The sequence below is a fragment of the Nonomuraea guangzhouensis genome, from assembly GCF_019396345.1.
GTDB classification, from domain to species: domain Bacteria; phylum Actinomycetota; class Actinomycetes; order Streptosporangiales; family Streptosporangiaceae; genus Nonomuraea; species Nonomuraea guangzhouensis.
Genome location: NZ_JAHKRM010000045.1, coordinates 1 through 56,915, shown reverse-complemented (window position 1 = coordinate 56,915; position 56,915 = coordinate 1). Strand labels below are relative to the sequence as shown.

53 protein-coding genes and 1 other RNA gene (1 of these 54 running past the window's edge) are annotated in these 56,915 nt (G+C 68.5%); 25 read left to right on the top strand and 29 right to left on the bottom strand.

Features of this window, described 5'->3' with window-relative positions:
• Together KME78_RS56005 and KME78_RS56000 are read left to right on the top strand one after the other, a co-directional pair.
• Positions 1-599, top strand: the 3' portion of a protein-coding gene (locus KME78_RS56005; RefSeq protein ID WP_219538238.1) for a serine hydrolase. It extends 259 nt beyond the left edge of the window; the window shows 599 of its 858 coding nt (coding positions 260-858); the start codon falls outside the window, past its left edge; it ends in the stop codon at positions 597-599.
• A 58-nt stretch (positions 600-657) separates the two neighbouring features.
• Positions 658-2,619: an acetoacetate--CoA ligase gene (locus tag KME78_RS56000; protein ID WP_219538237.1), complete on the top strand. Its 1,962-nt coding sequence runs from the start codon at positions 658-660 to the stop codon at positions 2,617-2,619.
• A gap of 8 nt (positions 2,620-2,627) precedes the next feature.
• On the opposite strand, the gene KME78_RS55995 is transcribed toward KME78_RS56000, so the two are convergent.
• Both KME78_RS55995 and KME78_RS55990 read right to left on the bottom strand, forming a co-directional pair.
• Entirely contained in the window at positions 2,628-3,191 is a 564-nt protein-coding gene (locus tag KME78_RS55995) for an NADPH-dependent FMN reductase (protein WP_219538236.1), read from the bottom strand.
• Entirely contained in the window at positions 3,191-4,102 is a 912-nt protein-coding gene (locus KME78_RS55990) for an NADP-dependent oxidoreductase (protein ID WP_219538235.1), read from the bottom strand. The genes KME78_RS55995 and KME78_RS55990 overlap by 1 nt, the downstream gene beginning before the upstream one ends.
• A 90-nt stretch (positions 4,103-4,192) precedes the next feature.
• Here KME78_RS55990 and KME78_RS55985 point away from each other — a divergent pair, with 90 nt between their 5' ends.
• Entirely contained in the window at positions 4,193-5,152 is a 960-nt protein-coding gene (locus KME78_RS55985; RefSeq protein ID WP_219538234.1) for an AraC family transcriptional regulator, read from the top strand.
• Here the strand turns inward: KME78_RS55985 and KME78_RS55980 are convergent.
• The 6 genes from KME78_RS55980 to KME78_RS55955 all read right to left on the bottom strand — a co-directional run bounded on the left by KME78_RS55980 (position 5,149) and on the right by KME78_RS55955 (position 11,870).
• Positions 5,149-5,778: a GNAT family N-acetyltransferase gene (locus tag KME78_RS55980; RefSeq protein WP_219538233.1), complete on the bottom strand. Its 630-nt coding sequence runs from the start codon at positions 5,776-5,778 to the stop codon at positions 5,149-5,151. The genes KME78_RS55985 and KME78_RS55980 overlap by 4 nt on opposite strands.
• A 42-nt stretch (positions 5,779-5,820) precedes the next feature.
• Complete coding sequence (locus KME78_RS55975; RefSeq protein ID WP_219538232.1) at positions 5,821-7,281, bottom strand: FAD-binding oxidoreductase; 1,461 nt, start codon at positions 7,279-7,281, stop codon at positions 5,821-5,823.
• A 131-nt stretch (positions 7,282-7,412) separates the two neighbouring features.
• Positions 7,413-8,888 (bottom strand): ferredoxin, encoded by a 1,476-nt coding sequence (locus KME78_RS55970; protein WP_308127515.1) that lies wholly within the window; start codon positions 8,886-8,888, stop codon positions 7,413-7,415.
• Between the two features lie 55 nt (positions 8,889-8,943).
• Positions 8,944-9,723, bottom strand: coding sequence for a hypothetical protein (locus tag KME78_RS55965; RefSeq protein ID WP_219538231.1), 780 nt, complete (start codon positions 9,721-9,723; stop codon positions 8,944-8,946).
• 54 nt (positions 9,724-9,777) lie between these two features.
• On the bottom strand, positions 9,778-11,229 hold the full coding sequence (locus KME78_RS55960; protein ID WP_219538230.1) for a DUF1996 domain-containing protein: 1,452 nt from the start codon (positions 11,227-11,229) through the stop codon (positions 9,778-9,780).
• Complete coding sequence (locus tag KME78_RS55955) at positions 11,229-11,870, bottom strand: DUF4142 domain-containing protein (protein WP_219538229.1); 642 nt, start codon at positions 11,868-11,870, stop codon at positions 11,229-11,231. The genes KME78_RS55960 and KME78_RS55955 overlap by 1 nt, the downstream gene beginning before the upstream one ends.
• 109 nt (positions 11,871-11,979) lie before the next feature.
• On the opposite strand from KME78_RS55955, the gene KME78_RS55950 reads away from it, so the two are divergent.
• The 4 genes from KME78_RS55950 to KME78_RS55935 all read left to right on the top strand — a co-directional run bounded on the left by KME78_RS55950 (position 11,980) and on the right by KME78_RS55935 (position 18,530).
• Positions 11,980-12,534: a sigma-70 family RNA polymerase sigma factor gene (locus KME78_RS55950; protein ID WP_246654609.1), complete on the top strand. Its 555-nt coding sequence runs from the start codon at positions 11,980-11,982 to the stop codon at positions 12,532-12,534.
• Positions 12,534-12,731, top strand: coding sequence for a zf-HC2 domain-containing protein (locus KME78_RS55945; protein WP_219538228.1), 198 nt, complete (start codon positions 12,534-12,536; stop codon positions 12,729-12,731). Before KME78_RS55950 ends, KME78_RS55945 begins: the two co-directional genes overlap by 1 nt.
• An 85-nt stretch (positions 12,732-12,816) precedes the next feature.
• A complete protein-coding gene (locus KME78_RS67725) occupies positions 12,817-13,620 on the top strand; it encodes a tryptophan 2,3-dioxygenase (RefSeq protein ID WP_219538227.1) in 804 nt (267 codons plus the stop codon).
• Positions 13,621-13,658: 38 nt separating this feature from the next.
• Positions 13,659-18,530: an NAD-glutamate dehydrogenase gene (locus KME78_RS55935; RefSeq protein WP_219538226.1), complete on the top strand. Its 4,872-nt coding sequence runs from the start codon at positions 13,659-13,661 to the stop codon at positions 18,528-18,530.
• Positions 18,531-19,112: 582 nt separating this feature from the next.
• Here KME78_RS55935 and KME78_RS55930 read toward each other — a convergent pair.
• A complete protein-coding gene (locus KME78_RS55930; RefSeq protein WP_219538225.1) occupies positions 19,113-19,937 on the bottom strand; it encodes an SDR family oxidoreductase in 825 nt (274 codons plus the stop codon).
• Between the two features lie 98 nt (positions 19,938-20,035).
• Between KME78_RS55930 and KME78_RS55925 the strand changes: the two genes are divergently transcribed.
• On the top strand, positions 20,036-20,839 hold the full coding sequence (locus KME78_RS55925) for a helix-turn-helix transcriptional regulator (protein WP_219538224.1): 804 nt from the start codon (positions 20,036-20,038) through the stop codon (positions 20,837-20,839).
• A gap of 421 nt (positions 20,840-21,260) precedes the next feature.
• Here KME78_RS55925 and KME78_RS55920 read toward each other — a convergent pair whose 3' ends face one another.
• Positions 21,261-22,277, bottom strand: a complete 1,017-nt coding sequence (locus KME78_RS55920; protein ID WP_219538223.1) for a DUF8094 domain-containing protein — start codon at positions 22,275-22,277, stop codon at positions 21,261-21,263.
• Positions 22,278-22,324: 47 nt separating this feature from the next.
• Here KME78_RS55920 and prfB point away from each other — a divergent pair, with 47 nt between their 5' ends.
• Positions 22,325-23,440: a peptide chain release factor 2 gene (prfB, locus tag KME78_RS55915; RefSeq protein ID WP_219538222.1), complete on the top strand. Its 1,116-nt coding sequence runs from the start codon at positions 22,325-22,327 to the stop codon at positions 23,438-23,440.
• Here the strand turns inward: prfB and KME78_RS55910 are convergent.
• A complete protein-coding gene (locus KME78_RS55910) occupies positions 23,426-23,617 on the bottom strand; it encodes a hypothetical protein (protein WP_219538221.1) in 192 nt (63 codons plus the stop codon). The two genes, prfB and KME78_RS55910, sit on opposite strands and share 15 nt — an antisense overlap.
• A 203-nt stretch (positions 23,618-23,820) precedes the next feature.
• Between KME78_RS55910 and ftsE the strand changes: the two genes are divergently transcribed.
• The 5 genes from ftsE (at position 23,821) to ssrA (ending at position 28,469) form a co-directional block, all read left to right on the top strand.
• Positions 23,821-24,510 carry a cell division ATP-binding protein FtsE gene (gene ftsE / locus KME78_RS55905; protein WP_049564761.1) on the top strand — a complete coding sequence of 230 codons (690 nt, stop codon included), beginning with the start codon at positions 23,821-23,823 and terminating at the stop codon, positions 24,508-24,510.
• Positions 24,511-24,530: 20 nt separating this feature from the next.
• Complete coding sequence (gene ftsX / locus KME78_RS55900; protein WP_219538220.1) at positions 24,531-25,436, top strand: permease-like cell division protein FtsX; 906 nt, start codon at positions 24,531-24,533, stop codon at positions 25,434-25,436.
• A gap of 23 nt (positions 25,437-25,459) precedes the next feature.
• A complete protein-coding gene (gene smpB, locus KME78_RS55895) occupies positions 25,460-25,927 on the top strand; it encodes an SsrA-binding protein SmpB (protein ID WP_219538219.1) in 468 nt (155 codons plus the stop codon).
• The gene (locus KME78_RS55890; protein WP_219538218.1) at positions 25,924-27,804 is read left to right on the top strand and encodes a penicillin-binding transpeptidase domain-containing protein; all 1,881 of its coding nucleotides are present in this window, start codon (positions 25,924-25,926) and stop codon (positions 27,802-27,804) included. The genes smpB and KME78_RS55890 overlap by 4 nt, the downstream gene beginning before the upstream one ends.
• A 281-nt stretch (positions 27,805-28,085) precedes the next feature.
• Positions 28,086-28,469: a transfer-messenger RNA gene (ssrA, locus tag KME78_RS55885) on the top strand.
• Between the two features lie 271 nt (positions 28,470-28,740).
• Here the strand turns inward: ssrA and KME78_RS55880 are convergent.
• The 3 genes from KME78_RS55880 to KME78_RS55870 form a co-directional block, all read right to left on the bottom strand.
• On the bottom strand, positions 28,741-29,154 hold the full coding sequence (locus KME78_RS55880) for a PIN domain nuclease (RefSeq protein WP_219538217.1): 414 nt from the start codon (positions 29,152-29,154) through the stop codon (positions 28,741-28,743).
• Positions 29,151-29,369, bottom strand: a complete 219-nt coding sequence (locus KME78_RS55875; RefSeq protein ID WP_246654608.1) for a type II toxin-antitoxin system VapB family antitoxin — start codon at positions 29,367-29,369, stop codon at positions 29,151-29,153. Before KME78_RS55875 ends, KME78_RS55880 begins: the two co-directional genes overlap by 4 nt.
• A gap of 337 nt (positions 29,370-29,706) precedes the next feature.
• On the bottom strand, positions 29,707-29,916 hold the full coding sequence (locus tag KME78_RS55870) for a hypothetical protein (RefSeq protein WP_219538216.1): 210 nt from the start codon (positions 29,914-29,916) through the stop codon (positions 29,707-29,709).
• Positions 29,917-30,273: 357 nt separating this feature from the next.
• Here KME78_RS55870 and KME78_RS55865 point away from each other — a divergent pair, with 357 nt between their 5' ends.
• The gene (locus KME78_RS55865) at positions 30,274-30,939 is read left to right on the top strand and encodes a hypothetical protein (RefSeq protein WP_219538215.1); all 666 of its coding nucleotides are present in this window, start codon (positions 30,274-30,276) and stop codon (positions 30,937-30,939) included.
• A 94-nt stretch (positions 30,940-31,033) separates the two neighbouring features.
• Here the strand turns inward: KME78_RS55865 and KME78_RS55860 are convergent, their stop codons facing one another.
• Positions 31,034-31,180 carry a hypothetical protein gene (locus KME78_RS55860; RefSeq protein WP_219538214.1) on the bottom strand — a complete coding sequence of 49 codons (147 nt, stop codon included), beginning with the start codon at positions 31,178-31,180 and terminating at the stop codon, positions 31,034-31,036.
• 258 nt (positions 31,181-31,438) lie between these two features.
• Positions 31,439-32,011, bottom strand: a complete 573-nt coding sequence (locus tag KME78_RS55855; RefSeq protein ID WP_219538213.1) for an RICIN domain-containing protein — start codon at positions 32,009-32,011, stop codon at positions 31,439-31,441.
• A gap of 398 nt (positions 32,012-32,409) precedes the next feature.
• Here KME78_RS55855 and KME78_RS55850 point away from each other — a divergent pair, with 398 nt between their 5' ends.
• Positions 32,410-33,726 (top strand): chymotrypsin family serine protease, encoded by a 1,317-nt coding sequence (locus tag KME78_RS55850; protein ID WP_219538212.1) that lies wholly within the window; start codon positions 32,410-32,412, stop codon positions 33,724-33,726.
• Positions 33,727-33,889: 163 nt separating this feature from the next.
• On the opposite strand, the gene KME78_RS55845 is transcribed toward KME78_RS55850, so the two are convergent.
• A complete protein-coding gene (locus tag KME78_RS55845; RefSeq protein ID WP_219538211.1) occupies positions 33,890-34,183 on the bottom strand; it encodes a hypothetical protein in 294 nt (97 codons plus the stop codon).
• Positions 34,184-34,348: 165 nt separating this feature from the next.
• On the opposite strand from KME78_RS55845, the gene KME78_RS55840 reads away from it, so the two are divergent.
• Together KME78_RS55840 and KME78_RS55835 are read left to right on the top strand one after the other, a co-directional pair.
• Complete coding sequence (locus tag KME78_RS55840) at positions 34,349-35,161, top strand: HalD/BesD family halogenase (RefSeq protein ID WP_219538210.1); 813 nt, start codon at positions 34,349-34,351, stop codon at positions 35,159-35,161.
• A gap of 236 nt (positions 35,162-35,397) precedes the next feature.
• A complete protein-coding gene (locus KME78_RS55835) occupies positions 35,398-38,421 on the top strand; it encodes an AfsR/SARP family transcriptional regulator (RefSeq protein WP_219538209.1) in 3,024 nt (1,007 codons plus the stop codon).
• Positions 38,422-38,434: 13 nt separating this feature from the next.
• Here the strand turns inward: KME78_RS55835 and KME78_RS55830 are convergent, their stop codons facing one another.
• Positions 38,435-38,599, bottom strand: coding sequence for a hypothetical protein (locus tag KME78_RS55830; RefSeq protein ID WP_219538208.1), 165 nt, complete (start codon positions 38,597-38,599; stop codon positions 38,435-38,437).
• Positions 38,600-38,741: 142 nt separating this feature from the next.
• On the opposite strand from KME78_RS55830, the gene KME78_RS55825 reads away from it, so the two are divergent.
• Positions 38,742-39,782, top strand: coding sequence for an ornithine cyclodeaminase family protein (locus KME78_RS55825; RefSeq protein WP_219538207.1), 1,041 nt, complete (start codon positions 38,742-38,744; stop codon positions 39,780-39,782).
• A 63-nt stretch (positions 39,783-39,845) separates the two neighbouring features.
• On the opposite strand, the gene KME78_RS55820 is transcribed toward KME78_RS55825, so the two are convergent.
• Genes KME78_RS55820 through KME78_RS55780 form a run of 9 tightly spaced genes read right to left on the bottom strand, consistent with a single transcriptional unit; the run spans position 39,846 to position 49,502 of the window.
• Positions 39,846-41,357: an aldehyde dehydrogenase family protein gene (locus tag KME78_RS55820; protein ID WP_219538206.1), complete on the bottom strand. Its 1,512-nt coding sequence runs from the start codon at positions 41,355-41,357 to the stop codon at positions 39,846-39,848.
• A complete protein-coding gene (locus KME78_RS55815) occupies positions 41,354-42,346 on the bottom strand; it encodes an oligopeptide/dipeptide ABC transporter ATP-binding protein (protein WP_219538205.1) in 993 nt (330 codons plus the stop codon). The genes KME78_RS55820 and KME78_RS55815 overlap by 4 nt, the downstream gene beginning before the upstream one ends.
• On the bottom strand, positions 42,343-43,335 hold the full coding sequence (locus KME78_RS55810; protein WP_308127514.1) for an ABC transporter ATP-binding protein: 993 nt from the start codon (positions 43,333-43,335) through the stop codon (positions 42,343-42,345). The genes KME78_RS55815 and KME78_RS55810 overlap by 4 nt, the downstream gene beginning before the upstream one ends.
• A gap of 24 nt (positions 43,336-43,359) precedes the next feature.
• Positions 43,360-44,055 (bottom strand): GntR family transcriptional regulator, encoded by a 696-nt coding sequence (locus KME78_RS65610; protein WP_219538204.1) that lies wholly within the window; start codon positions 44,053-44,055, stop codon positions 43,360-43,362.
• 36 nt (positions 44,056-44,091) lie between these two features.
• A complete protein-coding gene (locus KME78_RS55800) occupies positions 44,092-44,985 on the bottom strand; it encodes an ABC transporter permease (RefSeq protein ID WP_219538203.1) in 894 nt (297 codons plus the stop codon).
• On the bottom strand, positions 44,972-45,916 hold the full coding sequence (locus KME78_RS55795; RefSeq protein WP_219538202.1) for an ABC transporter permease: 945 nt from the start codon (positions 45,914-45,916) through the stop codon (positions 44,972-44,974). The genes KME78_RS55800 and KME78_RS55795 overlap by 14 nt, the downstream gene beginning before the upstream one ends.
• Before the next feature lie 42 nt (positions 45,917-45,958).
• A complete protein-coding gene (locus KME78_RS55790; protein WP_219538201.1) occupies positions 45,959-47,236 on the bottom strand; it encodes an NAD(P)/FAD-dependent oxidoreductase in 1,278 nt (425 codons plus the stop codon).
• A gap of 20 nt (positions 47,237-47,256) precedes the next feature.
• Positions 47,257-47,931, bottom strand: coding sequence for a haloacid dehalogenase type II (locus tag KME78_RS55785; protein WP_219538200.1), 675 nt, complete (start codon positions 47,929-47,931; stop codon positions 47,257-47,259).
• A gap of 26 nt (positions 47,932-47,957) precedes the next feature.
• On the bottom strand, positions 47,958-49,502 hold the full coding sequence (locus KME78_RS55780; RefSeq protein ID WP_219538199.1) for an ABC transporter substrate-binding protein: 1,545 nt from the start codon (positions 49,500-49,502) through the stop codon (positions 47,958-47,960).
• A 369-nt stretch (positions 49,503-49,871) separates the two neighbouring features.
• On the opposite strand from KME78_RS55780, the gene KME78_RS55775 reads away from it, so the two are divergent.
• The 6 genes from KME78_RS55775 to KME78_RS67720 are packed head-to-tail and all read left to right on the top strand — an operon-like array spanning position 49,872 to position 55,214.
• Positions 49,872-50,993: a cation diffusion facilitator family transporter gene (locus KME78_RS55775; protein ID WP_219538198.1), complete on the top strand. Its 1,122-nt coding sequence runs from the start codon at positions 49,872-49,874 to the stop codon at positions 50,991-50,993.
• Positions 50,994-51,038: 45 nt separating this feature from the next.
• On the top strand, positions 51,039-51,617 hold the full coding sequence (locus tag KME78_RS55770; protein WP_219538197.1) for a GNAT family N-acetyltransferase: 579 nt from the start codon (positions 51,039-51,041) through the stop codon (positions 51,615-51,617).
• Positions 51,614-52,018, top strand: coding sequence for a hypothetical protein (locus KME78_RS55765; protein WP_219538196.1), 405 nt, complete (start codon positions 51,614-51,616; stop codon positions 52,016-52,018). The genes KME78_RS55770 and KME78_RS55765 overlap by 4 nt, the downstream gene beginning before the upstream one ends.
• Positions 52,019-52,028: 10 nt before the next feature.
• Positions 52,029-53,285, top strand: coding sequence for an aminotransferase family protein (locus KME78_RS55760; RefSeq protein WP_219538195.1), 1,257 nt, complete (start codon positions 52,029-52,031; stop codon positions 53,283-53,285).
• Entirely contained in the window at positions 53,282-54,448 is a 1,167-nt protein-coding gene (gene solA / locus KME78_RS55755) for an N-methyl-L-tryptophan oxidase (RefSeq protein WP_219538194.1), read from the top strand. The genes KME78_RS55760 and solA overlap by 4 nt, the downstream gene beginning before the upstream one ends.
• A 37-nt stretch (positions 54,449-54,485) precedes the next feature.
• Positions 54,486-55,214, top strand: a complete 729-nt coding sequence (locus KME78_RS67720) for a GntR family transcriptional regulator (protein ID WP_219538193.1) — start codon at positions 54,486-54,488, stop codon at positions 55,212-55,214.
• A 7-nt stretch (positions 55,215-55,221) separates the two neighbouring features.
• Here KME78_RS67720 and KME78_RS55745 read toward each other — a convergent pair whose 3' ends face one another.
• Both KME78_RS55745 and KME78_RS55740 read right to left on the bottom strand, forming a co-directional pair.
• On the bottom strand, positions 55,222-56,481 hold the full coding sequence (locus tag KME78_RS55745; protein ID WP_219538192.1) for an MFS transporter: 1,260 nt from the start codon (positions 56,479-56,481) through the stop codon (positions 55,222-55,224).
• Positions 56,482-56,562: 81 nt separating this feature from the next.
• The coding region (locus KME78_RS55740) for a 2OG-Fe(II) oxygenase family protein (protein ID WP_219538191.1) at positions 56,563-56,915 on the bottom strand (353 nt) is incomplete at its 5' end.

Here is a 56,915-nt window from a genome sequence, read left to right as displayed (position 1 = left end):
ACGTCACGATCTCGCTGCGCGACCTGGCCTACCTGATGATCGCGCTGAGCGACAACACCGCCGCCGACGCGCTCCTGGCCAGGGTCGGGCGTGAGGCGGTCAACGCGATGCTGGCCGGGTTCGGGCTGCACGGCACGCGGGTGCGGCAGAGCTGCCGGGAGATCACGGAGAGCATGGCCGAGGACAGCGGCCACGGCTGGCCATTCCTCGATCCGGCGGACATCAAGCGCCTGCGGGTGCTCGACCCGGCACGGACCAACAGCAGCACGCCGCGCGAGATGGCCGCGCTGTTCGGGCTGATCTGGCGGGATGAGGCGGCCTCGCCCGAGTCGTGCGCCTGGATGCGCGGCGTCCTGAACCTCCAGGTCTGGCCGCACCGGCTGGCCTCCGGCTTCCCGTACGACGACGTGGAGGTCGGCGGCAAGACCGGGACGCTCCCGACGCTCCGCAACGAGGCCGGCGTGGTCGAGTATCCCGACGGCGGCCAGTACGCGGTGGCGGTCTTCACCCGCTCGATCAGCACCGCGCTCAACCAGCCACGGGCCGACGCGGTGATCGGCACGGCCGCGCGTATGGCGGTGGACCACCTACGTCGGTAGCAACTTATGTGGCGTCCTGGGTATGACTTTCCGCCTACCGGCCGACAGGATGGTGCACATGGTTGCTGAAGGCACGCTTCTCTGGGAACCGACCGAGGACGTCGTCGCGCGCGCCAAGCTGACTCGCTACCTCGAGTGGCTGGGCCGGGCCGGGTCGGGGTACGAGGAGGTGTGGCGCTGGTCGGTCGACAGTCCGGCGGAGTTCTGGACGTCGATCTGGGACTATTTCGGGGTCATCGGCGAACGTGGTGACGGGCCCGTCATGACTGGGACGATGCCCGGCGCCGAATGGTTCACCGGAAGCTCGGTCAATTACGCGGAGAACGCGCTCCGCGAACGTGACGGCGTCGCGGCCGTCTTCGTCTCGGAGGACGGCGCCCGCCAGGAGCTGACCCACGCCGAGCTGCGCGAGGAGGTCGCCCGCGTCCGGGCCGGCCTGGTACGCCTCGGCGTCCGGCGCGGCGACCGGGTGGCGGGCTACCTGCCGAACATCCCGCAGGCCCTGATCGCCTTCCTGGCCACCGCCTCCCTCGGCGCGATCTGGTCGGCCGGCTCCCCGGACTTCGGCGTGCCGAGCGTCGTCGACCGGTTCAAGCAGATCGAGCCCAAGGTGCTGATCGCGGTCGACGGCTACCACTACAACGGCAAGAGCTACGACCGGTCGGCGGCCGTCAACGAGATCGCCGCCGAGCTGCCCTCGCTCCGCGCGACCGTCTGGATCCCCTACCTCGCGGCGGCGGAGGAGGGGCAGCCGCCGCAGCGGGCCGAGCCCGGCGCCGCGCACACCGACTCCGTGCCGCACGGCGAGGTGATCGGCTGGGAGGGGCTGCGCGCGGAGGAGGCGCCGCTGGAGTTCGAGCGGGTGCCGTTCGACCACCCGCTGTGGATCCTCTACTCCAGCGGCACGACAGGGCTGCCCAAGCCCATCGTGCACGGGCACGGGGGAGTGATACTCGAACACCTCAAGTCGCTCTCCTTCCACCAGGATCTCGGTGAGGGGGATGTGTTCTTCTGGTACACCACCACGGGCTGGATGATGTGGAACTACCTCATCGGCGCCCTGCTGGTGGGCGCCACCCCGGTGCTGTACGACGGCTCGGCCACCTATCCCTCACCCGCCGTGCTCTGGCGGATCGCCGCCTCGGAAGGGGTGACCTACTTCGGGGTCGGCGCGCCGTACATCATGGCCTCGCTGAAGGCCGGGATCGTCCCTGAGGGGCTGGAGGCGCTGCGTGGCATCGGTTCGACCGGGTCGCCGCTGCCGCCCGAGGGGTTCGCCTGGGTGGCCGAGCAGTTGCCGGGGATCCCGCTCGGGTCGTTCTCCGGCGGCACCGACGTGTGCACGGGGTTCGTCGGCGCGACCATGCTGCATCCGAGCAGGGCGGGCATCATCCCCTGCCGGTCGCTGGGGGCGCGGGTGGAGTCGTTCAACCCCCTGGGCGAGCCGGTCGTGGGGGAGGTGGGCGAGCTCGTGCTCACGCAGCCGATGCCGTCGATGCCGGTCATGTTCTGGAACGACCCCGACGGCGAGCGGTACCGCGAGAGCTACTTCGACGTCTACCCGGGCGTGTGGCGGCACGGCGACTGGATCAAGCTGAACGAGGACGGGAGCTGCGTCATCTACGGCCGCTCCGACTCGACCCTGAACCGGGGCGGCGTCCGGATGGGCACCAGCGAGTTCTACCGGGTCGTCGAGCGGTTCGAGGAGATCGCCGACAGCCTGGTGATCGACACCGGCCAGCTCGGGCAGGAGGGGCGGCTGCTGCTCTACCTCACGCTGGCGGAGGGCGCCACGCTGTCGGACGCCCTGGTCGATGCCCTGCGTACGGCCCTGCGGCAGGAGCTGTCACCCCGGCACGTGCCCAACGAGATCCACGCGGTGCCCGGCATCCCGCGCACCCTGTCGGGCAAGAAGCTCGAGGTGCCGGTCCGCAAGATCCTCCTCGGCACCCCGGTCGAGGAGGCGGCCAACCCCGACGCCATGGCCAACCCCGAGGTGCTGCGCCACTTCAAGCCCTGACCACCGTTTCAAGCCACGGCCCTGAGTGGACGCAGGGCCCCGGCCCAGGAGACGACCTGGTCCAGCATCGTGGTGACCGCCTCCTCGCGGTGCGCCGCCGGCTTGAAGTCGGTGAACGCCTCGAAGTCCGTGTGGAGCGAGAGCGCGACCTGGGCCGACACGTCGGCGACCTTGACCCGGCCGAGCACCTGCCGCAGGTGCTCGACCGCGCGGGCGCCGCCGTCGACGCCGTAGCTGACGAAGCCGGCCGCCTTGTCCGCCCACTCGGCGAAGAGGAAGTCGATCGCGTTCTTCAGCACGCCCGAGGTGGAGCTGTTGTACTCCGGGGTTACGAACACGTAGCCGTCGAACGAGGCGACGCGCTCCGACCAGGCGCGGGTGTGGGGGTGTTCGTACTGGCCATAGGCCGCGGGGAACGCCTCGTCCAGGTGCGGCAGGGGGAAGTCCCGCAGGTCCACCAGCTCGAACTCGGCGTCGCCCCGCTTGACGGCCAGATCGCGCACCCATTCGGCGACGGCCTCCGCGTTGCGGCCCGGCCGGGTGCTGCCGACGATGATGCCAATCCTGATCATTACTTAACCTCTTCATCCAGATTTATGGTGATTTTTCCGTGTGTCTGACCGGCCTCGGCCCGGCGATGCACGCCGTCGAGGCCGGTCAGCGGGTGGGACTCCGTGATCTCGATCACGAGCTCCCCCTTGTCGATGAGCGCCACCAGCCGGGCCAGCTGCGCCGGGTCGTTGCGGGCCACGAAGTGAGTGGCCCGGGGCGACTCGATCGGGGTGGCGATGGTGACGATCACCTTGCCCAAGGTGGCCAGGGCCGTCGCCTGCTCCGCGCCGATGGCCGCCAGGTTGAGCACCACGTCCATGCCGCCGGGCAGCGGGGTCGTGGTGTAGTCGACGACCTCGTCGGCGCCGTAGCGTCGCACCGCCGCCGCGCTGCGTGGACTCGCCGTGGCCGTCACGGTCGCACCCGCCAGCTTGGCCAGCTGCACGGCGAACAGCCCCACCCCACCGCCCGCCCCGTTGATCAGCACCCGCTGCCCCGGCTCGATGCGAGCGTGCTCGTGGATCGCCTGCCAGGCGGTGAGCCCGGCGACCGGGATGGCGGCGGCGTCCGCCAGCGGGAGCCGCTCCGGCGCCCTGGCCAGCGCGCTCGCCGCCGCCACCGTGTACTCGGCCGCCGCCCCCTCCACGAGGCCGATGACCCGGTCGCCGACGGCGGGCCCCCGCACCCCCTCGCCCACCTCGACGACCGTGCCGGAGAGATCCAGACCCAGCGTGTACGGAAGGGTGACGGGGAGCAGATCACGCAGGAACCCGGCCCGCAGCCCCACCTCGGACGGGTTGAACGAGGTGGCGGCCACCCGGACCAGCACCTCCCCTGGTCCCGGCGACGGCCGGGGGATCCGGTCGTAGCGGATCACGGAGGCGTCGCCGTACTCGTGGATCCGGGCGGCGGACATCGTTGCTGCGCTCATGTGGAACAACCGTAGGAGCCGACGGCGAGATGGCCAATGCTTCTGTGTCTGCGTTTTCTACGCGAGCGTCTCACAGGGTAGACTTCGACCATGGACGTGCTCAGCGATGTGATAGCGATCGTACGCACCGGACGGCCGCGCTCGGCGCGCATCGAGTGGCATGCTCCCTGGGGGCAGCGGTTCCCGTCGGCGCCGGGCTCGGCGGGGTTCCAGGTGATCCTCCAGGGCTCCCCGTGGCTCCTCCCGCCGGAGGGCGACCCCGTCCAGCTGAGCGTCGGCGACGTGCTCTTCTTCCCGCACGGTCACGGCTACGCGATGGCCGACAGCCCGGCCACCCCGGTGACCGAGCCTGACTGCGACCCCCAGCTGGAGGCGGGACTGTTCGCCTCGGCGTCCAGCGCGGGGCCAGGCGCGGCCACGGTCCTGCTCTGCGGCGGCTACCGGCTCGACCCGGAGCGGGCCCACCCGCTCCTGCGCGACCTGCCGGAGATGGTCCACCTGCCCGCCCGGCTCGGCAAGCACCGCGAGCTCCGCGCGGCCGTCGACCTGCTCGGCAGCGAGATCGCCGATCCGCGCCTCGGCGCCGACACCGTCGTCTCCTCGCTGCTCGACATGCTGCTGCTGTACATCCTGCGCGCCTGGCTCGACACCGAGCCCCAGCACTGCCAGACCGGCGGCTGGGCCGTCGCCCTCGCCGATCCGGCGATCGGCGCGGCGCTCAACGCCATCCACCGCGATCCCGCGCATCCCTGGACGGTCCAGGAGCTCGGCGGCGAAGCCGGGCTCTCCCGCGCGGCCTTCTCCCGCCGCTTCACCACGCTGATCGGCCAGCCGCCGCTCACCTACCTCACGTGGTGGCGCCTGGCCCGGGCGGCCCGCCTGCTACGCGAGTCCGAGGACTCGCTGAGCGAGATCTCCTCGCGCGTCGGCTACACCTCTGAGTTCGCCTTCGCCAACGCCTTCAAGCGTGAGTACGGCACCCCACCTGGCAGGTATCGCCGCCAGGTCTGCCCCCAGCCCGAGCGGGCCGGCGTGGCGGAAGCGCATTAGAGCCCGAAGAGCGGCAGGCAGGGCTCCAGGTTGTGGATCTCGATGCCGTCCATGGGCTTCCAGTCCTCCCGCGGCAGGCGGAAGCGGCGGCACGTAGCCACCTCGCCCTTCCGGTTGTGCAGGGTGATGCCGTCCTCGTGGTAGCCGAGCCGGCGCGTCACCGCGAGCGAGGCGTGGTTGTCATGGAACGCCTCCGTCGTCGCGTACTCCGCGCCCAGGCCCTCGAAGGCCAGGTGGAGCACGGCCGCGCGCATCTCCCTGCCGATGCCCCTGCCCTGGAAGCGTTTGCCGAGCCACGAGCCCGAGCCGGCCTCCCGCGTGACCAGGAAGTCGGAAGCCGTCAGCGCCTGCACGCCGACCACCTGTCCGTCGGAGACCACCGCGAACTCCAGCGTCCACTTCTCCCGGCTGAACTCGGCCCAGGTGCGGAAGTGATAGCGGACCGTGGCCCTGGCCCGCTCCTGCGGCTCGGCGTCGGACCACGGGAACAGGAACGGCATGTATCCCGGCTCGTGTACGCCCTCGGCCGCCCGATCGCCGAGCTCGTCGAGATCCGCGAGCGACGGCATGCGGAGTTCGAGCCGCGGGGTGGTGATGGAGAGCTCGAAGAGCGGCCAATTGCGCATGTTGTAGATCTTCCCAGGTCACGCACCGGTCAGGCGACCGATTTAGACACCCTGGGGCAGGTGAAAGATCCGGCTGGGATCGTAGGCGGCCTTCACGGCGGCCAGGCGCGGCGCGTTGGCGCCGTAGTAGGCGCTGCGCCAGTCGGTCAGGTCCGGGTCGATGTAGTTCACGTACGCGTGATCGCCCAGATGCGGCCGCATGTCGGCGTGGATGCCGCGGAGCCAGGTCCGGCCGGTGCCCTTGGAGTAGTACTGGACGCCGAACAGCGCCGCCCGGTGCGGGAAGGCGGTGGCCTCCGGGCGGACCCGGGCGACCGCGCCGCCCAGCGCGTCCAGCTGCACGGTGTGCCGGCCCGCCCGGGCCACGCCGGCCGCCAGCGCCCTGATCCCGTCCGCCGACAGCTTCCGGTAGGCCAGGTGCGACTTGGCCGCGAAGGTGTCCCTGCTGAGCCGGCCGGCTGCGGTCTGACCTGGTAGATGGCACTGCGCGACCGAGAGCGACGAGCACCCCGCCATGACCATCATGGCGTGCTGGTAGGACGTCGCGGTGGCGTAGCGGGAGGAGGGGGTGCCGATCGCGGCCACGAGCGGCGCCAGGAGGCGGTCGAGCGCCGCCTTCCCGCCCAGGTAGGTGCCGCCGATCTGCACGTCCAGCCCGTTGTCGTTCGACAGGTGCAGGGTGGACCAGAGCTCGTCCGGCGCGGTGGGCGCCCAGGACTGCCAGGCCTTGACCGCCGCCCCGGCCTTGCGCCACGGCCAGTGCAGGAAGAAGACCGTGATGCCGCTGGTCTTGTGGGTGCGGAAGGTGAAGGACACCGCCACGCCGAAGTTGCCGCCGCCACCGCCCCGGCACGCCCAGTAGAGGTCCGGGTGCTGGTTGGCGTCGCAGGTCAGGAGGCGGCCGTCGGCCGTGACGATCTGGACGGATTCGAGGGTGTCGCAGGTCAGGCCGTACTTCCTGGAGACCACGCCGATCCCGCCGCCCAGCGCCAGGCCGCTCACCCCGACCGTGGGGCACGAACCGGCGGGGATGCTCACGCCATGGCGGCCCAGCTTGTCGTAGACGTCGACCAGCTTGGCCCCGGCGCCGACCGTGGCCCGGCCGCCCGCGTAGGTGACGGACTTCATCCGTGAGACGTCGATCACCAGGCCGGTGCCGGTGGACCAGCCCGCGTAGGAGTGGCCGCCCGAGCGGGCGGTGACGGGGAGGCGGTTCGAGCGGACGAAGGACAGGCACGCGGAGACGTCGGCCGGGCTCGCGCAGTAGGCGACGCCGCCCGGCCTGATGCCGTCGAAGGCGGGATTGAACAGGCGCCTGGCCGCGTCGTAGCCCGCGTCGGCCGGTCGTACCAGCGTGCCGGTGAGGCGGCGGCGCAGTCCGGCCCAGTCGGGGGCGGCGGAGGCGAGCGCGGGCGGGGCGAAGGAGGCGAGTGCGGGCGGCGCGGAGACCAGCCCGAGCATGGGCGCCAGCGTGGCGGCGCGGAGGAAGTCGCGGCGGTCCATGGTCGTCTCCCGGTGATCGTGGTGAACCGATCGGTGAGACGGTCCCGGAGGCCGTCCGGTTGGTAACAAATGCATCACTAAAGCTGCCTGGTCCGTCCGCCTGAGCGCGCTCAGGCGGACGGACCAGGGGATCAACCTGCCCGTACGGCTACGGACTCGTTGAGGCGCAGGGCCAGCGCGGGACACATGTCCACGGCTCGGCGAGCGTCTTTCGCCATCCAGCCCGGCACGGTCTTGAAGGAGGGGAAGCCGTATTCGTCCAGTTCCACGAACTCCGGCAGGAGGTGCGCGCACAGGCCGTGGCCCTGGCAACGCGTCCAGTCCACCTCCACGCGGTACTCGGGCTGGTCCTCGTTCTCCGGGAGGGGGAGCACGCCGCGGCACGGCCGGCCGCAGGAGCCGTACTCGAGGTGGAGCGCGATGTCGCTCTCGAAGGCGTCCAGGGAGGACAGGACGAACCTGGCCGTGCCGTCGGGGTGGAAGCAGGCGCCTCTGCGCTCGACGGCTCGTACGGTGCGGCGTACCGCGTCCGTGGACCCGGTGCCCTCGGCCAGCGCGAGCAGCGCCCGAGCCACGTCGGGCAGCCCGAGGCGGCAGGGGCCGCACTGGCCCGACGACTGGGCGGCGAGGTAGGCCGCCACCCGGGTCGTCTCGCCGAGCGGGCAGGTCGAGTCGCCGAGCGGCACCACGATCCCGGCGCCCAGCTCGCTGCCCTTCGCCTTCATGCCCTCGCGCGAGATGACCGCCGTGAGGGCGTTCTCGTAGCTCATCCAGGCGCCGTGGTAGCCACCCATGAGGATGCCGTCGCCGATCTCCGCCTCGCACATGTCGAGGACGTCGATCAGCGGGGTGCCCGTGGGCGCCTCCACGACGGCGGGGTTGGTGGCGCCGCCGCTCACGCTGAGCAGGATGGTGCCGGGCTCCTTGGCGGTGCCGTACTCGGCGTAGCCTTCGGGGCCGTACTCGGCGAGCAGGGCGAGCTGGGCGAACGTCTCGGTGTTCGACAGCAGCGTCGGCAGGCCGTCCACGCCGCTCTCGGCGGCGCGCTTCTTACGGCCGTTGGGGATGGCCTCCCCGCCGTTCACGCCGCGCACCAGGGCCCCGCCCTCGCCCGAGATGAACCTCTCCTCAAGCGCGACCACCCGGATCTTCACGTGGCTCTCCTGGCCGCCCGCCACGTTGGCGGCGCGCCGCTCGGCCACGGCGGCGGAGACCGACGCCTCGGCCACCTCGCCGCCGGACCCGATCGCCACGACGACCTCGCGCGCGTGCAGGGCCTCAGCGGCGAGAACCGCGCCGTCGAGCACGAGGTGGGGGTTGCGGATGAGCATCATGGTGTCCTTGAAGCTGGCCGGCTCGCCCTCCGAGCCGTTGACCAGCACGACACTCTCGCGTGCCCCGGCGGCGTCGGCGACCGCGCGCATCTTGCGGCCGACCGGAAAGGCCGCTCCGCCCCTGCCGCGCATGTCGACCTCGTTCACCTGGGCGATCAGGGTCTCGATATCACGCAACACCGGCTCGCCGTGCAGCGTCCGGTGGGCGGGGAGATCGATCCGCCTCGTGTGCTCCAGCCCGGCGGTCAGGCGGGCCGGGCCCACGCGTAACACGCGTGGGACTCTCTGCGGGATCACTCTGGCGCCTCCTGGGCATTCCTGTGCGGTCTCATCCCGCCTCCCGGTACTTCCTACGCGCTGCGTCGAGGCTCACTGGCGCGTTGACGTCCACCGGCCGCGCGACCGGCGACCTGTCGACCTCCGGCGTCTTCACCCATTCCGGCTGGAGGGCCGGCCTGAGGATCGTGGCCACCACTCGGACGAGCAGGGCCCCGCCGACGGCTGCCAGGCAGACGATGTACGACCACGCCACCCAGGGCGCGGGTGGGCGGCCCGCGGTCAGACCATGCATGATGGCCACGGGCCAGGACAGGTACGCGGTGGCGTGGATCGTCCGCCATACCCATGGCCTGGCCGTCACCGCGAACCGTCCTCGTATGATCCCCGACACAACGATGATCACCATCATGTCGAAGGCTACTGCGCCGAATCCCACATAGATACCGGCAATTGGGACCACTGTCGCGGCCAGTGGGGCATGGCCCAGACTGACCATAAGACTGATGTGCGTGACCAGGTAGGCCATCCCGATCGCCGCTGTGGCCCGATGTGCCAGTTGTGCCCTGACCCTGTTGGACGGGGACAGGAAGACGCGTTCGGTGGTGAGCAGACCGAGCCCGACCGTCGCGCTCAGTAACACCAGGGCGAACACGCCCGCGTAGAACTCGAGGAAGCCCACCCCTTGCCCGAGCCATGAGATCCCGTTGTCGGTCATGGTCAGGGCGAACCCTGCCAGGATCAACACGGCGATCCCAGTGCTCACTCCGAGCCGGACGTACCTGGAGTCCAGCTTGCTCGGAGCGTGCCGGGGCAGTCTTTTGTGGAGCATCGATTCCCTCCAAGGTCGTCGATTGAGGGTGCGACTCGGGAGGGCCGACCTACGTCAGCAACGACGCCCGCGGTTGATGCAGTTGACCACGAACGACATGAGCTGATTCGACATCACGTTGGCGAAGTCGGCGTGATCGGTCACCGGGTTGTGCTTCTGCTCAGGGAACGAGTCCACGGCGAAGGACGGCCCCTGTGGAACCGAGTACGTCAGGGTCATGCGCAGCTGTGGGATGGCCTTGGTTCCCTGTGCACAGGCGCCACCCTGTCCCGGGAACACCACGTGCGTACGGTGGTTGGCGCTGTCGGTGTTCTGGCCGTCCCAGCAGCTTGGGAAGTCTAGGATACGGACGACTTGGCTGCCGCGTGGGCAGAGCGGATATTTGTTATTTGTGATGCGGTTCTGGAAGCCGGTACACGTCCACGCCGCGCGTGCGTTGGCGCCGCCGTTCGTGGCCGCCTTGGCGTCACCCATGATGAGCCGCAGGAACCTCGGCATCGCGGTCACCTTGGACGTCGCGTTGCCGCGGAACTGGAGGGTGACCTGGTTGGCCCGCAGGACCTGGCCGACGTTGCCGTCCGCGTCCTGGCTGTTGGCGTCCGACTTCCGGTCGCGGAGCACCGGCCAGAAGTAGGCCGACTTGTCGCCGAACCGGCAGGTGGTGCCGCCCGCGGCGAGGCTCTGGTCCGTCGAGAACCCGTTCGTCGTCAGGTTGCCCACGTAGTCGTGCAGGTGGTGCGCGCCGTTGCTCACGCCCGGTGCGACGATGAAGTTGTCGGGGTTGTTGTGCTTATTGCCGTTCGTCCCACAGGCTGAGACGAACGTGCCCCTGGAGCCGTTCCGGCCGATCTGGAAGTTGTCGAGCTGGCCGCGGCCGACCCGGCGGATGTCGACGAAGTCCTCGGGGAACGGGCCGAGGTCGGCGCATTCCTCTTCCTGACCCGTCCCGGTAGGCGAAGGGGTGGGCGTCGCGGACTTGGTGGGCTGGTTGTTGTTGTTGTTTCCGTTGCCCCTGCGGCGGAACGTCTGCTGCTGGTCCTGCTGGCCCTGGTCCTGTTGCTGACCCTGGTCCTGCTGCTGCTGGCCGTTGTCCTGCTGCTGGCCCTGGTCCTGCTGCTGCTGGTCCTGGTTGTCGTTGTTCTGCTGCCCGTCGGGCGCCGGGGTCGGCGCGGCCAAGAGGGCACCGCCGCCCTGCTGCTGCTGGCCGTTGTCCTGCTGCTGACCCTGATCCTGCTGCTGTTGCTGGCCCTGGTCCTGCTGCTGGCCTTGGTCCTGCTGCTGCTGGTCCTGGTTGTCGTTGTTCTGCTGCTGGTCCTGGTTGTCCGGGGCCTGCTGCTGCCGCCTTTGTTGCTGAGTCGGCGATTGAGACTGCTGCGCCTGTTCGTTGGCCGGATCGCAATGGTCCGCAACCGCTGGACCGACGCCGATCACCGCCGCGGACACCAGGCCGCCGGCCAGAACGGCCAGAGCGGACACGGCCGCGGCCGCGCGTCTGGAACTCCTCATTATTGTCTCCTCGTTTCGACCGCCGTTGCGACGGATGGAACAGGTGAGGGCGTCGGGGGCTCGGGGAGCTCGCCGAAGTCCACCAAGCCGGTGCCTTCGAGCAGCGTCATGTGCTTCAGCACCACGGTGTTCGCCGTGTTGGCGAACTTCCGGATCTCCTCGTTGCGGGTCCCCGCCCGCACCGCTGCCACGACGGCGAAGACCTTGCCGTGCGCGGCTCGCAACAGGTTGGCGAAGTCCTTGTCGAAGGCGGGACCCTTCTCCGTGGACAGCTGGGCCATCCAGCTCTGCTGATCGGCGTTGGCCGTGTCAGGTATGGGCACGCCGAGTTTCGCGGCGAGCGCGCGAGTCGCCGCGTCCAGCTTGGTGTGATCTTCGACCAGGTGCTTCCCGGTCTCCTTCACGCTCGCGGACTCGGCGCGGGTCTGGGCCCATTGGCCAACGGGAATCTCCCAGAGGCCTGCCTGGCGTACCTTTACCAGGAAGTCGCGATCCGCCGGCCCGATAGGACCGGCGGCCGACTGCGTGTACTGGGTGGCTCCCGCTGAGGTTCCTGAAGGCAGGACCAGCAGGATCGTGACCGTGGCAGCCACTGCGAAGCCGCCGAACATGAGCAGTTCGCCGCGCAAAAGCCTGTGCATGATCGGAGGTACGCGGGCCTTCGGGGACCGGTTCACCGATGAGTACGGAATAGTTAGAAATGACTGGAGTTATCGGAGTGGCTACCGCACTGATAACGAAGGTGTAAAGATGTGCCCCGTGCTAGGTCATCTCGCCGGCAGGTTAGAGAGTACGGATGCCGAAGCGGAAGAGCGCATTGCGGCGCTCTACCAGGAGTTCGGCGGCCCTCTGCTGCGCCACGTACGCAAGTCGACCGGGAACGATCTTCAATGGGCCGAAGACGTCGTTCAAGAGACGATCGTAAGAGCCTGGCGACACTCGGCAAGACTGCAATGGGAGCCCAGCCTCATCTGGGCATGGCTACTGACAGTAGCGCGCCGTATCGTGATCGACGGACGCCGGCGCAAGAGTGTTCGGCCACACGAGGTCGAGCCGCCGGAAGTCGACATGCTGGCGGTGCCAGACAGCTCGGAGCGGGCGCTCTCGGCCATGGTGGTCAAGGACGCACTTCAGAGCCTGTCCGACGAACACCGGGAAGTGATTGAGCAGACCTACCTCCGGGACCGTACGATAAGTGAAGCGGCGGAGATTCTGGGGATCCCGCCCGGCACGGTGAAGTCCAGGCTCTACTACGGGATCCGGGCTCTCCGTGTGCTTCTGCAGGACAAGGGGGTAGCCGGGTAATGCATGAAGGGGTGGCCGCCTACGTCCTCGGTGTCCTCGACGATGAGGAGATAGAGGAGTTCGAGCGCCACCTCGACACATGCGCACGGTGCCAGGCGGAGCTCAAGGACATGGCCGAGATTCCGGGCCGGCTCGACGAGCTGAAAGACCTGCCCGCCGCCTCCGAGGACGACCCGCCTATGTCGATGTCACGTTGACGTTCTTCCCCTTTTCGGGTGATATCGATACGGCGAGGCGCGTACGCCCGGTCGATCAGACCGGGCGGCTTGGGGGAGGTGTTCGGTGGGCATCCATGGCGATGCGACCATCCCTCCTGACCGGCGATTCGGCGAGGAGGGCGGCCGGCTCTCCTACGGCGCCTATCTCCGCCTGCCCGAGCTGCTCGCTCAGCAGTTGCCTCAGTCCGAGGCGCCTGACGAGCTGCTGTTCATCACCATCCATCAGGTCTACGAGCTGTGGTTCAAACTGCTGCTGCACGAGCTGGAGGTCGCCAGGGACGCCATGTTCCATGGCGAGATCTGGCAGGCCAGGCACGTGTTCAAGCGGGTCCACGCGGTGGAGCGGGTGCTGATCGAGCAGGTCGAGGTCCTGGAGACGATGACGCCTCAGGACTTCCTGGAGTTCCGGGCCAAGCTGGCCCCGGCGAGCGGCTTCCAGTCCGTGCAGTTCCGCGAGCTGGAGTTCTTGTCGGGGCTGAAGGACGCCCGCTACCTCGGCCGGCTGAGAGACGCCAGCGACACCGAACTCGCCAGGTTGCGCCGCCGACTCGACGAGCCGTCGCTGTGGGATGCTTATCTCACCGCCCTTTCCCTGCGTGGCCTGCCGGTCTCCGACGACGAGATCATGGGCACGCTGCTGGCCGTGGCGAGGGACCGCGGGTCGTACGACGACCTGTGGCAACTGGCCGAAGACCTGATGACCCACGACGAGACCGCCGCCCAGTGGCGGACCCGTCATGTCCAGATGGTCGAACGGCAGATCGGCACCAAGTCCGGCACAGGCGGCTCGACGGGTGCCCCCTACCTGCGCGGTAGGACCCGCCTGCACTACTTCCCGCTGCTGTGGGAACTAAGGGCCTGGCTGTGACAAGCCATGGCGAACCCTCACAAAGGAGTGAGAGCGAAATGCCGCTCGACGAGGCCAAGGATGAGCTGCTCCAGCGAGCCGCGCAACGATGCGCGGTGAGCAGCGACCATGTGAGCCCCGAGGATGCGCTGTCCTTCTTGCGGATCTACTACCGGCACGTCGCGCCGGAGGACCTGCTCGACCGTAGTCCCGTTGACGTGTACGGCCCGGCGATGTCGCAGAAGCAGCTGGCCGAGGTACGCCCCCAGGGCCGGGCCATGGTCCGCGTCTACACCCCGACGCTCGAGGAGAACGGGTGGGACCCGGGGCACTCCGTGGTCGAGGTGGTCACCGACGACATGTCGTTCCTGGTCGACTCGGTGGAGATGGAGCTGGCCAGGCATGACATCGGCACCTACCTGGTGGCCCACCCGCAGATGCGGGTACGCCGTGACATGACCGGCAAGATGCTCGGCAGGGGCCAGGAGGACGTCACCGGCCAGATGCAGGTCGAGTCCTGGATGCACTTCGAGATCGACCGGCAGTCCGACCCCGAGGCGCTCAAGCAGCTGGAGGCCGACCTCCAGCGGGTCCTGTCCGACGTGCGGCAGGCGGTCGAGGACTTCAGGAAGATGCGCGGGGTCGCCGTACAGACGGCGGAGGACCTGACGCTCAACCCGCCACCGCTGGAGCCCGCCGAGGTCGAGGACAGCCTCGACCTGCTGCGCTGGCTCGCGGACGGGCACTTCACCTTCCTCGGCTACCGCGAGTACCGCCTGGAGCACACCGACGAGGGCGACGCGCTGCGCGCGCTGCCCGGCGCGGCGCTGGGCATCCTGCGTGACGACAAGATCGGCTCGGAGAGCTTCTCCGTCCTTCCCGCCGAGGTGCGGGCCAAGGCCCGCGAGAAGCAGCTGCTGATCATCACCAAGGCCAACTCCCGGGCGACCGTGCACCGCGCGGCCTACCTCGACTACATCGGGGTGAAGCTGTTCTCGCCGGAGGGCGAGGTGATCGGCGAGCGCCGCTTCCTCGGCCTGTTCACGCACGTGGCCTACAACGAGTCGATCTCCAGGATCCCGGTGCTCAGGCGCAAGCTCGCCGACGTGCTGGACCAGGCCGGGCTGGCTCCGGACAGCCACGACGGCAAGGACCTGATCGAGATCCTCGAGACGTTCCCGCGCGACGAGCTCTTCCAGACCTCGCTCGACCAGCTCCTGCCGATCGCGCTCGGTGTGCTGCGGCTGCGCGAGCGCAAGCAGGTCAAGCTGTTCCTGCGCCGCGACGACTACGGCCGCTACATCTCCTGCCTGATCTACCTGCCGCGCGACCGCTACACCACTCAGGTGCGCTACCGGATGCAGGAGCTCCTGCTCAAGGCGCTGGGCGGCAAGACGCTCGACTACAGCGCGATGATCGGTGAGTCCGCCCTGGCGCGGCTGCACGTGGTCATCCGCGGCGAGCGCGGCAAGCAGCTGCCGCCGCCGGCCGTCGACGTGGAGGAGCTGGAGGCGCGGCTGGCCGCGATCACCCGGTCATGGGAGGACGACCTGGCCGCGGCGCTGTCGGAGCTGACCTCCGAGGAGGAGGCTCCCAGACTGACCAGGCGCTACCAGACGGCCTTCCCCGAGGGCTACAAGGCCGACTTCCCGCCGGAGATGGCCGTGGTGGACCTGCGCCGCCTGGAGCAGCTGGCCGGCTCCGACGAGAACGAGATCGGCCTCAACCTCTACGAGCCCTACGACGCCGGCGAGGGCGAGCGACGGCTGAAGATCTACAAGCTGGGCACGCCCATCTCGCTGTCGCGGGCGCTCCCGCTGATCCAGCGGCTCGGCGTCGAGGTCGTGGACGAGCGGCCGTACGAGATCGACAGGGACAGCGACCCCGCCACCAAGAACGCCTGGATCTACGACTTCGGGCTGCGCTACACGCCGAACGAGGAGGTCGACAGGAAGGACTTCAAGCGGCTCTTCCAGGACGGCCTCATCGCTCTGTGGAAGGGCGAGGTGCAGGCCGACAACTTCAACTCCCTCATCCTGCGCGCCGGGCTGACCTGGGAGCAGGTCGAGATCCTGCGCGTCTACGCCAAATACCTGCGCCAGGCGGGCTCCGCCTTCTCCCAGCGCTACATGGAGCGCGTGCTGACGGGCAACGTGCGGCTGGCCCGGCTGCTGGTGCGTCTCTTCGAGGCGCGGCTCGACCCCCGGCGTGGCGACGACGTGCGGACCGACCTGGCCGACGCGCTCCACGAGGAGATCCTGGGCGCGCTCGACGAGGTCGCCTCGCTGGACGAGGACCGGATCCTGCGGGCGTACCTGGAGATGATCCAGGCGACGCTGCGCACCAACTACTTCCAGACCGTGGACGGGCGCCGCAAGCCGTACATCTCGCTGAAGTTCGACCCGCAGGCGATCAGCGTGCTGCCGCTGCCGCGGCCGAAGTACGAGATCTTCGTGTACTCCGCCCGGGTCGAGGGCGTGCACCTGCGCTTCGGCAAGGTGGCCAGAGGTGGGCTGCGGTGGTCGGACCGGATGGAGGACTTCCGGACCGAGATCCTCGGCCTGGTCAAAGCCCAGATGGTGAAAAATACCGTTATCGTGCCGACTGGCTCCAAGGGCGGATTTGTCGTGAAACGTCCGCCTGAGGGCGGAGGGCGCGAAGAGCTGCTCGCCGAGGGCGTGGCGTGCTACCGGATGTTCATCTCCGGGCTGCTCGACATCACCGACAACCTGGTCGACGGCAAGGTCGTGCCCCCACAGGACACGGTCAGGCACGACGGCGACGACACCTACCTGGTGGTCGCCGCCGACAAGGGCACCGCGACCTTCTCCGACATCGCCAACGGCGTGGCCAAGGAGTACGGCTTCTGGCTCGGTGACGCCTTCGCCTCCGGCGGCTCGATCGGCTACGACCACAAGGTGATGGGCATCACCGCGCGCGGCGCCTGGGAGTCGGTCAAGTACCACTTCCGCACGATCGGGACCGATGTGCAGACCACGGACTTCACCGTGGCCGGCATCGGCGACATGTCGGGCGACGTGTTCGGCAACGGCATGCTGCTGTCGCAGCACATCCGGCTGGTGGCCGCCTTCGACCACCGGCACATCTTCATCGACCCCGACCCGGACACCGCCCGCAGTTTCGCCGAGCGGCAGCGGCTCTTCGCGCTGCCGCGCAGCTCCTGGGCGGACTACGACACCAAGCTCATCTCGGCGGGCGGCGGCGTCCACCCGCGCACGGCGAAGTCCATCCCGATCACGCCGCAGATCCGCGAGGCGCTCTCCATCCCCGCGGCGGTCACCTCGATGACGCCGAACGACCTGATCAGCGCGATCCTGCGGGCCCCCGTGGACCTGCTGTGGAACGGCGGCATCGGCACCTACGTCAAGGCGAGCACCGAGTCGAACGCCGACGTGGGCGACAAGGCCAACGACTCGCTCCGGGTCGACGCCGCCGAGCTGCGCTGCAAGGTCATCGGCGAGGGCGGCAACCTGGGCTTCACCCAGCTGGCCCGCATCGAGTTCGCGCGCGGCGGCGGGCTGGTCAACACCGACTTCATCGACAACTCGGCCGGGGTCGACACCTCCGACCACGAGGTGAACATCAAGATCCTGCTCGACCAGGTCGTCCGCGACGGCGAGCTGACCGACAAGCAGCGCAACCAGGTCTTCACCTCGATGACCGACGAGGTCGCCGACCTGGTGCTCCGCGACAACTACGCCCAGAACGTGGTGCTGGCCGCGACCCGCGCCCAGTCCGTCGAGATGCTCCACATCCACTCCCGCTACCTGCGGCGCCTGGAGCGTGACGGGCTGGTCAACCGGGAGCTGGAGTTCCTGCCCTCGGACAAGACGCTGGCCGAACGCCGCCAGGCCAGGCTGGGCCTGACGGCGCCGGAGTTCTCGGTGCTGCTGGCCTACACCAAGCTGGTGGCCGACGCCGAGCTGCTCGGCTCCGACCTGCCCGACGACCCGTATCTTGCCTCGTGGCTGGTGTCGTACTTCCCGTCGGCGCTGCGCGAACGTTTCCGGCCGTACATGGACGCCCACCCGCTACGCCGCGAGATCATCACCACCTGCGTGGTGAACGAGCTGGTCAACTCGATGGGCACCACGTTCATGTTCCGCTTCAGCGAGGAGACCGGCGCCTCGACGCCCGACATCGTCCGCGCCTACCTCGTCGCCCGCGAGGTGTTCGACCTGTCCAGCTTCTACCGCGCGGTGGAGGCGCTCGACAACAAGGCCGACACCTCGATGCAGATCGCGATGCTGCTGGAGGCCAGGAAGCTGGCCGAACGCGGCACGCGCTGGCTGCTCGGCAACCGCCGCCCGCCGCTCGACCTGGCCGGGTCGGTGAGCTTCTTCGTCAAGGGCGTGAACGGCCTGCTCGCCCACATCCCGAAGCTGCTCGCCGGGCCCGACCTGGCGGCCTTCGAGGAGCGCCGCGACTCGTTCGCGGCCCGCGGGGTGCCGACGGAGCTGGCGGAGCGGGTGGCGGCCATGGTGCCCGCCTATTCGACGTTCGACCTGGTGGAGATCTCCTCGCTCACGGGACGCCCGGTCAACGAGGTGGCGGAGGTGTACTTCGACCTCGCCGACCGCCTCCAGCTGGCCCGCCTCAGGGAGCGGGTGATCGCGCTGCCGCGTGACAACCGCTGGAACGCGATGGCCCGGGCGGCGCTCAGGGACGACCTGTATGCGGCCCACGCGTCGCTGACGCGCGATGTGCTGGCCCACAGCACGCCGGGGCTGTCTCCGGAGGAGCGGCTGGCCCGCTGGACGGAGGCGAACTCGGCGGCGGTCCACCGCTCCCGCCAGACCCTCTCGGAGATCTGGGAAAGCGACAACTTCGACCTCGCCACGCTGTCTGTCGCTCTCCGCGCGATCCGCACGCTGGTGGCTTCCAGCAGCCTTCCCCACAGCGAGGGGTGACGTCGTTCCGTTGGCGCCGCCCGGGCTGGCCGGTCTTGTACGGCCAGCCGGGTGGGCCCCAGCCGCCATACGTGGCTGGGGCCTGTCCAGGGGCACGCTCCTCCGGTGGAGACGGCTGAGCGCCGGATCTCATTCTTTTTCGATCTTGTACGGCCAGCCCGGTGGGCCCCACCCGCCATACGTGGCCGAGCTCTGTCCAGGGACACGCTCCTCCGGTGGAGATGGCTGACTGCCGTGACGTGCGCCTTCTTGGCCCCGGCCGTGGTCTACCGAGCCCGCGACGCGCGGATGCCCCACAGGCGCCGATGGAGGCGGGCGCAACTGGCCGCCGAGGGCTACCTCGAAGCACGCACCAGCTCGGCCACGCGAGTCCGCCTCGGGGTGGCAGGCCCGGCCACGGGGGCGCGGCCCGGTTTCGGCCCGGTTTCGGTGATCCGCCCGCTGGGGCGCGGCGTGAAGTTGGCGGCCCGCCAGGGGCGCCCTTTGCCCCGGGCCGTGACGCGCGGGCGCCGATGGCGGTCACTGAGCGTGACATGCGCGTTCTTGGCCCCCGCCGTGGCCGGTCCTTGGCTCCTGGCCGGGTTAGTTCGTGCCTGTGAAGGCTTCCTTGTGGTCTTCTGCCCATTGGGCGAAGGATCTGGGGTGTTTGCCGGTTATCTTGGCGAAGGTGTTTGTTGTCGTTACTGGAATGTTTGTGGCGGCTACGGAGTGTTTAAGGAGCGATTCCACAATTTCTGGTGAGCCCCAGCGGGACAAGACCTGGCGGTGGGTTTCCAGGTCCTGCAGATGCCATTCGAGTGGCCGGGCGATTGTCCGCGCGATTGTGTTCAGCTGGTCGCGCTGGGTGATGGAGTCGGGACCGGTCAATTCGTAGACGGCGTTCTCGTGGCCGTCTTCTATCAGGGCATTTAGTGCGATTTCCGCTATGTCGGCTTCGTGGATGGGGGCTGAGTGGGTGTCGGGGAACGGGTTGGTGACCCTGCCTTCGGTGCGGATCTCTGGTGCCCATTGGAGGGTGTTCGTGGCGAACGCGCCTGGGCGTAGGGCGGTCCAGGGGAGGCCCGAGGCGGTCACCGACTCTTCGGCCACGCCGTGCAGGCGGGCGATCGCGTCCGTGGCCGTGGGGTCCGCGAGAGCGGCGGACAGGAGGACGACGTGGCGTACTCCGGCCTCGCGGGCCTGTGCCAGGAAGGCGTCCAGTCCTTGAGGGTCGGCGTAGAGGAACACCCGGTCGACGCCGTCCAGCGCGAGTGCCGGATCGTCCGCCGCTACTACATCCACAGCTGTGGGCAAATGTGCGGCGGCGGGGTCTTTGCTGGCGGCGCGGACCTGTTCGCCGGCCTCCAGGAGCTGCTGTATGAGGCTCCGGGCCACGTGTCCGCGGGCCCCGGTTACCAGAATCGTCATGCGGACATGCTGGTCCGGGGGCGTTCCTGGCGGGTAGGCACGGCCAGGGCTGGGACTCGGGGTACCAGGCGTGAGGGAGCGGGGTCATCATGGTTGGGATGAACAGGGAGGAACTCGGCGGCTTTCTGCGTAGCCGGCGGGGCCGGATCAAGCCCGCCGAGGTGGGGCTGGCGCCCGGCCCGCGCCGGCAGACCCCCGGGCTGCGCCGCGAGGAGGTCGCGCTGCTGGCCGGCATCTCGGTCGACTACTACATCAGGCTGGAACAGGGCCGCGGCCCGCACCCGTCGGACCAGGTCCTCACCGCGCTCGGCCGGGCCCTGCGGCTGACGGGCGACGAGCACGACTACCTGCTCCGGCTGGCCGACCAGTCCCCGGCCCGCGCCGAGCCCGCCCGCGAGGTGCCCGCCAACGTCCTGCGCCTGCTGGACCGGCTCACCGACGTCCCGGCCATGGTGATCAACGCCTGTTACGACGTTCTCGCCTGGAACCGCATGCTGGTCGCCCTGATCGGCGACCTGTCGGAGGTGCCGCCCCGGCAACGCAACACGTTGCGCTGGCTCTTCGGCAACCCGGCCCCGACGCCCGACAAGCTCCAACTCGCCCGCCAGTGCGTGGCCGACCTCCGAGCCACCGGCCGCTACCCGACGGACGCGAACATCAGAGCCCTGGTCGACGACCTGAGAGAGACCAGCCCCCTGTTCGCCGGCTTGTGGGCGGCCCGCGACATCGAAATCCAGCGAACCCTGACGAAGCACATGACCCACCCCATCGCCGGCCCGATGGAACTGGACTGTGACTTCCTCCCCATAGCTGGCGCGGACCAACGCCTGGTCCTCTACACAGCCGCCCCCGGCACGCCCTCCCACAAGGCCCTCCAGCGCCTGCGGTCTCCTGACGCATAGCCAGGGCTCGGTGGACCCCCGCGGGGGCGAGGGTGGCCGCCTGGCCACCTCCACAGGCGCTGGTGCGCATCACGGGCTCGTAGCGGGCGCGAAGGATGGCCGCCACCTCCCCGGCGCCCGCGCCAGGGGCTGGCAACCAACGGCGAGAGCAAAGAATGGCAGCCCGGCTCTACCGGCGCAGGGGGGAACACCTGGGCGTCATGGGCTTCGTAGCCCACGGCGTGGGGCGAAGGGTGGCCGCCCAGCACGGGCGCCTGCGGGACACCGGGCCGCCACGGGCTCGGTAGACCACGGTCGGGGCCAAGAAGACGCACGTCACGGCGCCCAGCCGCCTCCACCGGAGGAGCGTGTCCCTGGACAGAGCTCGGCCACGTATGGCGGGTGGGGCCCACCGGGCTGGCCGTAAAGGAAAAAAAGGGTTTTACGGATCTCCACCAACGGCTTTGGTGAGGGACCCGATGTGGGCGATGATCGCAGCGGGAGTCGGTGTGCCGGAGCGAGGGACCACGGTCGCGTACTGGTTGATCTCTGTGGTTTTCAGGAACCGCCGCGCCTTGTCGTTGTGATACAGCCAGCGGGCCGCCTCGGGCACCGGGACGAAGTCGGCCTTGTCCGTCTCCACCGTGGTGGTCGTCGTGCGCGTCATGGCGTACTGGATCAGCGCCCCGCCGTCCACCATGCGCAGCGCGTAGACCGGGTAGTCGCCCGCGCTGAAGATCGAGTCGTAGCTGAAGCCGCCGATCTTGGCCCGCTCCCGGTCGGTGGTGATCTGCTCGGCCACGTCCGTCGTGTAGGGGCCGCGTTCGAGCAGGCCGGCCGCCACGCCCGTCTCGCCCGCCTCCGCCACCGTGGCGTGCAGCGGGCCCATGAACTGCGGGCTGATCGTGACGCTCTTGTCGTCGGGCGCGAGCGCCGTCGCGTAGCCTTCCGCGTCGAGCTGGATGTGCGGCGGGTCCTGCCCCGGCAGCAGCTGTGTCGCCGAGCTGAGCCGCCAGTCGTCGGCCCTGGCGAACGTCAGCAGCGTCGGATGGCCGTTGCGCGTGGTCAGCACCGTGAACCAGGGCGCCCCCTCGTCGTGCCTGAACCGCGGCACGAACAGCGTCGGCGTGCCCCACGTGTAGCGGGACGGGCGGTTGCCCGTCGACAGGAAGTCGGCCGAGGTGAGCTGCGCCTCCGCGTCGCGGGTCAGCTCCATCGCCAGCCGCAGGTCGCCGCCGGCCCGCAGCAGGTCGTCGGTGGCGGTGAAGGTGGTGAACACCTTGGCCGCCTCGACCGGCGTGATCAGCGGGGTGGTCGCCGAGGGCGACGGGGTCACGGGTGCGCTCGTGGTCGCGGCCACCTGACTGGGCGTGGACGGGGACGCGGCCGAGCAGCCGACCGCCGCAGCCAGCAGACCGGCGGCGAGCGCCAGCACTCTCCGCCGACCGAAACTACGCACGTGGCCATGTTATTCGGGCCCGCGAGGGTCGCGTACCCTTGGGAGGCGTGGCAGGTATCGATCCAGCAGAAGAGATCAACGAGCTCGCGGGCACCCTGCGGAGCATCCAGGACGTGCTCGACCTCGGCGCCATGCGCAAGCAGATCGCGGAGCTGGAGGACCAGGTCGCCGCGCCTGACCTGTGGGACGACCCCGAGCAGGCGCAGAAGGTCACCAGCAAGCTCTCACACATGCAGGGCGAGCTCAACCGCGTCGAAGGGCTGGTGCGCCGCCTCGACGACCTGAGCGTCCTCTACGAGCTGGCCGCCGAAGAAGGCGACGAGGACACCAGGACCGAGGCCGACAAGGAGCTGGTCTCGCTCCGGTCCGACATCGGCGCGCTGGAGGTCCGCACACTCCTGTCCGGCCCCTACGACGCGCGTGAGGCGCTGCTCACCATCAACTCGCAGGCCGGCGGCGTCGACGCCGCCGACTGGGCGGAGATGCTGCTGCGCATGTACATCCGCTGGGCCGAGCGCAAGGGTTATCCGACCGAGGTCTACGACACCTCCTACGCGGAGGAGGCCGGCATCAAGTCGGCCACGTTCACGATCAAGGCCCCCTACGCGTACGGCACGCTCCGCGGTGAGCACGGCACCCACCGTCTGGTCCGCATCAGCCCGTTCGACAACCAGGGCCGCCGGCAGACGTCGTTCGCCGGGGTCGACATCGTGCCGGTCGTCGAGCAGACCGACCACATCGACATCAACGAGGACGAGCTCCGCATCGACGTCTATCGCTCGTCGGGACCCGGCGGCCAGGGCGTCAACACGACCGACTCCGCGGTCCGCATCACCCACCTGCCGACCGGCATCGTGGTCTCCTGCCAGAACGAGCGCTCGCAGCTCCAGAACCGCGCCTCGGCGATGAACGTGCTGCAGGCCAAGCTGCTGGAGCGCAAGCGGCAGGAGGAGGCGGAGCGCATGTCCGAGCTGCGGGGCGCCTCGACCACGTCGTGGGGCACCCAGATCCGCAACTATGTGCTGCATCCCTACCAGATCGTGAAGGATCTGCGCACGGGCACGGAGGCGGGCAACCCGACCGCCGTTCTCGACGGCGACATCGATGAGTTCATCGAGTCCGAGATCCGCTGGATGCGCAGGCAGGAATCAGAGCCCGCTTAGGTGCTTGAGCACTAGGGCCACGAAGAGCAGCACGACCAGCAGAATGACGATCAGGGCAGGTGACAGCCCGGCGAAGCCGTGGTTGTGCATCCGCTCGCGGTTGGCACGGCACAGGGGGCAGCGGCCCTCGATGACCGGGTGGGCGCACTGCGCGCATACGAGGTGTTGGCAACTCATGTCAGCCCCAAGTCTAGCCGCACAATCGTTTTGTTTCCGTTATGGACGTTCCATGCCAGTCTTCCCCCTAGACTGTGCTCTGGCCAATCGGAACGTCGATCATCAGTAAAGAAAGGCGTCCCCGATAGGCGTGTGGCGGGAAGTGGGCATGTGCCACCCTCGCTTCCGTCCTGACCCCTAGACTGGCATGCCGTGATGCTCTCGTGATCCATTTCGATAATGTCACCAAGGTCTACACGAACCAGAACCGACCCGCTCTCGACCATGTCTCCGTTGACGTGGACAAGGGCGAGTTCGTGTTCCTCGTCGGTCCTTCGGGATCAGGCAAGTCCACCTTCCTGCGCCTGGTCCTGAAGGAGGAGCGGCCCAACTCCGGTGCGATCCACGTCGCCGGCAAGGATCTGGCTCGCCTCTCCAACTTCAAGGTGCCGCACCTGCGCCGCCGCATCGGCTGCGTGTTCCAGGACTTCAGGCTGCTCCCGAACAAGAACGTCTACGAGAACGTGGCGTTCGCGCTCGAGGTCATCGGTAAGCCACGGCGGTTCATCCGCAAGGTGGTGCCCGAGGTCATCGAGCTGGTCGGCCTGGAAGGCAAGGCCCACCGGATGCCCGACGAGCTGTCAGGCGGCGAGCAGCAGCGCGTCGCCATGGCCCGCGCCTTCGTCAACCGGCCCATGATCCTGCTGGCCGACGAGCCGACGGGCAACATCGACCCCGCGACGAGCATCGGCATCATGAAGGTGCTCGACCGGATCAACAGGACTGGCACTACGGTCGTCATGGCCACGCACGATGCGGCCATCGTCGACTCCATGCGCAAGCGCGTCGTGGAGCTGGAGGACGGCAAGATCGTCCGCGACCAGTCGCGTGGCGTTTACGGCCAGGCGTACTGACAGGGAGCAGTAGACAGAACATGCGGGCGAATTTCATCTTCTCCGAGGTCTGGATCGGCCTCCGTCGCAACCTGACCATGACGCTCGCGGTGGTCATCACCGTGGCCGTCGGCATGGCGATGCTGGGCATCGGCCTGATGATCAACGCCCAGGTCACGATGATGAAGGACTTCTGGTACGACAAGGTCGAGGTATCGGTCTTCCTCTGCGGCAAGAACCCCACGATGCCCAACTGCAAGGGCAAGCCGATCAGCCCTCAGCAGAGCAAGGCTCTGCAGGCCGAGATCCAGGGCATGTCCGGGGTCGAGAATGTTCTCTATGAGAGCCCGGACCAGGCCTACGCCAACTTCCAGAAGTCCTACGGTGCCAACAAGGCGCTCGTCGACGCGACCACGGTCGACGACATGCCCGCCTCCTTCCGCGTCAAGCTGAAGGACCCCAACAACTACCAACCGGTGGTTCAGGCGCTCACGGGCAAGCCAGGCGTGGCGCAGGTGACGAACCAGAAGGACCTGGTGGACAAGCTCTTCGGCTTGCTCGACAAGCTGAGATCCGCCGCGCTGGCGGTGGCGATCGTCCTGGTCCTGGCGGCCGCGTTGCTGATCGGCAACACCGTGCGGCTGTCGGCGTTCAACCGCCGCCGGGAAACCGGCATCATGCGGTTGGTCGGGGCGTCCAACCTCTATATCCAGCTGCCCTTCGTCATGGAGGGCGTGATCGCCGGGCTGATCGGCGGGGTGTTCGCCGCCGTGATGCTGATCGTCGCCAAGGTCTTCCTGTTCGAGGAGATCGCGCGTTCGTTCGCGTTCGGCAGCCAGCTCGGCTGGAACGACGTGGCATCGGTGATCACGCTGACCATGGGCATCGGCGTGGTGATCTGTGTGCTGGCATCGTTCATCACACTCCGCCGTTACCTCAGGGTCTGACGGATCGCCGGTAAGGTCGGAGCATGCCACGTGAGACCGGGCGGAAGGTCGTCGCCCAGAACAAGCGTGCCCGGCACGATTACCACGTCGAGGACACCTTCGAGGCGGGGCTCGTGCTGCAGGGCACCGAGGTGAAGTCGTTGCGGGAGGGACGCGCGTCGCTCGCCGACGGCTTCGCCTCCATCGACAGCGGCGAAGCGTGGTTGTTCAACGTCCACATCCCCGAATACACCCAGGGGACGTGGACGAACCACGCCGCCCGCCGCAAGCGCAAGCTCCTGCTCCACCGCAAGGAGATCGACAAGCTCGCCGCCAAGACGAAGGAGGGCGGGCTGACGATCGTGCCGCTGTCTCTCTACTTCAAGGACGGCAAGGCCAAGGTCGAGATCGGCATCGCCCGCGGTAAGAAGGACTGGGACAAGCGGCAGACCCTCGCGGAGCAGCAGGCCAAGCGGGAGATGGCCCGGGCAGTGCGGCACCGCAACCGATGAGCCGCGTACGCCGCGGCCTGGCCGCGACCGTCACCCTGGCCGTCGCGAGCATGTCGCTGACCGCCTGTTTCGAGGAGTCGTCCCCGCACGACGCCGTGCGGGACTTCCTGGTGGGCTGGCAGTCGGAGGACTACGACCTGGCCGCCGGCCGTACCGACGGTGATCTCGCGGCCGTGCGCAAGGCGCTCTCCGACGCGAAGATCGAACTCGACGCGGCCTCGTTCCGGTTCAAGATCAAAAGCATCAGCCTGAACGGCGACCAGTCGCAGGCCGACTTCCGCGCCGAGGTCGACCTGGGGGAGAACAACCCGCTCTGGGTGTACGACAGCATGCTGCCGCTGCGCCTGGTCGGCGGCCAGTGGAAGGTGCACTGGTCGCCTTCGGTGCTGCACCCGCAGCTGAAGGAGGGCCAGCGGTTCGCCGTGTCCACCAAGGCGATGCCGCGCCAGCCGGTCGAGGACAGGAACAGCACACCGCTCCAGCTTCCCCAGTTCCTCTACGTGGTCGGCGTCATCCCGTCACAGCTCGGTGACAAGGCGGATGAGGTCGTCGAGCAGCTCTCGGGATACACCGGGTTCGCCCAGGACCGGCTGCTGAGCCGCATCAGGTCGTCGCCGCCGAAGCAGTTCGTCCCGCTCGCCAACTTCGGCGCCGTGCGCTACCGGGAGCTGGAGGCTCAGCTCGACAAGATCCCGCAGCTCATCATTGACAAGCAGAAGCAGCCTGTCGCGCCCGACGACCCCAAGGACATCGTCGGCAAGGTGAGCGCGCTCACTCCGGAGACCGAGCAGAAGCTCGGCGGTCCGCAGCGGGCGGGCGACTCGTTCGGGCAGAGTGGGCTCCAGCGGGCTTATCAAAACAACCTCACCGGATCCACGCAGACCCGGGTGATCACCCTCGATGTCAAGACCGACAACGAGGTCGCGCAGCTCAAGGAGTGGCCCGGCCGGACGAACGTCCCGGTGCGGACCACGATCGACAGCGCCAAGCAACGCGCCGCCGAAGCCGCCGTGGCGCAGACGGATACCAGCGCGTTGGTGGCGGTCGACCGGTCGACGGGCGAGATCCTGGCGGTCGGCACCAAGGGCCTGAACCAGGAGAAGGACGCGCTCGCCGGCAGATTCCCGGCCGGCACGGCCTTCTCGATCGTGGCCGCCGACGCGCTGATCAAGGCCAAGATGAACATCAAGCAGAAGCTCGCCTGCCCGGCCGAGCGAACAGTGGGCGGTGCGCGGTTCGTGACGGCGAGCCAGGTCACCGGCGCCTCGCCGACGTTCAGCGACAACTTCGCCAAGGGCTGCGTCACCGCCCTGGCCTCGCTCGCCCGGCGCGTCGACGCGGCGGCCCTGGCCAAGAGCGCCGCGGCGTTCGGCATCGGCAAGGATTGGCAGCTACCGCTCAAGTCGTTCAGCGGCTCACTGCCCAAGTCGTTCACCGGCTCACAGCCCCTGCTGGCCAGCGACGCCGACAAGGCCAAGGCCATCGCGGGCCAGAACGTCGAAGTCAGCCCGCTCAGCATGGCTCTCGTCGCGGGGGCGATCGCCTCGGGCAGCTGGCACCCACCCGTGCTGGTGACCGAGCCGAAGTCGCCCGACTCCTCGGCGGAGGTGGTGTCGATGGCCGCGCCGCAACCGGTCGCCGTCGACCCCAAGGTCCGCAGCGCGCTGACCGCCATGATGCTCGCCGGCGCCAAGAGCTCGCGCGCCCTGGCCGGCCATACCGGGGTGCACGGCGTGACGGCCGCGGGCGACGCGGAGAAGCACCTGGGGTGGTTCGTGGGCTGGCAGGGTGAGGTGGCGATAGCCGTCCTCACCAAGAACTACGACCCCGCGGCGGTCGCGGGCGAGTTCTTCAGCGCCCTTCGCGACTCCCCGTGATTTTCTGCTCACCTTAGGCAACCGTTCGGGTGGTCGGCTGCGTCTTACTCAGTGACTGCCCTGCTCGGGGGGTTGCGGGTGCAGTCGCCGCGATGAGATCAGGACTTCATCTCGGGGGAAGTCCTGCCGTCCGGACCGGCGCGACCCTGCCGGTCGGCCCCCGGAAACGCCAACGCGTTTCCGGGGGCTTCGCCGCACGGGAATCAAGTTGACGTCGCACGTGTTGCAGGATGTAAGGTCGTCTTGCTCGGTCCTTCGGGGCCGTGTTGACAACTGCACATGGGGGTGACTGGCTTCGACTTCGACTTTGCAAGTCAGGTGAAGCGGGCCGAGGACTGCGGACATAACCTCGTTAACACTGTGACCGCAAACAACAAGTGCCAATTCTAAGCGCACTGTGGTCGGCCAGGGTTCCCTGGCCCTCGCTGCCTAAGTAGCGAAACCACTGTCAGCCCGGGACTGCCTTCGGCCCGGGACCTGGCATCGTTAGAAGGCTCAACCGCTCGAACCGGCCACGGGGGAGAGCGGGAAATCAAACAGTGGCTGAGCCCGTCGGTGACACGCCTGCGTGATCGCCGGGGCTGAGAAAAGCACAGCAGGCTGCGCCCGGAGAAGCCCTGCCTTGGGGTTGAAGGACGCGGGTTCGATTCCCGCCACCTCCACAGTGAATGATGCGGCGGCACCCGATGTGGGTGCCGCCGTTTTCGTGTCAAAGGGCTTCGTAGGGGGCGCTTCGCACTTGGGGGGCCTCAGGCGTTGTTTCCAGTCGCGCCGGGGCCGCGACCCCTGTATGGCCTCCGCTTCGCTCCGGACGCCTTGTCTTTTGGGGCGCGGGCTTCGCCCGCGCGTTCCCCATTGACCGTTCGAGCAATGTCGAAGATCACCCTGCAGGTGGAGAGCGATTGTGGCTCGTCCTCACCTGTAGGCTCCAAGACATCAGATATCGGTGACCAGCTTGACAGGTTGCCTCGTCAGGACGGCTATGGTCATGAAGTCGCGGTTGTCGCACAGCACCGTGAGATTTGCCCGTTCTGCGGTGGCAGCGATGAGCAGGTCGGCCGGACCGGCCGACCTGTGCTGTCCGGTCTCGGTGAGTAGCTGCTGAACCTCGGCTGCACGGTGCCATGCGTGTTCGCTCATCGGTACCCAGCCGAACAGATTGTGGAGCAGACGAACTTTTTCCAGGCGGTCCGCAAGCGATCTCGCGGAGAAAAGGAACTCCAACTCGACGACTGGACAGGTCGCGATGACACCGGCGGCAAGCTGGTCGGACCATGCCTGTCGTAGCTTGGGCTCCTGCAACATCCGGAACATGCCGGAGGTGTCGATGAGGTACAGGGCGGGTGTCACCGGCGGTAGGCCGCCTTGTTGCCGACGAAGTCATCGAAGTCTCCTCGGTCGGCCATCTCGCCGAGTGCGGCCAGGGCTCGTAGCCGCACCAACCGCTGCCCCACCTCGCGGAGGGCGGCGTTGACCGTGTCCTTCTTCGTCTTGGTGCCGAGGACCTCGGCAGCTATCGCCAGGGCCTCTTGGTCGATCTCGATCGGGGTTTTCATCATTGTCATGGGATCACCCTCCTTCGCACGTGCAGTGTATCAAGGATATCTGTTGCGGATGTCATAGATATCTTCCTCTTGGATCACTAGATGGTCGCTCGACCGGCCCGACATCTCTCCGATCAGCCAAGATTCAGCACCTGGTTCACCTCTTCCGGCTGCGGCGTCGTGTTTCGAGTAAGTGGCAAGCACCTCCACTGTTCCACCAGACCGCCTCTGGCCTGCTGAAATATCGGCAGGCTGGGGTGGTTTTCGTGTGTGTACGCATCGCGCGAAGCCTCAGACGTTGCTTCCAACCGTGCCGGGACCGCGACCCCTGATCGAAGATCTAACCCCAGGCACCGATCTATACCCGGGGCCAGCGTGCCTCGGCGTCGAAGATGCCCTTGGTCGATCGCGACAGTTGCCCTTTTCGTACCCGTTGTGTGGGGCCGTAGGGGAGCTCGCGGACCATCTCGATGTGGCGCGGGACCTGGTAGTACGCGAGTCGCTCCCTGTAGCGGTCGTACACGTGCGAGGCGGTGAGCGCGTGAGGTTCGGCCGATCTTGATGTCATCCTCGCCAGTTGTGACGGGACGGCGACTTCGGTGCTGTCCGCGACGCCGGGGCATCCGTTGACGATGCGTTCGACCTCGCAGGCCGAGACGTTCTCGCCCCAGCGGCGGAGGCTGTCGGTGGCGCGGTCGGCGGCCCATCATTGGTACGAACCCTGGGACCGCGACCAGGCTCGATGATCCACGGCCCGATGGATGCTGATCGAACTCGTGCCGTTGTCGCGTGATCGCCATCCGCACCTAAAGACAGTGGCCGTAGGTCCAGCATTCTGGGCCGTCATGCGTGTTCGCCTGCCAGCGGATGTGTGCACAGATAATGAAGTCGATCTGCGGAGAGGGCCTCCTCTAGAGTGCCTGACGTGATCTCTAAGTGCTTGAGGCTGGCCGCTGGTCTGTTAGGCGGTGCGCTCCTTGTATCGCCTCCTGTCCTGGCCGAAAGCCAGGCCGAATCGCCGTCGCCGACGCAACTCAAGGCTGCACTGCTCGTGCCAGAGGATCTCGGCACCGACTTTGTTCGCAACAAGATCCATAACAGGGAGATCCTGATCCCCAAGTCCGCCCGTACGAAGGCGTGCGTCACGGCGGCCAAGGGGTTGGTTCCGCTCTACCGGAGCAAGACGGCGACGTGGCTGATGAGGGATGGCGTGCCGGAGGGAGTCAGCCAGTTCATCGTGAGCGGCTCCTCGGCCCGGATCTCCTTGTTGGAGCGGGCCGCCAAGGTCATGGTCCGTGACTGCGACCACATCAACGCCAGTACCAAGAAGGAAAAGAACACGATCGCCAAGCTGTCGGTCGGCAAGCTTGGTTCAGCCGCCTACGGGATCAAGCTCCGCTCTACGGATCCGTCCGCGAGCACAGGCCCGACGATGGCGATCGACATCGTGGTCATCCGGGACAAGAACACCATGGTTCTGCTGGAGCACAATGGCTTCTATGGCCAGTTCACATCCGGTCTCACGAGGGTCGCTGCCGTGAAGGCTGTGGCAAGGCTGCGAGAGGCTCAGAACAGCTCAGGGGAGAGCTAGAGGATCGCTTCCGCCTGACGCCGTCGGACGAGGGGCCATGAAGACGGAACATCCCCCCGTCCTGCCGGACAGGGGGACAATGTACCGCCGCGCCTTAGCGCACCATGGACCCTTGCGGTGATGGTTGTTGCGGCTTGCGGATCACGGTATCCGCATGCGCGGGAGTGATGCCCAGCGCCAGCACGGCGGCCAGGCTGGCGGCCAAAGCGGCGGCACGGCGAGTCCAGGTACGGGTCTTCATACGGCTCTCCCAATCGGCCGATGATCATGACAGTACTGTCCAACATCATCAGTGCCGCATCCCCGCCCGTCCACCCCGGAATGGCCGAGTGGCCACAAGCGGACAGGCCCTTGCACCCGCGGACGTTCACAATGACTACGGGCTTGCTTCGTGTCGCCCCGCAGATGGTGGTCCGCGGCATGGTGGTGTGAGGGGGAGCAGCGCCGCGATGCCTTCGACCGGCATCGCGGCGCGCTTTTGATCGTCAGTACGCCCAGGTCAGGGGGTCGTCCCGTCGTCGTAGGAGAAGCCGTACCTGTTCGGCAGGCCTTCCAGCAGCCACTGCTGTGTGGTGGCGGCGAAGGCGCAGTTCTGTGTGACCAGCCGGGTGCCGCTCGCCGTGCTGCCGCCGGACGGACCCACGCACAAGCCGATGAAGTGCTGGCGGAGGACCCAGAGGCCGTCGGGCGCACCGGGGCGCACCGCGACGAACGTCCATTGCTGATCGCCTGTGGGGCCGTTGGCGCACTGTCGCAGCACCAGTGAGGTGCCGACAGGGGTCGGGTTCTGGGTGTTGGCCAGGCTCAGGCACTTCCCGCTGGAGTGGCGTATGGAGTTGTCCGTCGAGCTGACGGGCGCGAAGCCGTGCCAGAGCTGACTGCAGTCCATCAACACGATGGGAGTGCCGTCGGCCGAGCCGCCGTTGAACGGGCCGATGCACCTGGAGGGGACCGCGATGGCGTTGTTGCGAACCGTCGTGAAGGGGAAGACGGCGGCATCGGCCGCCGATGTCATTGCCAGGACCATCAGCACGGTCAGCCCGGTGAGGACGGTGAGGAGAAGTCGGCGCACGTTCGCTCCTTGGAGTCGTTGACCTTTGACACGCTGATCGCGTGTCTGCCTTGGAGGCGTGCCGTCTGGTTCCAAGCGCTGGAACCACGCGGACCGAACGACGTTCCCTCTCGTGCCTGCTGGTGGAACTAGGTAGTGGCTCCCTCGATCGCCTGGGACGCGCCCTGACCGGAGCTGTTGGAAGAAGCGTCGCCGACCGGCACGGCCGGTCCCGGCTCCACACCGAACGACGGTGGTTGAATTTCGGTATTGACCGTAATTGCCAGAGTTGGGCACACTTGATGATCACGAGCCGCCGCGCGTCTGCGGCGTCCCGTCCGTGTGCCCGGAGCAGTACGCCACGCAAATCCCTGTAGTTCCGGCGCGCGTTCTGTCCCCTCAACCTTCGAAGGCACTGCATGCGATCTCGTAGAAGCATCACCGTCTCGATCTCGACAATGGCCCTCGTCGTCGCCCTATCCCCCCTTTCGCCGGCCTCGGCCGATCTGGCCCCGCCGCCGTTCGAGCCGCTGCCCCACTTCCCTGGCGAGGTCTCACAGGAGGCCAAGGCAGCGGCCGACAAGCTGAGTGAGCTGGTCGACGCCTCCCCCGACAGGTACACCGGAGTCTCCATCACGGGGCCGAACACGGTGAGCGTCAGCCTTCCCGCCGGCTCCGATTTCGAGCAGCGCTCCGACGCCGTTCGCAGCGGTGCGCGAGCGGCGGCAGGGACGGCGGTGTCGGTTCAGGTGAAGCAGAGCGGCCTGAGCCTGGCCGATGTCCGGCGTACCAAAGAAGAGGTCGTCCAACTGTTCAGGTCCGGCACCTACAAGGGCAAGGTCCTCGGAGTGGGCGTCGATTCCGTCAAGGGAGCCGTGATCGCCTATGCCACGGCCGACTCGGACGCGGCCAGGATCGAGCTCAAGGAACGCTTCGGCGATTCGCTCGTTTTCCGGCAGCAAGACGAGGTGCCCCACGTGTTCGGCCGTTCCCAGGACTCCGCCCCGCACTACGGCGGATCCGGGATCCGCTTGTGGAATCCCCCGCACACCGGAACCCCGCCCGGCGGCGTCTGCTCGACCGGCTTCTCGGTGCGGAAGGACGGCATCGAGCACATGCTGACGGCAGCGCACTGCTTTCCGGCCCAGACCGTATATCCCCGAGCATGGGCATCCTCCTACACCAGCGCCACACCGCCGGCGGTCGGGTATTACCACGGGGCCATGGTGACCTCCACGTACGGGGGGACGTTGGATGCCCCGCAGGACGGGACCCAGGACGTGTACGGCGACTTCGCTCTGCTGCAGGGCTCCGGCGGTGGCTACGAGCCCCGTGTGTACAACTGCGCCAAGAACGCCAACCCGTGCAGTGCATTGACGGTCGGTGCCGCGAACTACGGCACGCCTCAAAACGGCACCCAGGTCTGCACCAGCGGGCTCACGACGGGACAGACCTGTCGGCAGTTCGTGACCGACAACGAATACGCGACCACATTCGAAAACGGGATCTTCGCCACGAACCTGGCGTACATCAACTCCGATCAGAACGGTGACGGGACCTACGACTGCGCCGGCCCCGATGGGGGAGATTCCGGCGGGGCCGTCTACTCGGGCACCGGCGACGGCAAGGTGATGGCGCAGGGCATCATCACCGGGGGCACCGATTGCTCCGCCGTCTACACCAAGCTTTCGGGCATGAGGGCATGGAATTCCAGCTTCTCGGTCCTGACGGATTAGTGCGGAGTCCGGGCGGCACGCGGACGGCGCCCATCTGCGTGCCCGCGTAGCGGGGCTGTGCGGGCACCGTGCCGCCCCTGGCCTGTAGGAACATCTACAGCCAGGGGCGGTTGGGGCGCCATGGTCGTTTAGTGCGTGTGGCGGAACGAGCGGTGTTCGTCGCTTAGCCGGCGGAGTCGCAGTCTCCGTAGTCGCCGTGGATGTGGGTCAGGTTCGGGGGCGAGTTGTTGGCGTTCCAGAACCACTCCATGAGGAGCGCTGTCGCGGTTGCGCCGGCCTCGCGCTGGGCTGTGGCGTGGTCGCCGGAGCAGGCGGAGGAGCGGATGGGGGAGGGCCGGCCTGGAGGTGCCTTGCCGACGACGATCACGCAGTGTTTGGCGGGTGGCGCCTTGGGCGAGGAGATCGCCTGGGTCGGCGTCCATGAGCAGGCGCGTCTCGGCTTCGCCGACGCCCTCACCGGAACCGGCGAGTAGTCCGGCTGATGCGTTCGCGCCTGCCTTATCGGCGCGATGGCGTGGCAAAAGGGCAGCGATAGTCGGCCCGGCGAGGCTCGGTCCGAGCTTCGAACCTGATGCCACCGCCGCAAGCGCATCAGTGTTCGCCGCGACGACAAGGAGAGAACATGCAGCCCCTGACACCCGAGAGCGCCGCGACCACCCTGCTCGAGGCCGGCAACCGGCCGCCGGCGACCGTACGGAGCGACGTGGTCGAGGAGTTGGACACGCTGCTGTCCAAGCACCTGTCCACTTGCCCGGACGCGGTGGAGAAGGCCGCGGTGCAGTACTCCCGCGAGCACTACGCGCGGATGACCGGGTTGCTGCCCGACGAGATGGTACGCCGCCTCCACGAGGAGACGACCATGCTGACGGCGGCCAACACCCGCCGCATCGACATCCGCGTGACCGTGACCGGCAACACGCCGCGGCCGGGCAGTCTGCCGAACTCGCTGTTCGCCTCGCACAGCACGCTGTTCACCGCGCTCTACCACGTGCCGGCGTTCCGCGGGCTGCTCAGCGACATCGCCGGGGCCCCGGTGTTCGACTGCATCTACCCGGACGAGCAGATCACCGGCACCCACCAGACCCAGGTGGGCGACACGCGCGGCTGGCACTGGGGCGACCATGAGTTCGCCTGGATCTTCATCTCCGAGGCGCCCGCACCCGAGCACGGCGGCCTGCTCCAGTGCGTGCCGCACACGCCGTGGAACAAGCAGGACCCGGCCGTGAACCGGTGCCTGACGCAGGGCCAGATCCGTACGTACCATCACGAGAGCGGTGAGTCGTACTTCTTCAAGACCGACACCACCCTGCACCGCACGATGCCCATCCAGACGGAAGGCATCACCCGTTCGATCGTGAACCTCACCTACTCCGGCGTCTCCGACCTGCTGAGCGAGAAGACCGACGAGACCACCGACGCCGTCTCCCTCGACTGATCAACCCACCGTCGCCCGGTCCGGGCGGGAGGCCTCTCGCCTCCCGCCCGGACCGCCGCCGTTTCGGCAGTCCCATATCCGCAGACATGACGACGAAAATGGGATATATACGAGAGAGCGTCCAATAGCGGGTTATAGGGGTGCCAATGCATATTCGGATCCTGGGGCCATTAGAGGTACTGGCGGAGGGACACCGAATACCACTCACTGGAGCACGTCCGCAGATCATTCTGGCGATGCTCGCCCTGGAGCCGAACCGGGTCATCTCCGTGGACCGCCTGATGGACGCCATCTGGGACGATGAGCCGCCGAGCACGGCCAGGGTGCAGATTCACATATGTGTCTCGGGGCTTCGCCGGACTTTTTCCGCATTGGGGCTGACCGACGTCATCAGCACTCGGCCGCCCGGCTATGCGTTGAATATTCCTGTTGAGAACATTGACGCCCATCAGTTCGAAGAATTCGTCGCGCAGTCGTATTCCCTGGTCGAAGCCGGAAAACCGCAGGAGGCGGTGACCGCGCTGCAGTCCGCGCTCGGCCTCTGGTACGGCACCGCGCTCGACGGCCTCCAGGGCCGGATCATCCGCGGCGGGGCGCTGCAGCTTCAGGAGCGCCGCCTGGCCGCCGTCGAGGAGTGGCTGCGCCTGGAGCTGTCGCTCGGCCACCACGTCAATCTCATCGGCGACCTCACCGTCCTGGTCCGCGACCACCCGCTCAGGGAACGCCTCTACGCCCATCTCATGGTCGCGCTCTACCGGTCCGGGCGGCAGGCCGAGGCGCTGGAGACGTACCGCATGGCCCGCGCGACGCTGGTCGAGGAGCTGGGCATCGAACCCGGCGACGAACTGCGCCGACTGGAGCAGGCCATCCTGCGCGGTGACGGCGACATCGGCGACGAGGCGGTCACCGAGCAGCCGCCCGCCGCGCCCCGCGACACGCCCATCGCGGCCGTCCAGGTCGTCCCGCGCCAGCTGCCCGCCGCGATCGCCGACTTCACCGGGCGCACCGGTACGTTCGCCGACATCGTGGACGTCCTGACCGGCCCGGACGGCGGCGAGGCGTCAGGCACTGTGCCGACCATCGTCATCAGCGGCCGGGGCGGCGTCGGCAAGACCACCCTGGCCGTGCAGGCGGCCCACGCCGTGCGCGGGCACTTCCCCGACGGGCAGCTCTTCGCCGACCTGCGCGGCGGCAGCGGCCGGCCCGCGTCAGCGCTGGAGATTCTGGAACGCTTCCTGCGCGGGCTGGGCGTGGACGGCTCCGCCATCCCCGACACCCTCGACGAGCGGGCCGAGATATACCGCAGCCGGCTCGGCGAGCGGCGCATGCTGGTGCTGCTCGACGACGTGATGAGCGAGTCGCAGGTCACGCCGCTGCTGCCGGGCAGCTCCGGCTGCGCCGTGGTGGTCACCAGCCGCACCCGGCTGACCGGCCTGCCCGGCGCCCGCCGTATCGAGCTGGGCGTCCTGGAGAGAGGCCGGGCCGTCATTCTGCTGGAACGCATTCTCGGCGAGCAGCGCGTCCGTGACGAGCCCGAGCAGGCCGCCGCCCTCGCCGAGCTCTGCGGGCACCTGCCGCTGGCCGTCCGCATCGCCGGGGCCAAACTCGCCTCCCGTCCGCACTGGCAGCTTCGCCGGCTCGCCGACCGGCTGCGCGACGAGAACCGCCGCCTCGACGAGCTGGAGCACGGAGACCTCGGCATCCGGGCCAGCATCGAGGTCAGCTATCAGGGCCTGCCCGGCCCGGCCAAGCGGCTGCTGCGCCTGCTGTCGCTGCTGGAGACCCCGGACTTCCCCGGCTGGGTGGGTGTCTGCCTGCTCGACGAGGATCCGGCCGAGGCCGAGGACCTCCTGGAGGCGCTGGTCGACGCCCAGCTCGTGGACGCCGGCGCCGGCCCGGCCAAGAGCGCGCCCCGCTACCGCTTCCACGACCTCATCAGGACGTTCGCCCGCGACCGGGCGCTGGCCGAGGACAGCGCCGCCGACCGCAGCGCGAGCCTGCGCCGCGCCCTGTCGGCCTGGCTCGCGCTGGCCAAGGAGGCGCACCGCCGCGAGTACGGCGGCGACTACACCATCCTGCACAGCGGCGAGGCCCGATGGTCGCCGCCGCCCGCGCTGCTCGAACGGCTCTCGCCACACCCGATGAACTGCCTGGACGGTGAGCGCGCCGCCCTGGTCGCGGGCGTCCGGCAGGCCGCGCAGCTCGGGTTCGACGAACTCTGCTGGGACCTGGCGCTGGCCGCCGAGACGCTGTTCGAGGCCAGGAGCTACTTCGACGATTGGCGCTCCACCACCGAGCTGGCGCTCGGCTTGGTGCGCAGGAAGGGCAACCCGCGCGGCGTGGCCGCCATGCTGTACTCCCTGGGCAGCCTGCGCATCTTCCAGCTTGAGCCGGACGCCGCCCTGGAGGCGCTCGAACCCGCGCTGCGGCTGTTCAAGGAGCAGAACGAGCCGCACGGATGGGCGCTGGTGCTGCGTAACCTCGCCTACGTCGACTCGCTGCGCGGCGACACCAAGCAGGCCATCCGCCGGTACGGCGAGGCGCTGGAGGTCTTCCAGCTCGTCGGAGACCGCACCAGCGAGGCGCACGTGCTGAGCAACCTGGCGCGATCCCTGCTCGACGGCGGCGAGTACGCCGAGGCGGAGACGTACCTGGAACGGGCCTTGAAGATCGCCAGGGACGTGGGCAGCCGCCGCTCAGAGGCGCAGGTGCTCTACCGGCTCGGCGAGAGCGCCCTGCGGCAGGGCCAGATCGACCGGGCCGGCCGGTCGTTCACGCTGGCGCTGCGCATCGTCAGGGACGGCGCCGACCACATCGGCGAGGCGTACATGCTGTACGGGCTCGGCCAGGTCTACGTCCGCGAGGGCCGCCACGACCAGGCGCACATGATCCTGGAGCAGTCGCTGGCCCTGGCCGTTCGGGTGGGGGAGCGGCTGGTCGAGGGCCGGGTCCGGCACGAGCTGGGCGAGCAGGCGCTGGCCCGCGGCAGGTTCGAGGAGGCGGCCGCCCGGCTGGGTCAGGCGGTGGAGATCTTCCGCAGCCTGGGCCTGCCGCCGTTCGAGGCCCGGGCGCTGGTCGGGCTGGCCGAGGCGAGCGATGGGCTGGCCTCGGAGGAGGGGGCGCACGCGGCGGAAGACGCCGCTCGCGCCGCCTGGGCGCTGCTGGCCGGCCTGGACTCGGTCGAGGCCGACGGCCTGCGCGACCGGCTGGCGCTGCGCCAGCCGGTCGCGGTCCCTGGCACGCCGCGCGCCACGGGTTGAGCAGCCCGGCAGGTCAGGAGTTGGGGGTCGGGCCCTCGCCCCAGTGGGTGTTGATGTCGTCGCCGGGGCCGGTGGCGACCACGTGGCCGGCCGGCGCGGTGTGCGTCCCGCCGAGCCCGACAGCCGGCAGCGCGAGGGAGGCAGCGATGATGGAGAGGGTGATCAACCGCTTGAGCATGACGCCTGCTTTCGTGGTCTCGAAGATCTGCTCTACGCCATAGTCAACCGTCCCGGGCTTTCGTCGCACTAAGCCTTCGCTAAGTTCGCCCGCTTAGCGGCACGAAGCCCGCCCGATAGGCGGCGTTCGCAGACTTACCGACGTGAACAACGACGCCACCGCACTCTGGTACCTCACCGAGGAAGAGACCAGGTGGGCCTGCCAGCGCCTCGACCCCGTCAAGATCGTGCGCGAGGCCCTCGTCCTGCAGGCCGAGGGGAGGACCACCTTGCCGGCCGAGGCCTACCTCGGCTGGACCAGCCCCTCCGGCGCGGCCGCCCGCAGTCTGAACATGCCCGGCTACGTCGGCGGTCCGTTCGAGATGGCCGGTACGAAGATCATCAACGGCTGCCTGGACAACCCCGAACGCGGGCTGCCCCGCGCCAGCGGCCTGACCATGCTCTTCGACCGCCAGACCGCGCGCATCCGCTGCGTCATGGCCTCCGCTCACGTCAGCGCTTTCAGGACCGCGGCTGTGACCTTGGCCAGCGCCCAGGCGCTGCTGCCGCAGAAGGTCCTCACCGTCGGCGTCATCGGCGCCGGCGTCATCGCGCGTACGCACATCGAGCTGCTGGCCCGATCGCTGCCCGGGATCGCCGCCATCGTGCTGCACGACCGGGACCCGCGCCGGGCCGCCGCCCTCGCGGACGAAGTGGACGCCCTGCTGCGCGCGCAGGGCATCCGCATCTCCCTGGCCGACACGGCCCGCGAGGCCGTGCTCGGCGCCGACCTGGTCATCCCCGCCACCACGACCACCCAGGGCTACATCGCCTACGACTGGCTCAGCAGGGGCTGCGTCGTGGTGAATGTCTCCCTCGACGATGTCCTGCCTGACGTGGTGATGGAGGCGGGCACCCTGCTGGTCGACGACTGGGCCCTGGTCCGCGACGACGAGCACCGCCTGCTCGGCCGCATGCATCGGACCGGGCGCGTGGTCGGCCCCGGCGAGCACGCGGGCGCCGGCGTCCGCCGCGTGGACGCCGAGCTGGGCGAGGTGTTCGCCGGTCGGCACCCGGGCCGCTACCACCCCGACGACGTCATCCTGGTCAACCCCTTCGGCCTGGCGATCGAGGACATCGCGCTGGCCACCGAGGTGTACCGGATCGCGATGCGCGAGGGCCGCGGCATCGCCCTTCCCAGATGACCCACCCCAACCCGACAGAGCCGATGGGAGCACGATCATGAGCAACGACGAGATCGACGACTCTTACCTCACGATCACTCCCTCCAGTTCTTGAGTCACGTCGTTGAGGTTCGCTGAACCACGGAGGCCTCTGTTGATCGCGACGATCTTCGGTTCGGTCAGCTGGTCGATGACGGACTCGATGCCTTCGCGCCCGATGCCGGATCGCTTGAAGCCGCCGAAGGGCATGGCGTCGATTCGGAAGTCCGAGCTGGAGTTGATCAGCACGGCGCCGGCGGTGAGCGCGTCCGCGATGGCCAACGCCCGGTCCACGTCGTGGGTGAACACCCCGGCCTGCAGACCGGTGTCGACGGCGTTCGCCGAGGCGATGGCCTCTCGCAGATCGGAGAACGGGTCGAGCAGCACCGCTGGGCCGAACACCTCGTCGACGCGGATCCGGGCGTCGCCCGGCACGTCGGTGAGCACCGCGGGGGTCACGAAGCTCCCCTTGCGGGCGCCGCCGGTGTGGAGGGTCGCCCCGGCGGCGACGGCCTCGTCGATCCATGCGGCGACGCGCTGGGCTTCGGCCTCGGTGACCAGCGGGCCGACGTCGGTGGCCGGGTCGTGCTTGGTGCCGACGACGAGGGCGGCGGTGGCGCGTACGACCCTCTCCAGCACCTCGGGGAAGAGGTCCGCTTCGACGAAGACCCGCTGCACCGAAAGGCAGTTCTGGCCCGCGACCCCGAACGCGCCGTCGACGACGGCGGCGGCGACGGCGGCCGGGTCGGCGTCCGCGCAGGCGATCAGGGCGTTGTTGCCGCCGAGTTCCATGATGAGTTTGCGGGCCGGTCCCCCTTGTGCGATGCGGTCGGCGGTACGCGGCCCGCCGGTGAAGGACACCACGTCCACCCGTGGGTCGGCCACCAGGGCCTGCCCGGCGTGGACACCGGGCACGGCGGCCAGGTATTCGCCGGGCACCCCGTTGTCCAGGAACAACTCGACGAGGGCGAGCGCGGTCAGCGGTGTCGCCGGGGCGGGCTTGAGCACCACGGCGTTGCCGGCGAGCAGCGCCGGTCCGAGCTTGTGCGCGACCAGGTTGAGCGGGTCGTTGAACGGGGTGATCGTGGCGACGACGCCGACCGGTTCACGGGTGTACCAGCCGGTCCACCCCAGGCCGCGTGGGGTGTTGTCGAACGGGACGGTACGGCCGGTGAGCGCCGCCGCGGCCTGGCCGGTGAGCCGCAGTGTCTCGACCGCGCGCGAGACTTCGGCGCGGGCTTCGGTGATGGTCTTGCAGCCCTCGGTGGCGATGATCGTGGCGAACCGGTCCGCCGACGCGGCGAGGGCGACCGCCGTAGCTTCGATGGCGGCACGTCGTTCCCATAGCGGCCAGGCCAGCCGGAGCTGTCCCTGGGCCACATAAGCGACGGCGCGCCGGACCTCGGCATCCGTGGCGTCCATCACGGTCCCGACATACGCCCCGTCCTCCGGGTCGTGCACGGACATCCGCTGATCACCGTCGCGCCAGACGCCTTCCCAGAAGCCGCCGGCCGGTGGCTGCCACACCTGTCTGCTGTGCGAAACCTGCGCGCTCATCGGTTGGGGGACTCCTCGCTCGCCAGTGTCGTTCGCGCTGTTTCCCAGCGGTGGCACCGCACCTGGTGTCCCGGGGCGATCTCCCGTAGTTCCGGTGCCGCAGACCGGCACTCGGGTGCCGCCAGTGGGCATCGGGGGTGGAAGCGGCATCCGCTGGGCGGGTGGATGGGTGAGGGCGGCTCGCCGGTGACGGTGGCCGGGGGCTGCTTTCCGGTGGTCGTCGCGGCTCCGGCGGCGAGCAGCGCGAGGGTGTAAGGGTGGCACGAGCGCTCGTAGATCTCGTCGCGATCGGCGATCTCCACGATCTGCCCCAGGTACATCACCGCGACACGGTCGCCGAGGTACCGCACCACCCGTAGGTCGTGCGAGATCACGATCATGGCGAGCCCGTGTTCGCCCTGGAGCCTGCGTAGCAGGTTGAGAATCCGCGCCTGTACGGAGGCGTCCAGCGCGGAGGTCGGTTCGTCGCAGATCAGTAATTTCGGTCTGAGCAGCAGCGCGCGGGCGATGACCACCCGTTGCAGCTGCCCGCCGGAGCATTCGCCCGGATAGCGGTGCAGGTAGCTGTCGTCGAGCCCGACCTCCGCGAGCGCGTCGGAGACCGCTTGCGCGCGTTCTTCCTTGTTGCCGATGCGATGCTGCGCGAGTACGGCCGTCAGGCTGGCACCCAGGGTCATGCGGGGGTCCATCGCGGCATGCGGATCCTGGAAGATCAGTTGGGCGGTGCGGGCGAGCTGCTTGCGTGGCGCTCGCGGGCCGAGGCCGTCGATCGACACCTGCCCAGAAGTCGTGGGGGTCAGCCCGAGGATGACCCTGGCCAGGGTGCTCTTGCCGGAGCCCGACTCGCCCACCAGCCCGAACACCTCGCCGGAGTCGACGCGGAGGTTGATCCCGTCGAGGGAGTGCACGTGCTCGCGGCGGCGCAGGCCCTGACGGGGGAGGGGGAAGTGTTTGACCGCGTCGTCGACGACCAGCAGCTGGCTGCTCATGCGGGCTCCTTGACCTGGGTGGGCATGCCGATCCAGCACCTCGTGGCATGACTCTGCGTCGCGAGGGCCGGCTCGGCGGCGGCGCACTGGTGCTCGATGTGGGCGTCGTGGGTGGCGGTGCAGCGGGGGCGGAACCGGCAGCCGGCGGTGATCCGCAGGGCCGAGTCGGCATGACCGGGGATGGAGCACAGCTCACCCGAGGGGCCGGGCCGCAGCAGGGAGCACTCGATCAGCGCGCGGGTGTAGGGGTGCCGCGGCGCGGTGAGCACCTCGTCGGCCGGGCCCTGCTCGACGATGCGGCCGGCGTACATGACCGCGATCCGGTCGGCGATCGAGGAGACGACCCCGAGGTCGTGCGAGATGAACAGGATCGACATGCCGAGTTCGGCCTTCTTGGCGGCGAGCAGCCGCAGGATCTGCGCCTCCACGGTGACGTCCAGCGCGGTGGTCGGCTCGTCGGCGATGAGCAGGCGGGGCTGCCCGGCCAGAGCGGCGGCGATCATCACCCGCTGTGCGAGGCCACCGGAGAGCTGGTGGGCGTAGGAGCGGGCGCGCCGCTCCGGCTCGGGGACACCGACGTCCCGCAGCAGTTCGATGGTCGCCTGGCGGGCCGTGGCCCGGTTCATGCCACGGAATCGGCGCAGCGGTTCGGCGACCTGGGCGCCCACCGTGGAGGTCGGGTCGAGCATGTGCTTGGGCTGCTGGAACAGCATGCCGATGCGCCCGCCGCGGATCTGGTCCATCCTCCGATCGGTCGCGCGCAGGAGGTCGACGTCGTCGAGGGTCATCAGGTCGGCGCCAGCGGTGAGCGGCCGGGGCAGCAGGCGCACCAGCGACATCGCGGTCAGGCTCTTGCCGGAGCCCGATTCGCCGACGAGGGCGAGGACCTCGCCTTCGCCCATGGACAGCGACACGCCGTCGACGATCCTCTCCGCCGGACTGGAGCCGGCGTATACGGCGAGGTTCTCGACCGTGAGCAGTTCCGCCACGAGGTTCTCCTTCGCGTGGTGGGGTCAGACCGGGGGAACCGGGCTGTTGTCGCGGTGGTCCCGCAGCGTGATCATCGCGTCGCCGAAATGCCGGTTGAGCGCGTCGAACAAGGCGGCGTGGTCGCCGGAGGTGAGCAGCTTGAGCAACTGCTCGTGCTCCTCGACGAGATCCGTGCGGCCCTTGTAGGTGGCCACGAGCAGGTTCAGTCCGAGCCGGGTCTGGTCGGCCAGTGAGGCGTACATCGCCGACAGCCGCTCACTCCGGGCGGCGTCCACGATGGCCTGGTGGAAGCCGAGGTCGGCCGCGGAGACCCGCTGCCAGTCCTGGCGTGCCACGGCCAGCGCCAGGAGCCGCACCGCCTGTTCGAGGGTGGCGATCAGCGCCGCCGGCGTGCCCCGGGCGGTCAGCCGCTCCATCGCCGCGCGTTCGATGGCGGCCCGCGCGAAGTAAAGGTCCTCCAGGTCGTCGTCGGTCAGGACCCGGACAGTGATGCCCTTGTGCGGCGAGGCGACCAGCAATCCTTCCTGCGCCAGCCGTTGGAGCGCCTCGCGGACCGGGCCACGGCTGGTGGCGAACCCCGCCGCGATCTCCACTTCGTTCATCTGACTGCCGGGAGGGTACCCGCCGCTGATGATCCGTTCCCTGATCTGGGACGTCACCACGGCGGAGAGGGTGCGCTTGGGAACGTGCGGTTCGGCCCTGCGCCTGGGTTCGCTCACGAATGCTCCTTCGCGATCTTTGGTGTAGCGGCCTGTTCACCCACGCCGGCTCCTCCTGGCGTTGAGACCTTGGCCGATGAGTGTGACGCTCAATGCCGTCACGAAGATGGCCAGGCCAGGGTAGATGATCAAGCCAGGCGTTTTCGTGAGGTACGGCTGAGCGTTCGCGAGCATGGACCCCCAGTCCGCGTCCGGTGGCTGGATGCCGAGACCGAGGTAGGACAGGGCGCCCACGGTGATCAGTTTGTGCCCGAACCGGACCGCGGCGTGCGCCAGCAGCGGGCTCAGCGCGTTCGGCAGGATGTGCCGGAACATGATGAACGACGAGGAGCAGCCCAGCGCCCGCGCGGCCTCGATGTAGTCGTGCGAGCCGATCTCGAGGGCGACGCTGCGGGCCAGCCGGGCGAACGGCGTCCAGCCGCCGATGACCAGGGCCAGGATCAGGGTGCCGTAGTTCGTGCCCAGGATGGCCACGAGGAACAGCGCGACGATGATCTCGGGAAAGGCCAGCAGCACATCGGTGAGCCGCATGACGAACTCGTCGAACTTGCCGCCCCGCCGCGCGCAGACGATGCCGACCAGCGTGCCGCTCACCGCGCAGATCATCAGCGTGATGGCGGCGATCGACACCGAGAACCGGCCACCGTCCATCAGCCGGCTCAGCACGTCCCTGCCGAGGTGGTCGCTGCCGAGCAGATGCGTGGCGCCGCTCGGCGCCAGCCGGTCGGCCAGGTTCTGGGCCGCCGGGTCGTGCGGCATGATCCACGGGGTCAGGACGAGCGTGATCAGGATGAGCCCGAAGAGCGCGGATCCGACGAGGAGGCTGGGTGGCCAGCTCCGCAGGCCGGTCCGGCCGCGCCCGCGCTCCGCACCGGTCGCCGGGGCGTCGTTCGGCGCCTTGCCGGCGAGATGATCGTCAAGCAGAGACATGTGCGGCCCTCACCGTGGGATTGATGAGTGTGTACCCCAGATCGGTCAGCGTCGTGATGAGGACGGCCAACCCGACCAGGCTGATGACTCCGGCCTGGATAGTGGGAACGTCGTTGTTGACGACCGACTCATAGAGCAGGCGGCCCATGCCGGGGATCGAGAAGATCACCTCGACCACCACCGAGCCGCCGAGCAGGCCGGCCAGCCACACCGAGAACAAGGTGATCACCGGCAGCAGCGCGTTGCGTACGCCATGCCGGAGCATCGTCGCGCCGAACGTCAGTCCGCGCGCTCGCGCGGCGGTGATGTGCGGCGATTCCAGTACGTCGATCATCGATGCCCTGGTCACCTGGGTGAAGTAGCTCATCGGGCGCAGCGCGAGAGTGAGGCAGGGCAGGACCATCGACTCGGGGCCCCGCCACCCCGCCGACGGCAGCGCGCCGAGCTGGAGCGCGAAGACCAGGATCAGCACCGGCGCCAGCCAGTACTCCGGGATCGCGACGAACCCCTGGGTGATCGAGGTGATGGCGGTGTCGGTGGGCTTGCCGCGCTTGACCGCGGCCAGCGAGCCGAAGAACAGCGCGGCCACCAGCGCGATCAGGAGTGAGGTGATGGCGAGAACGGTCGTCACCCCCAGCGCGCTGCTGATCATCTCGGTGACCGGGGAACGGCTGGTGTAGGACAGGCCGAGATCTCCGCGCAGCGCCTTGGCGAGCCAGTCCCAGAACTGCGTCAGCAGCGGCCGGTCGAGTCCGTACGAGCGACGCAGGCTCTCCAGCGTGACCGGGTCGACGTTGAGGTCGCGCACCCGGCCGCGCAGGATCTTCCGTACGGGATCGCCCGGCGTGAGATAGGGGATCAGGAAGACCACGAACGACGCGATCACCAGCGTGCCGACGAGTACGGCCAGCCGTCTGATCAAGAAGAACATCGCATGCCTGCCCTTTCCATAGCCGTCCCCGGTGAAGGTTGGTCAGCGGACGAGGTCGAGGAACTTGTAGTAGGCGCCGACCGGCGGCAGGAACCACGGCGGGCCGAAGTGCCCGGGAACGGCGCGGAACGGGAGGTCCTGCCACGGGTTGGCGGCCGGTTCGCCGCCCAGCACCTGGGCCAGCACCTTGCCCATGTGCGTGGCCATCTGCACGCCGTGGCCGCTGTAGCCGACGGAGTAGAACAGGCCGTCACGTTCCCCGGCGTGCACCATCTGGTCCAGCGACATGTCCACCAGGCCGCCCCAGCAGTAGTCGACACGAGCGCCGGCCAGCTGCGGGAACACGGTCGTCATCGCGCGGCGCAGGATCCGCCCGCTCTTGATGTCGGAAGCGGGAGCCGACAGCGCGAACCGGGCGCGTCCGCCGAAGAGCAGCCGGTTGTCCGGCGTGATCCGGAAATAGTAGAGCAGGTTCTTGCTGTCGGAGGCGACGCGCCGGTGCGGCAGCAGTTCGTCCACGACGCTCTGGTCGAGGGGTTCGGTGACGATGATGAAGCTGCCGATCGGCACGATCCGCCGGCGTAGCCACGGGGTCAGGCCGCCGGTGTAGCCGCTGGTGGCGATCACCACCTGGTCGCCGCGTATGGTGCCGAGTTCGGTGTGCACGTCGTGCTGGTAACCGGAGCGCCGGGTCAGCCCAGTGACCTGGCACTCCTCGTGGATGGACACGCCGTTCGTCGACACGGCCGCCGCCAGTCCGGCCGTCAGCCGTCCCACGTGGACGCCCGCGCCGAGGGGATCGACCATCGCGCCGTGGTAGTGGTCACTGCCGATCTCCTCACGGATGCGCGCGGGCGGTACGAGCCGCACATCCTGCCCGGCCAGCTCGCGCATCAGCGCGGCCGAGGCCTGGAAGCTCTGGTAGTGCGCCGGTTTGCTGGCCAGCGTCAGCCGCCCGGTCCGGCTGAAGGAGCAGTCGATCCCCTCAGTTGTCACGACGTCTTCGAGGGTGTCGATCGCGTCGTTGTAGCTGCGGAACATCGCGGTGGCGCGCTCCGTTCCGTAGCGCTTCACCCCCGCGCCGAAGGAGATCGCCAGTCCCGGGGTGGCCATTCCGCCGTTGCGGCCGGAGGCGCCCCAGCCGACGGTGTGCGCCTCCAGCAGCGCGACCTGCGCGCCCTGGCGGGACAGGTGCAAGGCGGTCGACAGGCCGGTGAGACCTGCGCCCACGATGACGACGTCCGCGCGTGCCGGTGGTTCGGTGCGGCGGAAGTCGCCGGCCGGCTTGGCGGTGTCCAGCCAGTAGGAAACGAGCTTCACGTGTCCTCCCAGTCGTTGGACTACAGGCCGAGCAGCGGCGGGACGCCGGTGAGATCGGAGGTCTCGGCGTATTCGTAGAAGGGGACGGACGGGTCGTAGCCGCGATTGACGTAGACCTTGTGCTTGATCCGCAGCTCGTGCGCCGGGATGAGGTCGTACCAGATGTGTGAGGACACGTGCAGGATCTCCTGCGGTTCCACGTTCAGTTGGTCGAGCATGTAGTCGAAAGCCGCGAATCGCGGTTTGTACGCGCGAGCCTGCTCGGCGGTGAACACCCGGTGGAAGGGCGCGCCGAGCTGCCTGACGTTGTTCTCCAGCATGCCGTCGGTGGCGTTGGACAGGATGACCAGCGGGTAGGCCGACGCGAGCTTGCCCAGCGCTTCCGGCACATCGGGGTGCGGCCCCCACGAGCCGGCCGCGGCGATGATCGTGTCCGCGTCCGACTGCCGGAACTGGATGCGCCAGCGGTTGCAGGCCCGCTGCCAGGAGTCCCGCAGGACCTCGGGGTAGAGCTTGAACGGGCCGAGCACCTCGTCCATCCGGTAGGCGCGGAAGTCCTTCAGGAAGGTGGGGATGTCCTCAGGTGCGACGCGGTCCTCGAGCAGCGGCAGCACGGTCGGCGTCATCTGGAAGTGGGTGAGCGTTCCGTAGCAGTCGAAAGTGATGTATTTCGGGGTAAAGCCCAGCAAGTCCATGTAATTCCCTCCGTTACTGCTTGTCGTTACTGCTTGGCGACGGTCACAGCGGTGGTGATCGCGTATCGAGCGAGTGGGTCGTCGGTGAAACCCTTCACACCCGCGCGGTATGCGGCATGTGTCTGCTCGTGCACCTGGAAGACGGTGACCGCGTTCTCTTCGAGGTAGCGCGCGACCTCGGCGTAGACGGCGTTGCGCTCGGTGGCGTCGGTCATGGCGTTCGCCGAGGCGATCTTCTTGTCGATGGCCGGGTCGCAGAAGCGGCTGATGTTGAAGCCGCCTTCACAGGTGTAGTCCGAGGACAGGAAGCCATTGGGGTCGGCGATGTCGACCAGGTGGTTGCGCGACAGCAGCGTGAGGTCGTAGTCGCCGGACAGGAGCTGGGGTTCGATCCCGGCGTAGTCACTGCTCTTCACCTTGACCTCGATGCCGATCGCCTTGAGGTTGGCCTGGATCACGGTGGCGAGGTCGGCGAACTCGGGCCGTTCGGTGTAGGCCAGCAGCGTCAGCTTGAGCTTGCCGGGGGCGTATCCGGCCTCGGCGAGCAGGGCCTTGGCCTGGTCGAGGTTCTGCGCCACCGGCTGCATGCCCTTGGGTGCCCACGGCTCGGTGGGCGAGAACGGGCCGATCGCGGGCTCGGCGCCGTTGTTGTAGACGCTCTTGGCGATGGCGTCGAGGTCGAGGGCGGCCTGTACGGCCTTGCGCAGCGCGGCCTTGTTGAACGGGGCACGTGAGTTGTTGAAGTACAGCCCGGTCGTGCGCGGCGTGAACGTCTCGCTGACCACGAGCTCCTTGTCGCCCTTCAGCGCGGCCAGGCTGGTGGCCGGGATGCCCAGTGCGATCTGGGATTCTCCGGTCTGGACCTGGGTCGCCCGGGTCGCGCCTTCGGCGATGAACCTGGCCTCGACCTTGGCCAGCGGGACCTGCCCACCCCAGTAGGTCGTGTTGCGCTCCATCGAGATCGACTGTCCGGTGGCCTCGGAAGTCGGCTTGTAGGGCCCGGTGCAGTGCCCGATCGGCTTGATGCCCGAGGAGGTGTAGGCGGCCGGCGCCAGAATGCCGGTGTTGGCGCTGGCCAGCCGGAACGGCAGCAGGGCGCTCGGTTTGGGGGTGGTGATCCGGACGGTCGAGCCGTCGACTGCGGCGACCGACGAGACGACCGTCTTGTTGAACGCCCGTGGCGGCGCCTCGACCGAGAGCACGTGCTTCAGTCCCTGGACGACGGCGTCGGCCGTCAGAGCGGTGCCGTCCTGGAACTTGACGTTCTCCCGCAGGGTGAAATCCCAGGTGGTGGGGTTGCTCTGAGTCCATTTGGTGGCCAGCAGCGGCTTGAGCGCACCGGCCTTGTTGTCATAGGTGAGCAGGGTTTCCAGGCAGCCGATCTGGCTGAGCACCAGGGCGTCGTCGGTTTCGAGAGCGTAGTTGGAGCGCGGGGAGAACTGGAGACTGATCACCACGTTCTGGTCGGCACCGGCCGGGGAGTCGCTGTTCGCGAAAGTGCCGCACGCGGTCAGTGTGAGCAGGGCCGAGCAGATCAGAGCTGGGGGGCGAAGGGGGAGTGAGCTTTTCATGGCATCCGCCTGGAGAAGGTTAGGGCGGGTAACGAGTTCGGAGCCGCAATGCTCCGGTGGGGCTGTACGAGCCTGAACGATGCCGCACATCATGTGCCTGCCCTTCCTGCGTTGTCAACAACCCTCCCCTTCGCATTGATTGTTGACAACGCACTCGGCGGGTGATCTGGTTCTAGTAATGAATCCCCAGGTCCCTGCTGGGAGAAGCTCGATGTACAACGCCGGTAGACACGTTCCGACACATTCACGAGCCATCGTTAACAACGTTTTTACGTGCCACCCCCAGCCCTCAGCGGACCGTTGACGACAGGAAGGGTGCATCGTAATGTTTCACGTGAAATATCACGACGATGGGAAAGCTTGATCACGATGAGCGACGAACAGCGGCATCACGGGCATGGCCATGGACACGGACATGGCCATGGGCACGGACACGATCATGACGACGGGCACCGCGGCGGCGGCCTGCTGGCCAAGCTGAAGCACTTCGTGGTGCCTCATTCTCACGACGCCAACGAAGCCATCCAGTCGGCCGAAGAGACGAGCGGTGAGGGCATTCGCACCGCATGGATCGGCCTGGCCGGGATGATGGCCACCGCGATCCTGCAGATGGCCATCGTGGCGATCTCCGGCTCGATCGCCCTGCTGGCCGACACGCTGCACAATCTTGGGCATGCGGTCACCACGATTCCGCTGGTCATCGCCTTCCGGATCGGGCGCCGCGTCGCGACCGACCGCTACAGCTACGGCTACCGGCGCGCCGAGGACCTGGCCGGGGTGCTGATCTCCCTGGTGATCGCGGCCTCGGTGGCGTTGATCATCTGGGAGTCGATCGACGCGCTGATCAACCCGCATCCCCTGACCAACCTGGGCTGGGTGTTCGCCGCCGGAATCGTGGGGGCGGCCGGCAACGAGATCGTGGCCGTCTATCGCATCCGTACCGGTCGCAAGATCGGGTCCGCGGCCTTGATCGCCGAGGGGCAGCATGCCCGGGCGGACGGGCTCACCTCGATCGCCGTGGTGGTCGGTGTGGTCGGCGTGTGGCTCGGCCTTGAGCGGGCGGACGCGATCGTCGGACTGATCATCGGGGTGGTGATCATGGGAATTCTGATCAGCTCCATGCGGACGGTGTTCCGCCGGCTGATGGACGGCATCGAACCCGGTGTCATCGAGGCGATGACCTCGACCGCCGCCTCGGTCGAGGGCGTCCTGGCGGTGGACCGGATCAGGGCCCGCTGGAGCGGGCACCGCATGGAGGCCGACGCCGACATCGCCGTCGCGGTCACCCTCACCGTCGTGGACGGACACCGCGTCGCCGACCAGGTCGAGCACGCGCTGCTGCACGCCCATCCACACCTGGAATCGGTCGTGGTGCACCTGCACCCGGTCATCGACGGCAAGAGACCGGAGGGTCTGCACGAGCTCTCCGGCCACCACGCCAGCGCCGAGGCGCGCGCGGCCTACCGGGCGAAGCAGGCCGCGAGTCTGTAGCGCTTCGCCGGCCCACTCTCCCACCGCCAGAACTGGAGCTCCGCCATGGCCGATGCCGGATTCCACGTCCGGGAGCTGACCGCAGAGGACATCCCCGGCGCGCGCACCCTCATGCTGCGCATCGTCGCCGAGGACTTCGGCGATCCCTACGACCCCGTTGTCCATGCCGACATCGATGACCTGACGGCGTGGTATCTCGCACCGGATGGCCCGTTCATGCTGGTCGCGCGGGATACGGAGACCGGTGTCCTGCTCGGGACCGCCGGCATCCGCGGGGGCGCGCTCAAGGAAGGTCTCAGCCCGCCGCACCTCGTCGAAAGGTACCGAGACGGCCGGACCGGCCAGCTCGTCCGCGTCTACGTTCCTCGGGAGCACCGCCGCCGCGGGGTCGCACGCGTGCTGATCCATCAGGTGCTCGACCGGGCGCGGTGCGAAGGGCGTTACCGGACCATCGCGCTGCACACCTTCCCGCACTCGCCCGGCGCGCTGCCGTTCTGGCTGTCCATGGGCGCGGTGGTGGTCGAGGACGACACGGCCGGCGTGTCCCGAGCACTGTTCATGGAGATTCCCCTGACCACCTACGACATCGCACCCACGCGTACTGAGAGGAACACGCGATCATGACCAAGCGACGCGACGTCTTCATCTTCGTTTCGGAGCCGGGAAAGACCGAGCAGGCACAGGATTACCTCGGCGAGTTCCTGCGCTCCCTGGACGGCCACCCCGGTTATCTGGGCGGGTCGGTGCTCAAGGAGTGTGCCGGCGAGCTGCTGCCGGGCACGTTGGTGCTGCTGCTCGACTTCGCATCCACCGAGGCCGCCCGCGCCCTGTGGCCCAAGATCGAGAACACCGTCAACCCGCTGTACCCCGACGACAAGACCGACAAGTCACCGGATCAGGGGGCGGCCTTCTTCAACGGCACCGGCGATGCCGCTTCGCCGTTGACATTCTCTCGTGGCAACGGGCTGCTCGCCCGGATGCTGCACGTCCACGCGGCCGCCGTGGACGAGTTCGCCACCGTCTGAGGAGCCAAGGATGAGTACGCACAGCCCGTTGTGGCATCCGCAGACACACATGCCCACCGCCGGCCGCGACCGTCTGGTGATCGCCTCCGGCGACGGCGCCTGGGTGACCACCGAGGACGGACAGCGGCTGCTCGACCTGCCGGCCGGGCTCTGGCACGCCAACATCGGACACGGGCGCACCCGGATCGCCGACGTGGCCGCGGCGCAGATCCGTACCCTGGAGACCTACCACCTGTTCGGCGCGCACGCCAACCGCCCAGCCCTGGACCTGGCAGAACGGCTGGCGGGCCTGCTGCCCATCGAGGATCCCAGGATCTTTCTCACCTCCGGGGGCTCGGACTCCATCGACACCGCCTGCAAACTGGCCCGGCGATACTGGCAGGTGGCCGGGAGGCCGGGCAAGAAGGTGATCCTCAGCCGTGACGGGGCCTATCACGGACTGCACGGATTCGGGACCTCGATCGCCGGACTGGACTTCAACCGCGACGGCTATGGCACCGAGTCGCTCGTCCCGGAGACGGCCCGCGTGCCACGGAGCGATCTGGCGGAGACGGCCGCCGTCATCGAGCGGATCGGCGCCGACGCCATCGCCGCGATCGTCGCCGAACCGGTCATCGGCACCGGCGGGGTGTACGCGCCGCCGGACGGCTATCTGGCCGGACTGCGCGAACTGGCCCGCCAGAACGACATCCTCTTCATCGCCGACGAAGTGATCACCGGTTTCGGCCGTACCGGCGAGTGGTTCGCGTGTCAGCGCTGGGACATCGAGCCCGACATGATCGTCATGGCCAAGGGAATCACCTCCGGCTACCTCCCGCTCGGCGCCGTCGGCATCGCGCCGCACGTGGCCGAACCGTTCTTCACCGGCGCCGAGGCCCCGATCTTCCGGCACGGACTCACCTACTCCGGCCACGCCACCGCCTGCGCCGTCGCCCTCGAAAACCTGAACATCCTTGACGAGGAGGATCTCGTGGCCAGGGCCGCCAAGCTGGAACCCGTGCTGGCCCAAGCCCTGGCGCCGCTCGTGGACTCGCCCAGCGTCCAAGAGGTGCGTACGGCCGGGCTGATGGCCGGGGTCCAGCTGAAGCCCGAGGTGGACGCCGGCAAGGTCGTGCTCGGCGCTCGGGAGAACGGGGTGCTGACCCGCCTGCTCGCCGGCAACACCCTGCACATCTGCCCGCCGTTCGTGATCACCGCCGAGGAGATCGAGTACGCGGCCGGCGTGCTCGCGGGCCAACTCCAAGCTCCCGCGACGGTGAGCGCGTGAACGGCCACGACGCCGACGTGGCGGTCGTCGGCCTGGGCGCCATCGGGGCGATGGCCGCCTGGCGGCTGGCCGAGCGCGGACACTCGGTCACCGGCTACGAACGGTTCGGCATCGGGCACGACCGCGGGGCCTCCTCAGGGCAGACGCGGCGGTTCTCGGTGCAGAGCCAGCGCGAACCGCGCACGACCCCGCTCGCGCTGGAAGCACTAGGCCTCTGGCGAGCTCTGGAGCGGGCGACAGGCCACCAACTCCTGCACAGCGTCGGCGGCGTCATCCTCGGCCCGTCGGACACCCCCGCACTCCTGGCCGCGCACAAGTCGGCGCTGTCGGCCGGACTCGACCACGAATGGCTGGACAGCGCGGAACTCAGCACCCGATATCCGCAGCACCGCGTGGGCCCGGCCGACGCCGGCATCACCGACCCGCACGCGGGATTCCTCCGGCCGGAGCTGTCCGTGGTCTCGGCGACCCGACACGCCAGGACACTCGGCGCGACCCTGTACGACCACACCCGCGTCCTGGCCATCGAACCGGACGACGACGGCGTCGTCCTGCGCACGGAGCAGGGGACGCGGCGCTACGGGCACGTCGTCCTCGCCCCGGGGGCACGAGCCCGCGACCTGGTCCCCCTGGCGGGAGCGACCGTGCTGCCGCGGCGGGTGGTGCAGGCCTGGTACGTGCCCGCGGACATCGACCAGTACCGGCCGGAGGTCTGCGGCGTCTTCGAACGCGTCGGAGACGTCAACGCCTACGGATTTCCCACCGTCGACGGCGCCACCGTGAAGATCGGCATCTACACCGCCGGCCACCCCATCGTGTACGACACCGAGAACCCACCTCTGACCGTCGGCCCCGCGCTGCTCCGCCGCCTCCGAGACACCGTCGCCGAGTTCTTCCCCGGCCTGCATCCCGACCCGGTGACCACCACGGTCGGCCTCGAGGGCTACACGACGGACGGTCACCCCCTGCTCGGACCCGCCCCCGACTCGTCCAGGATCATCCTGGCCTGCGGATTCTCCGGCTCCGGCTTCAAGTTCGCCCCCGTGTTCGGAGACATCATCGCGGACCTGGTCATCGAGGGGCGAACCGCCCGTGATGTCGACTTTCTCGCACCGAGCCGCTCGCTGGCACCATGGCCACCGGACGCTCTGACCCCGGCATGATCGGTGCCTGATGTATCACTGGACGTATCATTGACAGGTGGCAGGCACGACAGCGGCTAAGGCGCGCAGCGCGACCGACAATGCGTACGAGCACGTCAAAGACCTCATCCTCACCGGCCGGCTCGCGCCCGGCGCCGACCTGCACGAGGCCGCCCTCAGCGAGAGCACCGGGTTCGGCCGCTCGCCGGTGCGTGAGGCGCTGCGCCGGCTCGTACAGCAAGGATTCGTCGAGGTACTTCCACGACAGGGCTACCGCGTCGCGGTCGTGACACTGGCCAGTGTCCAGGATCTGTTCGAAATGCGGCTGTTGCTGGAACCGGCCGCGGTCGAACTGGCCGCCGTGCGCGCTCCACAGGCGGAACTCGAAGCCCTGCACGAACTCGCGCACGAAACCTACACACACGATGACACCCGCAGCTACCAGCAGTTTCTTCAGGACAACCGGGAATTCCACGTACGCATCGCCCGCGCCAGCGGCAATGAACGGCTCGCCAACACGTTGCAGGTGTTGCTGGAGGAAATGCAGCGCCTGTTCTTCATCAGTCTCGGCGACCGCGACCACGCCTCGGAGATGATGCACGAGCACCACGATCTCCACGACGCCCTCCTCGCGCGTGACGCGTCGCGAGCCCGCCAGATCGTGGTCGATCAGATCGAGGCGAGCCGCAAGCGGGTGCTGGAAGGCCTCATGGCCGCCGGCGGCCGGCCGACCCGGGCGGCGAGCGGCGTCGTCCTGGCCGACGTCTCCTCGCGCACGCGCCAATAGCTCACGCCTACGCGACCGCGACGGGAGAGGTCTGGCGGTTGAGGTCCGCGGCGCGGGCCACCTCGGCGTCGATGACGGCGGCTCGTGGCCAGGTTCGTACGGCGACAGCCATCAGGACCAGGCCACAGCCGCCCCACGCCCCCACCACGACCGGCACCGGGAAGCTTTCGGCCAGCGCGCCCGCCGCCAGCACGGCGACGGCGAACGAGATCTGGATGCCGCCCTGCATGATCCCGAACGCGCGGGCGCGGAAGTCGCCCGGAAGGACGCTCACGAACAGCCCGTTGAGCGGCACGATCACCGTGGCGGTGACACCCGTGCAGACCCCGAGGAAGAACACGACGACGAACGGGGGATGCGCCAGAGCGGGCACCAGGAAGAGCGGGCTCGTCAGCAGCACCGGCTTGACCAGCTTCAGCCGTCGCGCCGGCGTCAGCACTCGCGTGATCAGGGCGCCGATGACGTTGCCGATCGGCAACGCCGCCATCAGCAGGCCCGCGGTGCGCGAGCCGCCACCGAGCTCGGCCGACCACGCGGCGGCCAGCCCTTCCGGCACGATCTGGATCGCCACCATGCTGAACACCACCAGGGCGATCGGCCGCATGACCCGATGCCCGAACACCAGCCTGATGCCGTCACCGGTCTCCTTCAGCAGCGACCGGCGAGGGGCAGTGGCCGTCTCCACGGGACGGGGCCGCACGCCGCGCCAGAGCAGTAGCGCCGAAGCCCCGAAGGTCGCCGCGTTGATCAGCAGGGCGACATGCCCATCGATGGCGGCGGTCACTCCGCCGAGCGCGTACCCCGTCACCTGAGCGGCCTGGCCCACCATGTTCTGCACGGAAAGCCCCACCACGTAGCGGTCTCCGGTGAGGATCTGCGCCACCATGGCCGAGCGGGCCGCCTGGAACGGCGGCGTGAGCAGCGAGGAGGCGAGCAACAGCAGGAGCAGCGCCGGCAACGGCAGTCCGGGCAGGGCCATGAGCGCGACCAGGGCGAACCGGGCCACATCACAGAGGATCATGACGCGCCGATAGGGGTAGCGCTCGGCGAGCGCGGCCAGTACGGGCCCGCCCGCCACCCAGGGCAGGTAGCTGACGGCGAAGCCGGCGGCCGACAGCAGCACGGAGCCGGTGTCGCTGAAGATCAGCACGGCGACGGCCACCTTGGCGAAGTAGTCGCCGATCCAGGACAGCGCCGCCGCGGTGAACAGGTAGCGGTACTCCAGGACACCGAAGACTTCGCGGAACGTGGCGGGCCGGTCATCCACGAGCGCTTACTTCCCCTCACGATACGAAAACGAGAAAGGTGTGGTCCGGTTCTGGGGGCCGGACCACACGCTTATCTAGATTTACGTCCAGCCAGAGTCGCGCTTCATCCAGATCACCCCGATCCATCGTTTGCCGATTGCTTCTGACGGGTCATTACTATCGTAGATCGGACGCGCTTTGTGCAAGTTTTTCGGATCAGCTGAAAAGAAGAGAACAAGCAGGTCAGCATGGGGACAGGCTGGACATGCGCGGGTTGCGTAACCGTTATGTTCGGCCTCTGTTCCGCAGTGCTCGAAGAGAAATTCTGGCCGGATATATAAATGGCGCATCGCAGGCCATATAAATTCCTGTCCGCACTGCCTGGCGTCCCCGCCGATCGGCCGTCCGTCGTTGACGCGTGCTGCGCCGGCAGCCCACCGGCGCAGCACGCGTC

What these genes read in the sequence shown, in the direction of transcription:
- KME78_RS56000 (WP_219538237.1), top strand. Translation starts at nt 658, where the DNA reads ATGGTTGCTGAAGGCACGCTTCTCTGGGAACCGACCGAGGACGTCGTC.
- KME78_RS55995 (WP_219538236.1), bottom strand. Translation starts at nt 3,191, where the DNA reads ATGATCAGGATTGGCATCATCGTCGGCAGCACCCGGCCGGGCCGCAAC.
- KME78_RS55990 (WP_219538235.1), bottom strand. Translation starts at nt 4,102, where the DNA reads ATGAGCGCAGCAACGATGTCCGCCGCCCGGATCCACGAGTACGGCGAC.
- KME78_RS55985 (WP_219538234.1), top strand. Translation starts at nt 4,193, where the DNA reads ATGGACGTGCTCAGCGATGTGATAGCGATCGTACGCACCGGACGGCCG.
- KME78_RS55980 (WP_219538233.1), bottom strand. Translation starts at nt 5,778, where the DNA reads ATGCGCAATTGGCCGCTCTTCGAGCTCTCCATCACCACCCCGCGGCTC.
- KME78_RS55975 (WP_219538232.1), bottom strand. Translation starts at nt 7,281, where the DNA reads ATGGACCGCCGCGACTTCCTCCGCGCCGCCACGCTGGCGCCCATGCTC.
- KME78_RS55965 (WP_219538231.1), bottom strand. Translation starts at nt 9,723, where the DNA reads ATGCTCCACAAAAGACTGCCCCGGCACGCTCCGAGCAAGCTGGACTCC.
- KME78_RS55960 (WP_219538230.1), bottom strand. Translation starts at nt 11,229, where the DNA reads ATGAGGAGTTCCAGACGCGCGGCCGCGGCCGTGTCCGCTCTGGCCGTT.
- KME78_RS55955 (WP_219538229.1), bottom strand. Translation starts at nt 11,870, where the DNA reads ATGCACAGGCTTTTGCGCGGCGAACTGCTCATGTTCGGCGGCTTCGCA.
- KME78_RS55950 (WP_246654609.1), top strand. Translation starts at nt 11,980, where the DNA reads ATGTGCCCCGTGCTAGGTCATCTCGCCGGCAGGTTAGAGAGTACGGAT.
- KME78_RS55945 (WP_219538228.1), top strand. Translation starts at nt 12,534, where the DNA reads ATGCATGAAGGGGTGGCCGCCTACGTCCTCGGTGTCCTCGACGATGAG.
- KME78_RS55935 (WP_219538226.1), top strand. Translation starts at nt 13,659, where the DNA reads ATGCCGCTCGACGAGGCCAAGGATGAGCTGCTCCAGCGAGCCGCGCAA.
- KME78_RS55930 (WP_219538225.1), bottom strand. Translation starts at nt 19,937, where the DNA reads ATGACGATTCTGGTAACCGGGGCCCGCGGACACGTGGCCCGGAGCCTC.
- KME78_RS55925 (WP_219538224.1), top strand. Translation starts at nt 20,036, where the DNA reads ATGAACAGGGAGGAACTCGGCGGCTTTCTGCGTAGCCGGCGGGGCCGG.
- KME78_RS55910 (WP_219538221.1), bottom strand. Translation starts at nt 23,617, where the DNA reads ATGAGTTGCCAACACCTCGTATGCGCGCAGTGCGCCCACCCGGTCATC.
- ftsX (WP_219538220.1), top strand. Translation starts at nt 24,531, where the DNA reads ATGCGGGCGAATTTCATCTTCTCCGAGGTCTGGATCGGCCTCCGTCGC.
- smpB (WP_219538219.1), top strand. Translation starts at nt 25,460, where the DNA reads ATGCCACGTGAGACCGGGCGGAAGGTCGTCGCCCAGAACAAGCGTGCC.
- KME78_RS55890 (WP_219538218.1), top strand. Translation starts at nt 25,924, where the DNA reads ATGAGCCGCGTACGCCGCGGCCTGGCCGCGACCGTCACCCTGGCCGTC.
- KME78_RS55875 (WP_246654608.1), bottom strand. Translation starts at nt 29,369, where the DNA reads ATGACAATGATGAAAACCCCGATCGAGATCGACCAAGAGGCCCTGGCG.
- KME78_RS55870 (WP_219538216.1), bottom strand. Translation starts at nt 29,916, where the DNA reads ATGACATCAAGATCGGCCGAACCTCACGCGCTCACCGCCTCGCACGTG.
- KME78_RS55860 (WP_219538214.1), bottom strand. Translation starts at nt 31,180, where the DNA reads ATGAAGACCCGTACCTGGACTCGCCGTGCCGCCGCTTTGGCCGCCAGC.
- KME78_RS55850 (WP_219538212.1), top strand. Translation starts at nt 32,410, where the DNA reads ATGCGATCTCGTAGAAGCATCACCGTCTCGATCTCGACAATGGCCCTC.
- KME78_RS55840 (WP_219538210.1), top strand. Translation starts at nt 34,349, where the DNA reads ATGCAGCCCCTGACACCCGAGAGCGCCGCGACCACCCTGCTCGAGGCC.
- KME78_RS55835 (WP_219538209.1), top strand. Translation starts at nt 35,398, where the DNA reads ATGCTCGCCCTGGAGCCGAACCGGGTCATCTCCGTGGACCGCCTGATG.
- KME78_RS55830 (WP_219538208.1), bottom strand. Translation starts at nt 38,599, where the DNA reads ATGCTCAAGCGGTTGATCACCCTCTCCATCATCGCTGCCTCCCTCGCG.
- KME78_RS55820 (WP_219538206.1), bottom strand. Translation starts at nt 41,357, where the DNA reads ATGAGCGCGCAGGTTTCGCACAGCAGACAGGTGTGGCAGCCACCGGCC.
- KME78_RS55815 (WP_219538205.1), bottom strand. Translation starts at nt 42,346, where the DNA reads ATGAGCAGCCAGCTGCTGGTCGTCGACGACGCGGTCAAACACTTCCCC.
- KME78_RS55800 (WP_219538203.1), bottom strand. Translation starts at nt 44,985, where the DNA reads ATGTCTCTGCTTGACGATCATCTCGCCGGCAAGGCGCCGAACGACGCC.
- KME78_RS55795 (WP_219538202.1), bottom strand. Translation starts at nt 45,916, where the DNA reads ATGTTCTTCTTGATCAGACGGCTGGCCGTACTCGTCGGCACGCTGGTG.
- KME78_RS55785 (WP_219538200.1), bottom strand. Translation starts at nt 47,931, where the DNA reads ATGGACTTGCTGGGCTTTACCCCGAAATACATCACTTTCGACTGCTAC.
- KME78_RS55780 (WP_219538199.1), bottom strand. Translation starts at nt 49,502, where the DNA reads ATGAAAAGCTCACTCCCCCTTCGCCCCCCAGCTCTGATCTGCTCGGCC.
- KME78_RS55775 (WP_219538198.1), top strand. Translation starts at nt 49,872, where the DNA reads ATGAGCGACGAACAGCGGCATCACGGGCATGGCCATGGACACGGACAT.
- KME78_RS55770 (WP_219538197.1), top strand. Translation starts at nt 51,039, where the DNA reads ATGGCCGATGCCGGATTCCACGTCCGGGAGCTGACCGCAGAGGACATC.
- KME78_RS55765 (WP_219538196.1), top strand. Translation starts at nt 51,614, where the DNA reads ATGACCAAGCGACGCGACGTCTTCATCTTCGTTTCGGAGCCGGGAAAG.
- KME78_RS55760 (WP_219538195.1), top strand. Translation starts at nt 52,029, where the DNA reads ATGAGTACGCACAGCCCGTTGTGGCATCCGCAGACACACATGCCCACC.